Annotated in this window: 52 protein-coding genes, 2 tRNA genes and 1 riboswitch (2 of these 55 only partly in view); of the genes, 30 read left to right on the forward strand and 24 right to left on the reverse strand. The window is 74.0% G+C overall.

The genetic code is table 11. The features are described from left to right. The 4 genes from dxs to IE108_RS28760 all read left to right on the forward strand — a co-directional run. A protein-coding gene (gene dxs / locus IE108_RS28745; protein WP_064730843.1) for a 1-deoxy-D-xylulose-5-phosphate synthase crosses the window boundary here: on the forward strand, positions 1–1,407 show its 3' portion. 519 nt of this gene lie to the left of the window's left edge; the window shows 1,407 of its 1,926 coding nt (coding positions 520–1,926); its start codon lies off the left edge, out of view; it ends in the stop codon at positions 1,405–1,407. Further along, positions 1,408–2,793: an aspartate aminotransferase family protein gene (locus tag IE108_RS28750; RefSeq protein ID WP_064730844.1), complete on the forward strand. Its 1,386-nt coding sequence runs from the start codon at positions 1,408–1,410 to the stop codon at positions 2,791–2,793. A 64-nt stretch (positions 2,794–2,857) separates the two neighbouring features. After that, positions 2,858–3,481 (forward strand): helix-turn-helix domain-containing protein, encoded by a 624-nt coding sequence (locus IE108_RS28755; RefSeq protein WP_079163736.1) that lies wholly within the window; start codon positions 2,858–2,860, stop codon positions 3,479–3,481. A 5-nt stretch (positions 3,482–3,486) separates the two neighbouring features. Then, positions 3,487–3,600 carry a DUF6126 family protein gene (locus tag IE108_RS28760; RefSeq protein ID WP_064730846.1) on the forward strand — a complete coding sequence of 38 codons (114 nt, stop codon included), beginning with the start codon at positions 3,487–3,489 and terminating at the stop codon, positions 3,598–3,600. Positions 3,601–3,830: 230 nt separating this feature from the next. Here IE108_RS28760 and IE108_RS28765 read toward each other — a convergent pair whose 3' ends face one another. Continuing rightward, a complete protein-coding gene (locus IE108_RS28765) occupies positions 3,831–4,628 on the reverse strand; it encodes a tyrosine-protein phosphatase (protein WP_064730847.1) in 798 nt (265 codons plus the stop codon). Between the two features lie 426 nt (positions 4,629–5,054). Then, positions 5,055–5,213: riboswitch (cyclic di-AMP (ydaO/yuaA leader) on the forward strand. A 2-nt stretch (positions 5,214–5,215) separates the two neighbouring features. On the opposite strand from IE108_RS28765, the gene IE108_RS28770 reads away from it, so the two are divergent. Together IE108_RS28770 and IE108_RS28775 are read left to right on the forward strand one after the other, a co-directional pair. Next, complete coding sequence (locus IE108_RS28770; protein WP_064730848.1) at positions 5,216–6,136, forward strand: M23 family metallopeptidase; 921 nt, start codon at positions 5,216–5,218, stop codon at positions 6,134–6,136. A gap of 230 nt (positions 6,137–6,366) precedes the next feature. After that, positions 6,367–7,152, forward strand: coding sequence for an SGNH/GDSL hydrolase family protein (locus IE108_RS28775; RefSeq protein ID WP_064730849.1), 786 nt, complete (start codon positions 6,367–6,369; stop codon positions 7,150–7,152). A gap of 111 nt (positions 7,153–7,263) precedes the next feature. Here the strand turns inward: IE108_RS28775 and IE108_RS28780 are convergent, their stop codons facing one another. Then, the gene (locus IE108_RS28780) at positions 7,264–7,884 is read right to left on the reverse strand and encodes a TetR/AcrR family transcriptional regulator (RefSeq protein WP_064730850.1); all 621 of its coding nucleotides are present in this window, start codon (positions 7,882–7,884) and stop codon (positions 7,264–7,266) included. A 90-nt stretch (positions 7,885–7,974) separates the two neighbouring features. Between IE108_RS28780 and IE108_RS28785 the strand changes: the two genes are divergently transcribed. Both IE108_RS28785 and IE108_RS34930 read left to right on the forward strand, forming a co-directional pair. Beyond that, on the forward strand, positions 7,975–9,168 hold the full coding sequence (locus IE108_RS28785; RefSeq protein WP_064732053.1) for an MBL fold metallo-hydrolase: 1,194 nt from the start codon (positions 7,975–7,977) through the stop codon (positions 9,166–9,168). Further along, on the forward strand, positions 9,125–9,841 hold the full coding sequence (locus IE108_RS34930) for a type 2 periplasmic-binding domain-containing protein (RefSeq protein ID WP_064730851.1): 717 nt from the start codon (positions 9,125–9,127) through the stop codon (positions 9,839–9,841). Before IE108_RS28785 ends, IE108_RS34930 begins: the two co-directional genes overlap by 44 nt. Here IE108_RS34930 and IE108_RS28795 read toward each other — a convergent pair. Together IE108_RS28795 and IE108_RS28800 are read right to left on the reverse strand one after the other, a co-directional pair. Then, a complete protein-coding gene (locus tag IE108_RS28795; RefSeq protein ID WP_064730852.1) occupies positions 9,838–10,443 on the reverse strand; it encodes a TetR/AcrR family transcriptional regulator in 606 nt (201 codons plus the stop codon). The genes IE108_RS34930 and IE108_RS28795 overlap by 4 nt on opposite strands. Positions 10,444–10,885: 442 nt before the next feature. After that, positions 10,886–11,497: an amidohydrolase family protein gene (locus tag IE108_RS28800; RefSeq protein WP_064730853.1), complete on the reverse strand. Its 612-nt coding sequence runs from the start codon at positions 11,495–11,497 to the stop codon at positions 10,886–10,888. 699 nt (positions 11,498–12,196) lie between these two features. On the opposite strand from IE108_RS28800, the gene IE108_RS28805 reads away from it, so the two are divergent. After that, complete coding sequence (locus IE108_RS28805) at positions 12,197–12,757, forward strand: DUF308 domain-containing protein (RefSeq protein WP_064730854.1); 561 nt, start codon at positions 12,197–12,199, stop codon at positions 12,755–12,757. Positions 12,758–12,783: 26 nt separating this feature from the next. Here IE108_RS28805 and IE108_RS28810 read toward each other — a convergent pair whose 3' ends face one another. Then, entirely contained in the window at positions 12,784–14,055 is a 1,272-nt protein-coding gene (locus tag IE108_RS28810; protein ID WP_064730855.1) for an alpha-L-fucosidase, read from the reverse strand. A 274-nt stretch (positions 14,056–14,329) separates the two neighbouring features. Between IE108_RS28810 and IE108_RS28815 the strand changes: the two genes are divergently transcribed. Both IE108_RS28815 and IE108_RS28820 read left to right on the forward strand, forming a co-directional pair. Further along, positions 14,330–15,472: an NAD(P)/FAD-dependent oxidoreductase gene (locus tag IE108_RS28815; RefSeq protein ID WP_159394644.1), complete on the forward strand. Its 1,143-nt coding sequence runs from the start codon at positions 14,330–14,332 to the stop codon at positions 15,470–15,472. 520 nt (positions 15,473–15,992) lie between these two features. After that, positions 15,993–17,720 carry a PP2C family protein-serine/threonine phosphatase gene (locus tag IE108_RS28820; RefSeq protein WP_079163738.1) on the forward strand — a complete coding sequence of 576 codons (1,728 nt, stop codon included), beginning with the start codon at positions 15,993–15,995 and terminating at the stop codon, positions 17,718–17,720. A 160-nt stretch (positions 17,721–17,880) separates the two neighbouring features. On the opposite strand, the gene IE108_RS28825 is transcribed toward IE108_RS28820, so the two are convergent. From IE108_RS28825 to IE108_RS28840, 4 genes are all read right to left on the reverse strand, one after another. Beyond that, positions 17,881–20,079 carry a S1 family peptidase gene (locus tag IE108_RS28825; protein ID WP_064730856.1) on the reverse strand — a complete coding sequence of 733 codons (2,199 nt, stop codon included), beginning with the start codon at positions 20,077–20,079 and terminating at the stop codon, positions 17,881–17,883. Positions 20,080–20,113: 34 nt separating this feature from the next. Beyond that, positions 20,114–20,620, reverse strand: coding sequence for a hypothetical protein (locus IE108_RS28830; protein WP_064730857.1), 507 nt, complete (start codon positions 20,618–20,620; stop codon positions 20,114–20,116). Between the two features lie 168 nt (positions 20,621–20,788). Then, positions 20,789–21,172 (reverse strand): hypothetical protein, encoded by a 384-nt coding sequence (locus IE108_RS28835; RefSeq protein WP_064730858.1) that lies wholly within the window; start codon positions 21,170–21,172, stop codon positions 20,789–20,791. A gap of 5 nt (positions 21,173–21,177) precedes the next feature. After that, a complete protein-coding gene (locus tag IE108_RS28840) occupies positions 21,178–24,696 on the reverse strand; it encodes an ALF repeat-containing protein (RefSeq protein WP_229852485.1) in 3,519 nt (1,172 codons plus the stop codon). Between the two features lie 606 nt (positions 24,697–25,302). Between IE108_RS28840 and IE108_RS28845 the strand changes: the two genes are divergently transcribed. From IE108_RS28845 to IE108_RS28905, 13 genes are all read left to right on the forward strand, one after another. Beyond that, positions 25,303–27,243 carry a sensor histidine kinase gene (locus IE108_RS28845; protein ID WP_064730859.1) on the forward strand — a complete coding sequence of 647 codons (1,941 nt, stop codon included), beginning with the start codon at positions 25,303–25,305 and terminating at the stop codon, positions 27,241–27,243. 83 nt (positions 27,244–27,326) lie between these two features. Beyond that, on the forward strand, positions 27,327–27,761 hold the full coding sequence (locus IE108_RS28850) for a roadblock/LC7 domain-containing protein (RefSeq protein WP_064730860.1): 435 nt from the start codon (positions 27,327–27,329) through the stop codon (positions 27,759–27,761). 2 nt (positions 27,762–27,763) lie between these two features. After that, entirely contained in the window at positions 27,764–28,138 is a 375-nt protein-coding gene (locus IE108_RS28855) for a DUF742 domain-containing protein (protein ID WP_064730861.1), read from the forward strand. After that, complete coding sequence (locus IE108_RS28860) at positions 28,116–28,745, forward strand: GTP-binding protein (RefSeq protein WP_064730862.1); 630 nt, start codon at positions 28,116–28,118, stop codon at positions 28,743–28,745. The genes IE108_RS28855 and IE108_RS28860 overlap by 23 nt, the downstream gene beginning before the upstream one ends. Beyond that, positions 28,742–29,317, forward strand: a complete 576-nt coding sequence (locus IE108_RS28865) for a GAF domain-containing protein (RefSeq protein WP_064730863.1) — start codon at positions 28,742–28,744, stop codon at positions 29,315–29,317. Before IE108_RS28860 ends, IE108_RS28865 begins: the two co-directional genes overlap by 4 nt. 172 nt (positions 29,318–29,489) lie before the next feature. Further along, positions 29,490–30,518, forward strand: a complete 1,029-nt coding sequence (gene tdh / locus IE108_RS28870) for an L-threonine 3-dehydrogenase (protein WP_064730864.1) — start codon at positions 29,490–29,492, stop codon at positions 30,516–30,518. A 36-nt stretch (positions 30,519–30,554) separates the two neighbouring features. After that, complete coding sequence (locus IE108_RS28875) at positions 30,555–31,748, forward strand: glycine C-acetyltransferase (protein ID WP_064730865.1); 1,194 nt, start codon at positions 30,555–30,557, stop codon at positions 31,746–31,748. A gap of 29 nt (positions 31,749–31,777) precedes the next feature. Then, positions 31,778–32,680: a LysR family transcriptional regulator gene (locus tag IE108_RS28880; protein ID WP_064730866.1), complete on the forward strand. Its 903-nt coding sequence runs from the start codon at positions 31,778–31,780 to the stop codon at positions 32,678–32,680. A 46-nt stretch (positions 32,681–32,726) separates the two neighbouring features. Beyond that, positions 32,727–33,305, forward strand: a complete 579-nt coding sequence (locus tag IE108_RS28885) for a helix-turn-helix domain-containing protein (protein WP_064730867.1) — start codon at positions 32,727–32,729, stop codon at positions 33,303–33,305. Further along, on the forward strand, positions 33,302–33,835 hold the full coding sequence (locus tag IE108_RS28890; protein ID WP_064730868.1) for a GNAT family N-acetyltransferase: 534 nt from the start codon (positions 33,302–33,304) through the stop codon (positions 33,833–33,835). Before IE108_RS28885 ends, IE108_RS28890 begins: the two co-directional genes overlap by 4 nt. Positions 33,836–33,867: 32 nt before the next feature. Further along, complete coding sequence (locus IE108_RS28895; RefSeq protein ID WP_064730869.1) at positions 33,868–34,227, forward strand: MmcQ/YjbR family DNA-binding protein; 360 nt, start codon at positions 33,868–33,870, stop codon at positions 34,225–34,227. A gap of 186 nt (positions 34,228–34,413) precedes the next feature. Then, positions 34,414–35,730: an MFS transporter gene (locus IE108_RS28900; protein WP_064730870.1), complete on the forward strand. Its 1,317-nt coding sequence runs from the start codon at positions 34,414–34,416 to the stop codon at positions 35,728–35,730. 105 nt (positions 35,731–35,835) lie between these two features. After that, positions 35,836–35,909 (forward strand) — tRNA-Pro (locus IE108_RS28905). Positions 35,910–35,995: 86 nt separating this feature from the next. Here the strand turns inward: IE108_RS28905 and IE108_RS28910 are convergent. The 7 genes from IE108_RS28910 to IE108_RS28940 form a co-directional block, all read right to left on the reverse strand. After that, positions 35,996–36,523, reverse strand: coding sequence for an NUDIX hydrolase family protein (locus IE108_RS28910; RefSeq protein ID WP_064730871.1), 528 nt, complete (start codon positions 36,521–36,523; stop codon positions 35,996–35,998). 80 nt (positions 36,524–36,603) lie between these two features. Continuing rightward, the gene (locus IE108_RS28915; protein WP_064730872.1) at positions 36,604–37,767 is read right to left on the reverse strand and encodes an amidohydrolase family protein; all 1,164 of its coding nucleotides are present in this window, start codon (positions 37,765–37,767) and stop codon (positions 36,604–36,606) included. 1 nt (position 37,768) lies between these two features. Next, the gene (locus IE108_RS28920) at positions 37,769–39,169 is read right to left on the reverse strand and encodes a glutamine synthetase family protein (protein WP_107420329.1); all 1,401 of its coding nucleotides are present in this window, start codon (positions 39,167–39,169) and stop codon (positions 37,769–37,771) included. Between the two features lie 148 nt (positions 39,170–39,317). Beyond that, positions 39,318–40,169 (reverse strand): hypothetical protein, encoded by an 852-nt coding sequence (locus IE108_RS28925; RefSeq protein ID WP_064730874.1) that lies wholly within the window; start codon positions 40,167–40,169, stop codon positions 39,318–39,320. Positions 40,170–40,281: 112 nt separating this feature from the next. Beyond that, positions 40,282–40,932: an HhH-GDP family DNA glycosylase gene (locus tag IE108_RS28930; protein ID WP_064730875.1), complete on the reverse strand. Its 651-nt coding sequence runs from the start codon at positions 40,930–40,932 to the stop codon at positions 40,282–40,284. A gap of 3 nt (positions 40,933–40,935) precedes the next feature. Next, complete coding sequence (locus IE108_RS28935) at positions 40,936–41,268, reverse strand: DUF3140 domain-containing protein (protein WP_064730876.1); 333 nt, start codon at positions 41,266–41,268, stop codon at positions 40,936–40,938. A gap of 79 nt (positions 41,269–41,347) precedes the next feature. Further along, positions 41,348–42,157 (reverse strand): alpha/beta hydrolase, encoded by an 810-nt coding sequence (locus IE108_RS28940; RefSeq protein WP_064730877.1) that lies wholly within the window; start codon positions 42,155–42,157, stop codon positions 41,348–41,350. 161 nt (positions 42,158–42,318) lie between these two features. On the opposite strand from IE108_RS28940, the gene IE108_RS28945 reads away from it, so the two are divergent. The 3 genes from IE108_RS28945 (at position 42,319) to IE108_RS28955 (ending at position 45,941) form a co-directional block, all read left to right on the forward strand. Then, positions 42,319–43,506 (forward strand): thiolase family protein, encoded by a 1,188-nt coding sequence (locus tag IE108_RS28945; RefSeq protein ID WP_064730878.1) that lies wholly within the window; start codon positions 42,319–42,321, stop codon positions 43,504–43,506. A gap of 53 nt (positions 43,507–43,559) precedes the next feature. After that, positions 43,560–45,080, forward strand: a complete 1,521-nt coding sequence (locus IE108_RS28950; protein WP_064730879.1) for a long-chain-fatty-acid--CoA ligase — start codon at positions 43,560–43,562, stop codon at positions 45,078–45,080. 63 nt (positions 45,081–45,143) lie between these two features. After that, the gene (locus tag IE108_RS28955) at positions 45,144–45,941 is read left to right on the forward strand and encodes a sulfite exporter TauE/SafE family protein (RefSeq protein ID WP_064730880.1); all 798 of its coding nucleotides are present in this window, start codon (positions 45,144–45,146) and stop codon (positions 45,939–45,941) included. Here the strand turns inward: IE108_RS28955 and IE108_RS28960 are convergent. From IE108_RS28960 to IE108_RS28970, 3 genes are all read right to left on the reverse strand, one after another. Next, positions 45,868–47,988, reverse strand: a complete 2,121-nt coding sequence (locus IE108_RS28960; protein WP_064730881.1) for an MDR family MFS transporter — start codon at positions 47,986–47,988, stop codon at positions 45,868–45,870. The two genes, IE108_RS28955 and IE108_RS28960, sit on opposite strands and share 74 nt — an antisense overlap. Before the next feature lie 66 nt (positions 47,989–48,054). Continuing rightward, the gene (cobF, locus tag IE108_RS28965) at positions 48,055–48,825 is read right to left on the reverse strand and encodes a precorrin-6A synthase (deacetylating) (protein WP_064730882.1); all 771 of its coding nucleotides are present in this window, start codon (positions 48,823–48,825) and stop codon (positions 48,055–48,057) included. Between the two features lie 61 nt (positions 48,826–48,886). Beyond that, complete coding sequence (locus IE108_RS28970; protein ID WP_079163741.1) at positions 48,887–49,402, reverse strand: DUF309 domain-containing protein; 516 nt, start codon at positions 49,400–49,402, stop codon at positions 48,887–48,889. Between the two features lie 98 nt (positions 49,403–49,500). Between IE108_RS28970 and IE108_RS28975 the strand changes: the two genes are divergently transcribed. After that, positions 49,501–49,574, forward strand: a tRNA-Pro gene (locus tag IE108_RS28975). A gap of 63 nt (positions 49,575–49,637) precedes the next feature. On the opposite strand, the gene IE108_RS28980 is transcribed toward IE108_RS28975, so the two are convergent. The 3 genes from IE108_RS28980 to IE108_RS28990 are packed head-to-tail and all read right to left on the reverse strand — an operon-like array spanning position 49,638 to position 52,238. Continuing rightward, positions 49,638–50,060: an ankyrin repeat domain-containing protein gene (locus IE108_RS28980; protein WP_064730883.1), complete on the reverse strand. Its 423-nt coding sequence runs from the start codon at positions 50,058–50,060 to the stop codon at positions 49,638–49,640. 52 nt (positions 50,061–50,112) lie between these two features. Next, on the reverse strand, positions 50,113–51,111 hold the full coding sequence (locus IE108_RS28985; RefSeq protein WP_064730884.1) for a GDP-mannose 4,6-dehydratase: 999 nt from the start codon (positions 51,109–51,111) through the stop codon (positions 50,113–50,115). After that, entirely contained in the window at positions 51,108–52,238 is a 1,131-nt protein-coding gene (locus IE108_RS28990; RefSeq protein ID WP_064732058.1) for a UDP-N-acetylglucosamine--N-acetylmuramyl-(pentapeptide) pyrophosphoryl-undecaprenol N-acetylglucosamine transferase, read from the reverse strand. Before IE108_RS28990 ends, IE108_RS28985 begins: the two co-directional genes overlap by 4 nt. A 141-nt stretch (positions 52,239–52,379) precedes the next feature. On the opposite strand from IE108_RS28990, the gene IE108_RS28995 reads away from it, so the two are divergent. Together IE108_RS28995 and IE108_RS29000 are read left to right on the forward strand one after the other, a co-directional pair. Continuing rightward, on the forward strand, positions 52,380–53,066 hold the full coding sequence (locus tag IE108_RS28995) for a response regulator transcription factor (RefSeq protein ID WP_079163743.1): 687 nt from the start codon (positions 52,380–52,382) through the stop codon (positions 53,064–53,066). Continuing rightward, positions 53,063–54,469, forward strand: coding sequence for a sensor histidine kinase (locus IE108_RS29000; protein WP_064730886.1), 1,407 nt, complete (start codon positions 53,063–53,065; stop codon positions 54,467–54,469). Before IE108_RS28995 ends, IE108_RS29000 begins: the two co-directional genes overlap by 4 nt. Here the strand turns inward: IE108_RS29000 and IE108_RS29005 are convergent. Then, positions 54,459–55,244 carry a GntR family transcriptional regulator gene (locus IE108_RS29005; protein WP_064730887.1) on the reverse strand — a complete coding sequence of 262 codons (786 nt, stop codon included), beginning with the start codon at positions 55,242–55,244 and terminating at the stop codon, positions 54,459–54,461. The genes IE108_RS29000 and IE108_RS29005 overlap by 11 nt on opposite strands. Positions 55,245–55,276: 32 nt before the next feature. Then, positions 55,277–56,455: the 3' portion of a 3D-(3,5/4)-trihydroxycyclohexane-1,2-dione acylhydrolase (decyclizing) gene (iolD, locus tag IE108_RS29010; protein WP_064730888.1), read on the reverse strand. The gene runs 690 nt beyond the window's last position; only the last 1,179 of its 1,869 coding nucleotides appear in the window; the start codon falls outside the window, past its right edge — the gene reads right to left on this strand; it ends in the stop codon at positions 55,277–55,279.

Genomic DNA, 56,455 nt, shown 5'->3' on the forward strand with positions numbered 1-56,455 from the left:
AACGAGCGCTCGTACGCGCCCACCATCGGCGGCCTCGCCAACCACCTCGCGACCCTGCGCACCACCGACGGCTACGAGCGGATGCTGGCCTGGGGCAAGGACGTCCTCCAGCGCACCCCCGTGGTCGGCCACACCGTCTACGAGGCCCTGCACGGAGCCAAGAAGGGCTTCAAGGACGCCTTCGCCCCCCAGGGGCTCTTCGAGGATCTCGGGCTCAAGTACGTCGGCCCGATCGACGGGCACGACCTCGGGGCCGTCGAGTCGGCGCTGCGGCGCGCGAAGCGCTTCCACGGGCCGGTGCTGGTGCACTGCCTCACCGAGAAGGGCCGCGGCTACGAGCCCGCCCTGCGCGACGAGGAGGACCACTTCCACACCGTCGGCGCGATGGACCCGCTCACCTGCGCACCGCTCGCCCCGGCCGGCGGGCCGTCCTGGACCTCCGTGTTCGGCGAGGAGATGGTGCGCATCGGCGAGCGTCGTGCCGACGTCGTCGCCGTCACCGCGGCCATGCTGCACCCGGTCGGTCTGGCGCCGTTCGCCGATCGGTTCCCCGACCGGGTCTGGGACGTGGGCATCGCCGAACAGCACGCCGCCGTGTCCGCGGCCGGGCTCGCCACCGGCGGGCTCCACCCGGTCGTCGCCGTCTACGCCACCTTCCTCAACCGCGCCTTCGACCAACTGCTCATGGACGTCGCGCTGCACCGCTGCGGGGTCACCTTCGTGCTCGACCGGGCCGGCGTCACCGGCACCGACGGCCCCTCGCACAACGGCATGTGGGACATGTCCGTCCTCCAGGTCGTCCCCGGCCTGCGCATCGCCGCCCCGCGCGACGCCGACCAGCTCCGCGCCCAGCTGCGCGAGGCGGTCGCCGTCGACGACGCGCCGACCCTGCTGCGCTTCCCGAAGGAGTCCGCCGGACCCGCGGTGCCCGCCGTCGGCCGGATCGGCGGCATGGACGTCCTGCACGCCTGCGACCGGCCCGAGGTGCTGCTGGTGGCCGTCGGTGTGATGGCGTCCGTCTGCCTCGGGGCCGCGGAACTGCTGGAGGCCCGCGGCATCGGCTGCACCGTCGTCGACCCGCGCTGGGTCAAGCCCGTCGACCCGGAGCTGGCCCCGCTGGCCGCACGGCACCGGCTGGTCGCCGTCGTCGAGGACAACAGCCGCGCGGCGGGTGTCGGTTCGGCGGTGGCCCTGGCGCTCGGTGACGCCGACACCGACGTGCCCGTACGCCGCTTCGGCATCCCCGAGCAGTTCCTCGCGCACGCCAAGCGCGCCGAAGTGCTCGCCGACATCGGTCTCACCCCGGTCGACATCGCCGGCCGGATCGGCGCGAGCCTGGCCGTCGGGCGAGCGGTGGAACCGTCCGGCGACGGACGGAACGTCATGCCAGCGCAAGGAGAGAACTGAATGACCAAGGAGTTCGACCTCGCCGCGCTCTTGGCCGAGCGCGGGGCCGAGCGGTACGAGCTGCACGCCAGGCACCTCAACCACCAGCTGCCGCGCATGCTCCACACCATCGGCTTCGACAAGGTCTACGAGCGGGCCGAGGGCGCGCACTTCTGGGACGCCGACGGCAACGACTACCTCGACATGCTGGCCGGGTTCGCGGTGATGGGCCTGGGGCGCCACCACCCGGTGGTCCGCAAGGCGCTGCACGACGTCCTCGACGCCTCGCTGGCCGACCTGACCCGCTTCGACTGCCCGCCGCTGCCGGGCCTGCTCGCCGAACGGCTGCTCTCCTACAGCCCGCACCTGGACCGCGTCTTCTTCGGCAACAGCGGGACCGAGGCGGTGGAGACCGCGCTGAAGTTCGCCCGCTACGCGACCGGCAGGCCGAGGATCCTCTACTGCACGCACGCCTTCCACGGGCTGACCACCGGGTCGCTCTCCGTCAACGGCGAGGACGGCTTCCGCAAGGGCTTCGCGCCCCTGCTGCCCGACACCGCGATCCCCCTCGGTGACCTGGACGCCCTGGCCCGCGAGCTGCGGCGGGGCGACGTGGCCGCGCTCGTCGTGGAGCCGATCCAGGGCAAGGGCGTCCACGAGGCGCCGCCCGGCTACCTGCGGGCCGCACAGGACCTGCTGCACCGGCACAAGGCGCTGCTGATCGCCGACGAGGTGCAGACGGGCCTCGGCCGGACCGGGAAGTTCTACGCCTTCCAGCACGAGGACGGCGTCGAGCCCGACCTGGTCTGCGTGGCGAAGGCGCTGTCCGGCGGATACGTGCCGGTGGGGGCCACCCTGGGCAAGGACTGGATCTTCCAGAAGGTGTACTCCTCCATGGACCGCGTGCAGGTCCATTCGGCGAGCTTCGGGTCCAACGCGCAGGCCATGGCGGCCGGCCTCGCCGTGCTCTCGGTGATGGAGAACGAGCAGATCGTGGCGAACGCCGCCGCGGTGGGGGAGCGGCTGAAGTCCCGGCTGACGGAGCTGGTGGACCGCTACGAGCTGCTCGCCGACGTCCGGGGGCGGGGGCTGATGATCGGCATCGAGTTCGGCCGGCCCAAGTCCCTGAAGCTGCGCAGCCGCTGGACCATGCTGCAGACCGCCCGCAAGGGCCTGTTCGCGCAGATGGTGGTGGTGCCGCTGCTGCAACGGCACCGCATCCTCACCCAGGTCTCCGGCGACCACCTGGAGGTGATCAAGCTGATCCCGCCGCTGATCATCGACACGGCGGACGCGGACCGGTTCGTCGACGCCTTCACCGAGGTGATGGACGACGCGCACAACGGGGGCGGCCTGATGTGGGACTTCGGCAAGACCCTGGTGAAGCAGGCGGTGGCGCACCGCTGAGGGGAGCTTTTGCCTCGCAGGCAAAAAACTTGCCTCAGGGGCAAGTCTCGGGCTGAATGGGCTCATGAGCACGAGCTCCTCCGAGACCGGCCCGCCCGACGGCGCGGTCGCCGCGGTCGCGCCCCAGCTGCGTGAGCTGCGGCGGCGGGCCGCCCTGACCCTGGAGGCGGCGGCCCGCGCGGCCGGGCTGTCGCCCGCCCACCTCTCCCGCCTGGAGACCGGGCAGCGCCAGCCCTCGCTGCCGATGCTGCTCGCCCTCGCCCGCGTCTACGGTACGACCGTCGCCGAGCTGCTGGGGGAGGCGCCCGCGGACCGGGACGCGGTGGTCCGCGCCGCCGAGATGGAGCCCAGCGCCGCGGGCGGCTGGACGTACCGGCGGGCGGGCGCTCCGGGCCGGGGCATGCAGGCCCTGCGCGTCGAGGTGCCGTACGGCTCCCAGGGGGACATCGTGCGGGTGCATCCCGGGGAGGAGTGGCTCCACGTGCTCAGGGGCCGGCTGCGGCTGCGCCTCGGGGACACCGAGCACCGGCTCGGGGTGGGGGACGGCGCCCACTTCGACTCGCTGACCCCGCACCGGATCGCCGCGCTCGATCCCGAAGGGGTGGAGCTGCTCTTCGTCCACACGCTGCTGCAGAGCCCGACGGCCGCACTGTGCCTCGGCCCGACGACCACCGGGGAGACGCCGTGAGATCCATGGAGGAGAAGTTCCCGCGCGCCCTGTGGGTGCGCCTGCTCATCTACATCGCGCTGGGGCACGTCTTCGGCGGCTTCCTCTACCTGCTCTTCGAGGTGGGGGCCAGTCGCTAGGGCCTGTCTGACAATTCCCTCCCCCAGCCTCCGGCCGGGAGGTGCCCCCAGCCTCGCGCCGCCATGCACGCACTCTCGCCGCACCGGGCGCAGAGCCAAGTACATCCAGTACGAGGCTCCACGCCCGGCACGGCGAGAGCACGCACCTGACGACGCAAGGCCGCCCTCCGGGCGACGACGGGAATTGTCAGACAGGCCCTAGCCCGCCGGGCGGGTCCGTGACGCGCGGCTCAGTCCAGCATGCGCTCGCGCAGCCGCTCCCGGGTCCCGGGCGTGAGGTGCAGGCCCTGCTCCAGGTAGGCGTCGACGCCGCCCCAGGTCTCCTCGACGGTCTCGAAGGCCGCCGCCAGGTACTCGGCGCGCGCGTCGAACAGAGGGCTGAGCAGCTCCATGACCTCCGGGGAGTAGGCCGAGGCGGCGGAGCTGCTGCGGCGCACCTTGTAGCGGCGGTGCGTGGCGTTGGACTTCAGGTAGTCGTCGAGGACGGCGTCGCGCTCGACGCCGAGCGCCAGCAGCGTGACCGCGATCGACAGGCCCGCCCGGTCCTTGCCCGCCGCGCAGTGCATCAGGGCGGGGACGCTGTCCTCGGCGAGCGCGTGCAGCACCCTGGAGTGCTCCGCGGTGCGCTCCCGGATGATCGTGCGGTAGGACTCGATCATCCGGTTGGCGCCCTTGTCGCCGGCCAGGATCTCGTGCAGCTGGTCGAGGTCGCCGTCGCGGACCATCTTCCAGAACTCGGCGCCGTCGGCCGGGTCGCTCAGCGGAAGGTTCACATTGCGCACGCCCGGCAGCTCGACGTCCGGGCCTTCCAGCTTCTGGTCGGCCGCGTTGCGGAAGTCGAAGACGGTGTGCAGGCCGAGGGTCGCCAGGAAGGCGGCGTCCTCTCCGGTGGCATGCGCCAGGTGGCCGCTGCGGAACAGCACGCCCTGCCGCACCCGCCGCCCGTCCGCGGTCGGCAGTCCGCCGACGTCCCGGAAATTGCGCACCCCGGTCAGCTCGGGCTCGGTCGACGGGACCTGCTGCGTCACGGGGACTCCTCCCAATCCGCCCCGCCGACGCTGCTCGGCGGCGGGCTCGCCCCGACGATACGGCATCCCCTGTCTGCGCCGATGAGTTGTCCACAGGCCATTTCGGGGTGACCTGGAAGTTCTGTCCGAATTGACGCCTTAATTCCAACTGGCGCTGAAATGCGAAAGGGTGGGAAAGGGGCGCGTGAGCAGCGTCATATCCGTAACGGTGCGTTGTTCGTCATGTGCACGTAATCAAGCCGGTTCGCAAGGCCGTTCACTCGAAACGCCATTCCCCGAATCGACGGAGTGTGACCGGAAATTCCCGTAAAGGATCAATCGGAACCCCTTCCGGTGGAACCCCTCGCTTGTCCGGGTGCGTCTTGGTCCCTTACGTTCACCACCGATCCGGACGGACGCCTAATCCTGCCGCCGACCGGAGCCCACTCTCATCCACCACCCGTACCGGCAGGAGCGGGGGACCCACAGGTACGAATGCCTGTTCCGGTTCCCGGAACGGCTTGGGGTGAAGCCGCGTCTCGGCGCGGCCGGGCATCTCCAGCCCGAACCCGACAGCTCACCTCGCAGGCGCCGGAGAGGAATTCGCCATGCCCGCGAAGGGTAAGCACCGCCGTACCAGGGCCATGCGCCTGACCCGCACCATCGCCGTCGCCTCGACCGGTGGCGCCGCGCTCGCGCTCCCGCTGATCGGGGCCGCCGGCGCCAACGCCGCCCCCGCGCACTCCGTTTCCGCGCAGTCCACCGCGGCGTCCGTGAAGAAGGCCGCCCCGGCCGGCGCCGAGAAGAAGAACACGGACACGCGGACCTACACCGTCAAGAGCGGCGACTACCTCTCGCGGATAGCCGACGAGCAGAACGTCGACGGCGGCTGGAAGAAGCTGTACGAGGACAACCGCGAGGCCGTGGGCTCGGACCCGTCGCTCATCCACCCGGGCCTGAAGCTCTCCGTCGGCGCCAAGGCCGCCGGGTCCTCCGCCCCGTCGGAGAAGCCGGCCGCCGAGAAGCCCGCCGCCGAGAAGCCCGCCGCCGCGGAAAAGCCCGCCGCCAAGCCGGCCGAGAAGTCCGCGGACGCCGAGCAGGCCTCCACCTCGGAAGCCGGCAGCGGTTACACCTCCCCCGTCGCGGGCGGCACCGTGGGCACCCCGTACCACCAGTCCGGCAGCATGTGGTCCAGCGGCTACCACACCGGCACGGACTTCGTCGTCCCGACCGGCACCCCGCTCAAGGCCGTCGCCGCCGGCACCGTCGTCTCCGCCGGCCCCGGCGGCGCCTACGGCAACCAGGTCGTCATCCAGCTCGCCGACGGCCACTACGCCCAGTACGCCCACCTCTCCTCCCTCTCCGTCTCCGCCGGCCAGTCGGTGACGGCGGGCCAGCAGGTCGGCCTCTCGGGCGCCACCGGCAACGTGACCGGTCCGCACCTGCACTTCGAGATCCGCACCACGCCGGACTACGGCTCGGACATCGACCCCGTCGCGTACCTGCGCTCGCACGGCGTCTCGCTCTGACCCCCTAGGGCACAGCCCCCACGCCACCGAAGGCCGGACCCCGATCCCCGGGTCCGGTCTTCGGTGTATCCGGACCGGGGGGTGGCTCCCGCCGTATTCCGGAGTTGACCAAGGCTTTAGCAGTGGCTTTTCTCACCGGCCGTCAACCCCTTCCTACGGTCGCGTAGGTCACATTCCAAGGTGAATCATGGCTCGCTGTGGCAGACGATTCGAAGAGTGACAGCAGAGCAGTGATCGGGTCGTACGTGGCGGTGGGGGACAGCTTCACCGAAGGCGTCGGCGACCCCGGCCCCGACGGGGCGTTCGTCGGCTGGGCCGACCGGTTCGCCGTACTGCTCGCGGACCGGCGCCCCGTGGGCGACTTCACGTACACGAACCTCGCGGTCCGCGGCAGGCTGCTCGACCAGATCGTGGCCGAGCAGGTCCCGCGGGTCGCCGAACTCGCCCCGGACCTGGTCTCGTTCGCGGCCGGCGGCAACGACATCCTGCGCCCCGGCACCGACCCCGACGAGGTCGCCGAGCGCTTCGAGGGGGCGGTCGCCGCGCTGGCGGAGGCGGCCGGAACCGTCCTCGTGACGACGGGCTTCGACACCCGTGGCGTCCCCGTGCTCAAGCATCTGCGCGGCAAGATCGCCACCTACAACGGACACGTCCGCGCCATCGCCGACCGGTACGGGTGCCCGGTGCTCGACCTCTGGTCGCTCCGGAGCGTGCAGGACCGCAGGGCGTGGGACGCCGACCGGCTGCACCTGTCCGCGGAGGGTCACACCCGGGTGGCGCTGCGCGCGGGACAGGCGCTCGGCCTGCCGGTGCCGGCCGACCCCGACCAGGTCTGGCCCCCGCTGCCGTACCGCGCCGCGCTGGACGTGCGCCGGGACGACGTGCACTGGGCGCGCGAGTACCTGGTGCCGTGGATCGGGCGTCGGCTCCGGGGCCAGTCCTCGGGCGACCACGTGACCGCGAAGGGGGCGCTGTCGCCGGACGACATCAGGACGCGGATCGGCGCGGTGGCCTGAGCACGCGTGGAGGGGCGGACCGTGCCGGACGGGCCGGCCCGAACGGGTCTGGTCTGGTCTGGTCTGGTCGGTGGACGGGACCGGCCCCCGTCCCGGGCCGGACGGGGCGGGTCAGCGGCGGAGACCGGCCTCCGCCCCCTGCGGCAGCCCCAGCTCCCGCGTCAGGGCCTCGTCCGTCCACTCCCGCGCGCGGGCGCGGGACACCGTGCCCGCGTACGACGTGAGCTGTACGGCGAGCCCGTCGAGGAACGCCGTCAGCCGCAGGGCCGCGCCCTCCGGGTCCGGGCAGGGGAACTCCCCGGCGGCCACACCCTCGGCGATGACCTCGGTGATCGCGGCCTTCCAGCGGCGGTCCAGCTCCGCCGTGACCTCCCGCAGCGCGGGTTCGCGCAGCGCGGCCGCCCAGCCCTCGATCCACAGCCGCCAGCCCTTGGCCTGCCCGGTCGGCGCGTACCACCGCACGGCGGTCCGCAGGCGGCGCAGGGCCGGCGTACGGCGGCCCAGGAGGCGGCGCAGGTGGGCCAGGTCGTCCTCGGCGGCCCGCGCGAAGGCGGCGGCGACCAGCTTCTCCTTGGTGGTGAAGTGGTAGAGCACCAGCGCGTTGCTCACCCCGAGCGCGGCGGCCACGTCGGCGATCCGCAGCGCGTCGACGCCCCGCGCCGATATCTGCTCCACCGCGGCGCGCAGCATCTCCTCGCGCCGCTCGGCCACACTCAGCCGGACCCTCGCCATGCCCGTCCCCCCGATGCCCCGGACACGATCAGTCGGTGTCACACGAGACGACCATAATGAAAGCCTGACCTACTCCACGTGGAGGTTACCGTGGCCGGATTCCGTTCCCCGAGCCCAGGGCTCCGCACGCCGCGGCCCGCGGCCTTCGGCGCGGACCCCAGCGGTGAGCGCATGGCGCGCATCCGCAGATCGCCGCACTTCAGCGACGGCGTCTTCCAGAACCCCGGCGGCACCGCCCGGACCCGGCCCTCCGGATCGGCCCGTGAGTTCGCCCGCGTCTACTTCGACCGGGAGTCCCGGCTGCGCCGTGCGCCGCGCGGGCCCGTCCCGGTGCACGCCACCACCCTCGCCGACCTCGCCCGGCCGCCCGCCACCGGACTCCGGCTGACCTGGATGGGGCACTCCAGCGTCCTCGCGGAGATCGACGGGCAGCGGGTGCTCTTCGACCCGGTGTGGGGCGAGCGCTGCTCCCCGTTCCCCTTCGCCGGCCCCAGGCGGCTGCACCCGGCCCCGGTCCCGCTGGCCGCCCTCGGACCGGTCGACGTCGTCGTGATCTCCCACGACCACTACGACCACCTGGACATGCCCACGATCAAGGCGCTGGCCGGCACGGACACCCTGTTCGCCGTGCCGCTCGGGGTCGGCGCCCACCTCGAACACTGGGGCGTGCCCGCCGGCCGCCTCCGCGAGCTGGACTGGCACGAGTCGACCCGCGTCGGCGGCCTCACCCTGACCGCGACCCCGGCCCGCCACTTCTGCGGGCGCGGCCTGCGCAACACCCAGCACACCCTCTGGGCGTCGTGGGTCGTCGCGGGGGAGGAGCACCGCGTCTACCACAGCGGGGACACGGGTTACTTCGACGGCTTCCGGGACATCGGCGCGGCGCACGGCCCGTTCGACGCCACGATGATCCAGATCGGGGCGTACTCGCACTTCTGGCCCGACATCCACATGACGCCCGAGGAGGGCGTGCGGGCCCACCTCGACCTCCAGGGAGGCGCCCCGGCCGGCGTGCTGCTGCCGATCCACTGGGGGTCCTTCAACCTCGCGCCGCACGCCTGGGCGGAGCCGGGGGAGTGGACGAAGGACGCGGGCGAGGAGGCGGGCCAGGTGGTGGCGTCTCCGAGGCCGGGGGAGCCGTTCGAGCCGGCGGGGAAGGTGCCGGTGGAGGCGTGGTGGCGGGCGGTGTCGGAGCCGATCGCGCACACCTGGCGGCGTCCCCGGTCCGCCGAGGACGCGGGTGGGGCGAGCAGGGGGGATCTGGACCTCGCGGGGGAGCGGTGACGTCGACTGGCCCGCGGCGGCCACCACCGCCGCACGGCAGACCCGCCGCCTCCAGAGCCTCGCCGAGGACTTCCTGCTCCTCGCCCGCCTCGACACCAGCTTCTCCGCGGCCAACCCCGAAGCCTTCGACCTGACCGCCGACGGTGACCTGCACGTGGTGCGCGGCGTGGCGGACGGCGTTGGCGACGAGGTTGCGCAGCAGCCGTTCGCGGTCGTCGGGGTTCCCGCACGCGTATGCCGGTGCTGTCGCGGGCGATGGCGAGTCCCAGCCCGGTGCCGCCTCGCCCTCACCCCCCGCGCCTTCGGCGCCCGCTTCGAGCTGCGCCTGCCCCGAGCCGTCGGCTGTGACGACGCCTGCGCGGAACTCGGCCTCACCCGCCACGTGGTGGGAACCGCACCCACCGAAGCGGCCGCCTTCGCGTTCGCGCGCGACTCCGACCTCCTCGTCACCGTCCCCGACATCACCGTCCGCCCGGTGGACACGGTGGCCGGTCTGACCGTGCTGGCCCTGCCGGTCGAGCTGCCGCCGGCCCCGGTGTACCTGTCATGGCACCAGCGCTACGACACCGACCCCGCGCACGTGTGGCTGCGCGACCTGGCGCGGACCGCGCTCGCATCGTGCGCGGAGGCCGGAGGGCCGCTGGACGGGGCGGCGCAGGGGGCCGGACGTTAGACGGCCGGCTTCGCGGTCTTGTCGGTGAGGGTCCGCAGGAGTCCTTCGACGCCGTTGAGGAACGTCGCGGAGATCAGTTCCGGGTCGAAGAGGCAGCCGGCTGCCATGGCTCCGTCGCGGAGCATGACGAGGTGTCGTCCGGCGGCTTCGGCCTCGTCGCCGTTGACCTGGCCGAGCAGCTCGGTGAGCGTGTCGAGGAACCACTCCCGGTGGGCGATGACGGCTCGGTGGATCGGATGGGCGGGGTCGAAGTACTCGGCGGCGGCGTTGAGGAAGGCGCAACCACGGAACCCGGGGGAGCGGATGCCTTCGGTGATGGACCGGGCGACGGCCCGGACCTGCTCGGCCGGGGACCGGCTGCCGGCCACGGCGTCGGCGACCTGGGCGCGGATGGCGAGGTCCGCCTGGTCGAGGTAGGCGAGGACGAGTTCTTCCTTGCCGGCGAAGTGCCGGTACAGCGTGGCGCGGGTGACCTGCGCTTCGGCGGTGATCCGGTCGATGCCGACGGAGTGGATCCCCTCGGTGTAGAAGATCCGCGTCGCCGTGGCCAGAAGCCGTGCACGCGCTTCGGAAATCTTGCCGCCCTCCGTGCTCCGAGTCATAAGGACCGAGCGTACCGCATGGCAGAACGTTCGGTCTTGTCAGGTCGTCGCGCGAAGTCGTGCACGTCAGGAGCCGGAACGGCCGGAGCGGCGGACGCTTGGACTAGAAGTCCAGAGCTCTACTACATGGCCATTTCGGCCAACGTGCAGGTTGGCCCAGCCGAGACGGTGAGGCCGAAGCCCGTCGCGGGAGGAACAGCGCCTGGCCGCGAGGAACGAACGCGACAGCGCGGTCGCCGCGGCGGACCGGTTGCGCGCCGGCGGGATGCCCGTCGGCACCGTGAGCGTCGGTTGCACACCGACCGCACACCCTGCCGAGGACCTCGGCTACCAGGTCTTCGACGGCTCCCAGAACCCGGCCAACGGCCCTCGGACCATCGCGGCCTGGCCTTGCGGCTCATTGGTCGTGTCGAGCACCGACCCAGTTCCCGGAGAAAGCCCTTCAGCCGGCGTCCCGGATCTCGGCCCACGGGCTCTCGGGCAACGCGTCGCGATCGATGCGGGCGCCGTCCTTGAACACGTCGGCGATGCGGCGGTAGTTGCGCGGGTCGGCCAGCGGGTCGGCGTCGAGGATGACCAGGTCGGCCCGCTTGCCGCTCTCGACGGTGCCGAGTTCATCGGCCTTTCCGTAGGCCTCGGCGATGTTCCTCGTCGCGGCGAGCAACGCGTCCATCGGCCGCATGCCCCGCTCGGCGACCGCTTCCAACCACAGGAAGTGCCCCTCGCCCAGCTCCGTCAGCAGGTCGTCCCCCTGAAGCAGCGGAGCCATCGCGGTGAACCGCAGTTCGGGGCGGCTGCGGTAGGCGTCCGTGGTGAGCAGGATCCTCGCGCCGGCGTCGATGAGTCTGCGGTCGTTGACGTCCTTGGTCGCGTGCAGCCACTGCATCGGCGGGATGCCGTGGGCCTCGTTCCACGCCACGTAACGCTCCGTCTGGACCATGCACGCGCACGGGATCTGCCGCCGCACGATGTCGTCGAGCAGGTCGTCCGGGATCGGGTGCCGGCCGGAGGCGTCCGGGTGCTGGAGCAGGTCCGCACCGGCCTCGACCTCCATCCGCAGCTCTCCGGAGTCGTGGAGTGGGCTTGCGCGGTGCGCCCCGCCCGGTGCGCCTCCTCCACGATCATCCGCTGCGTCCGCTCGGAGAAGAGGATGTGGTCCATCTGCTGATGACCGCTGGAGCCGTACTTGACGAGGTCGGCCAGTCCACGGTCGAGGTAGGAGCGCACGCGGTCGCGCACCTGCTCCGCCGGCAGCCACAGGAGGTCCGCGCCGACACCGGCTTCGAAGACCTCGTTGATCCGGGTGATCGTGTCGGAGGTGACTCCTCGGTCCGGGTGCGGAGGGGCGGCAACCTGCCCAAGGCGGAAGGAAGGGCAAGCGAGGGCGACTCGTCTGCGGCTTCGCGGGGCGGGCCTCGGTAACGCGTCTCACGCTAGCGGGCCACGCGGTCCACGGTCTCACGACGGATGTCGCGACCTGGACCTGTCGGACTCGACACCGTGCGCGCCGCCGCGCCGAAGTGCCCGACGATGCGATTTCCACGCGCCTGCGGCCCCGCGTCATGCCGCCGCCCCCGCCGGAGAGGTAGGTAGAACGTTCGGTCTTGACAAGGGGGTCCGGTGTTGCAAGTCTTGTAAGACAGAACGTTCAGTCTCCCCGAGGTGCTGTCACCAGGCCCGCGCGCCCGCCCGTTCGGGACGACCGGCCCGCCCTTGGACCTCTCCGCTTCCGGATCCCATCGAAAGGTTCACCATGACCACCATCGCCGCTCCGTCCGCCACCACCGGGCCCGCCTCCGCACTGCGGAGGCTGTACTTCGTCCGGTTCGCGTTCGCCATCGTCTGGGCCCTGGTCATGCTCACCATGGCCGAGAAGATCACCCCCGTAGCGGGAGTGCTGCTGGTGGTGTATCCGCTGTTCGACGTCGGTGCCGCCGTCGTCGACGCCAACGCCTCGCGCGAGACCCGGTCGCCGGTGCTCCTCTACGTCAACATGGCGGTCAGCCTCGTCGCGGCCGTCAGCGTGGGCATCGCCGCGACGTCCGGGATCCCGGCGGTGCTGCGGGTGTGGGGCGCATGGGCGATCGTCTCCGGTCTGGTCCAGCTGATCGTGGCCGTTCCCCGCCGCACGATGGGCGGCCAGTGGCCGATGATCCTCAGCGGTGCCATCTCCGTGCTCGCCGGAGCCTCGTTCGTCGCGTCCGCCGGCGCGGACGCCCCCACGCTCACCGGCGCCGTCGGGTACGCCGTCCCGGGCGGCGTCTTCTTCCTCATCTCCGCCCTGCGCCTCGGCCGCGCCGCCAGGGAAAGCTGACGACCCGCACTTCCGAGGCGCCTGGTTCACGCCCGGCCCCGGCCCGTGTACAGCTCCAGTTCCCCGTCGAGTTCGAGGGCGAGGACGCTGCCGTGGCGGGCGAGGTCCGCCGGGTCGGGCGCGTCGATCCACAGGACGCCGGGGACGTCGTGCAGACCACCGGTGCGACGGTGGGCGAGTTCGGTCCCGGTCCCGAGGACGCTGACCCGGCGCACCGCGTTGCGCAGGCCGCGGACCGCCACCGTTTCGCTCGGTGGGTCGAAGCAGACCAGGTAGAGCGTGCGGCGGTCGGCGGACAACGTGCTCGGTCCGTAGTGGTGCCCCGGCGGCAGGCCCGCGACGGTGCGGTGGACGGCCGCGGAGTGGCGCCGGATCCAGTCACCCAGCCCTTCGAGCCGTCGGGCCTGTTCCGCGACGATCGTGCCGTCGGCCCGCGGTCCCACGTTCAGCAGGAGATTGCCGCCCATGCCTATCGTCTCGGCGAAGTACCGCACGAGTTGTGCCACGCTCTTGTGGTTGTCGTCCCGGGGCCGGTAGCCCCAGGAGTCGTTGACGGTCAGGCACAGCTCCCATGGGGTCTCGGGTGCGGACATGGGCAGCCCCTGCTCGGGCGTGGCGTAGTCGCCGTGGCCGAGCAGCCGGGCATTGCACACCGTGTCCGGTGCCGTCTCCCGGATCGTCCCGGCCAGTTCGGACATCCGCCACTGCCGGGCCGAGCGTTCCCACTCGCCGTCGAACCAGAGCAGGTCCGGCCTGAACCGGGTGAGCAGTTCGTGCACCTGGCCGTCCCGGTAGTCGAGGTAGCGGTCCCAGGCGCGGGGGTCCTCGGCGCCCGGGGCGGGGGAGACGTAGCCGCTGTCGACCAGTTCGGGGTGGGGCGGGTGGGGGTGCCGTAGCGAGGCGTAGTCGGGGTGGCTCCAGTCGGAGTGCGAGTAGTACAGACCGGCCCTGAGCCCTTCGGCTCGCATCGCGCTCACGTACTCGGCGACCAGGTCGCGGCCCGCGGGGGTGCGCCGGACCACGTTCAGGTCGCTCAACCGCGTGTCCCACAGGGCCACTCCGTCGTGGTGCCGTGCCGTGAGAACGGCGTACCCGGCCCCGGCGCGGGCGAAGAGCCGGGCCCAGGCGCCGGGGTCGTAGGCGGACGCGGTAAAGCCGTCGAGTTGCCTCATGTACCGCTCGTGCGGCATCACGCCGTCGAAGAGGGCCCAGGACTCGGGCACGCCCTCGACCGAGTAGATGCCGTAGTGCACGAATATGCCGAGCTTGGCTTCGGTGAACCAGGGTTGCATGGTCATGATGGACCGTCCTCGCGGAATCTCGCCTTGTGCGTCCGGGCCGACCCCGTGATTGTCGCCGCGGATCGGTCCCGGCCGGGCTCGACGGCCACCATGTGGTCCGCCGGCAGCTGCCCAGGAGCAGGCCGGGCGCGTGCCGTGCTGTAGCGCCGGCGGTCCGATCCCTTTGACATCTGTCGGTCGCCGCGCCCTCGGAGACCCACCAGAGTGGGCCCCATCAGGGCCACGGTCGGGGAGAACCCGCGTCTGCCCACCCACGGTCGAAGGAGATCCCTTGCTGAGCAGTGATGTCGTGGTCGTCGGTGCCGGGATGGCCGGAGCGTCCGTGGCCGCGGAGCTGTCCGAGCGGCTGTCGGTCGTGGTCGTGGAAGCGGCCGCCTCGGGGGAGGAGCACAGCACGGGCCGCTCCGCCGCCGCGTTCCTGCCCTCCTACGGAAGCGCCGGGGTGCGGGCGCTCACCCGGGCGAGCCATCCGCTCTTCGAGGCGATGGCCGGCAGCGACGCGCCGCTGCTGCGACCGCGGCCCCTGCTCTGGGTGGCGACCGACGATCCGAGCGAGCACACCCTGACCGAGCTGCGGCGGACCTCACCGCACCTGGAGTCACTCTCCCCCGAGCATGCGCGAGGCCTGTGCCCGCCGCTGCGGAGCGAGCGCGTCCGGTCCGCTGCGGTGGACCGGACGGCCGCCGACGTGGACGTCGCGGGCCTGCACCAGGCGTACTTCAGGACGTTGCGGCGGCGCGGCGCCACCGTGCTGTTCAACGCCGCGGTGCGCGAGATCGAGCGCGACGGCCAGGGCTGGAACGTCACGGCAGGCGAACACGTCGTGCACTGCGCGAAGGTCGTGGACGCCGCCGGGGCGTGGGTCGACCAGGTGGCCGGCCGCGCCGGCGTACCGGCGCTCGGCATCCGGTCCAAGCGGCGCACGGCCTTCGTCAGCCCGACCGGGTTCGCGGGTGACGTCGGCGAACTACCGCTGGTCGTGGACGCCTGCGAGCGCTGGTACGTGAAACCGGAAGCGGGGCTCATCCTCGGTTCGCCCGGGGACGCCACGGATGTGTCTCCCGGCCGACCGCGCCCGGACGAACTGGAGATCGCGCGCGCACTCGAGGCCATCGCGGAGACGACCACGCTCGGGCTGCGCAGTGTGCGACGCGCGTGGGCGGGCCTGCGCAACTTCGTCGACGACCACGAGCCGGTGATCGGCGAGTGGTCCGGGCACGAGGGCTTCCACTTCCTGGCCGGACAGGGTGGTTACGGCATCCAGATGGCCCCGGCGCTGGCCCGCCTGGCGGCTGACGTCGTCGCCGACGGAACGCTGTCCCCGGAAACGGCGGGGTACGGGATCCCGGCTACCGCCCTCCGCCCCGACCGCCTGTCGCCCGCACCGACGACTCGGCTCCGGCAAGATCACTGAGATCGGTCCTGCTCCAGCTCCAGAAGCTCGACTCGGCCAATGGAATGCAGCGGTGGGGTTGCGGCCCTGAGGCCTGATGGAGCGTCATGTAACCGGACATCCACATGACGCTTGAAGAAGGCGTACGGGCCAACCTCGACCTCCAGGTGTCCGTCGAGACGTGGTGGCGGGCGGTGTCGGAGCCGATCTCGCGCAGACGGAGGCGTCCCCGGTCCGCCGAGGGCGCGGGTGGGGCGAGCCGGGGGATCTGGACCTCGCGGGGGAGCGGTGAGGTGGGAGGGGACCCGGGCCCCACCGGTGAGCGGTCGCCCTCGCCCTCGACAGCGGTCTGCTCTCGGGTGACGTCGCCGGAGGCGGTGAGCGCGGCGGTCCGGCTCGCGACGAGCCGCTGCCGCGGGTCGCCGGGCGGGCCGGGCGCTGTTTGGGCCGGGTGTGCCGCGCGGTAGGGACGAGCGTGCGGAGGGCCTGCCCGGCGGGGCGTGGCGAGTGCGGCACCCGGCCTGCGAAAGGTGGAGCGAGCATGTCCCCTGCGTCCCCTGCGGGTGGTGGCGGTGAGGGAGCCGCCCATCACCGGGACCTCACGGTCGTCACCGACCTCCTCGCCGAACAGCGCCGCAGAATCACCGACTTCGACGGCCCCGGCGAGCGGTTAGCGGCCCCCGTGCAGGACCCCGGCGCCGGCCCGCCGTCCCTGCCGGAGCCCGGATGGCAGCAGACCATGGACGCCATCCCGATGCCGGCGCTCCTCGTCGCGCCGGTCCTCGGCCGGGACGGCGTCCCGCGGGACTACTGGTACGTGGGGCGGAACCGGGCCGCCCTGCGCTACTCCGAAACGGTGATCCCGCCGGCCGCCCTCCCGGCCTGGTCGGGAAGGCCGGTCCCGCTGTTCGGGCGGTTCCCGGAGATGGCGCACACGGCGATGCCCCGCATGCTGGCGGAGGCGTACCGAGGCGGCGAGATCCAGGGCCCCACCGTGGTGGAGTTCCCGCTGCGGGCTCCCGACGGTGAGGTGGCCCGGGTGAGCGCGGAGGTACGGGTCTCCCGCTGCGGCCCGCACCACCTCCTCGTGGCCTGGGAGCGCGGCAACCGGCAGGCACTGGCCCGGGCGGCACAGCACCTGGCCCGGACCTGCTGGATGGAGTGGAACCTCACCGGCCAGCCGCCCCGCGCCTCCTTCGGCGTGCGGCACGTCCTCGGCCTGCACCGCGACGCCCCGCTGCCCGGCCTCGTCGACGTGGCGGCCATGACGGACCACGCCGGTGCGGAATCCCTCTACCAGGTGCTCTACGACGTACTGCTGCGCGGCCGGACCGCCGAGTGCGACCTGCGCCTGCCCGCCCGGCGCAACGGCGTCCTGCGCCTGCTCGCGGAGCCGGTGTTCCGGCCCGGCGGACCCGTGTGGGCGGTGCGGGGCGTGATGATGGACGTCACCGGCGACCGCCTCACCCGGCACCGCGCCCGGCACGCCGAACGGGAGGCGACGCGCGCCCGGGACCGGGCCCAGGCGTTCGGCGAGGTCGCCGCCGCCTTCCGCGACGCCCTCTCCCCGCGGTTCGCCGGAGGGAAGGTGCCCTCGGGCCTGGAGACCGCCGCGGTGTACCGGCCCGACGAAGGGGCGGGGGTGGGCGGCGACTGGTACAAGGCCCGGGTCCTGCCCGACGGGCGTACGCTGCTCGCGCTCGGCGACGCCCGGGGCCACGGCCTCGCCGCGGTCACCCTCATGGCCAAACTCCGCTACGCCCTGGCCGGCCTCGCCTTCACCGCCCACCCCGTGGAGCACCTCACCGGCTGGCTCTCCGACGTCGCCTGCGACGACGGACCCGAGTCCACCGCCACCGCCATCGTGGGTGCCTACCACCCGGAGCGCCGGCTGTTGCGCTGGGTCAGTGCCGGACATCCGGCTCCGCTGCTGCTGCGCGACGGCAGAGTGCGGCCGCTCGCCCTGCCGCCCGACGCGACGGGGCTGCCCCTGGGCGTGGTGCCGGACACCGCCTACACGGCCGTCGAGACCGTACTGGCCGCCGGGGACGTCGTGTTGATGTACTCCGACGGTCTCGTCGAGCGGCGGGGCAGCGACATCGACGCGGACACCGAACTGCTCCGGCACCGGGCCGAACGGCTCGCCCGCACCTCCCTCCGTCGGGGGACCGGGGGCCTGCAGGCCTACGCGGAGCACGTGGTGCGCGCCATGTCCGACTCGCCGCAGACGGACGACGCCACCCTGCTCGCCGTGCGCTGCCTGCCCTGACGGCCGGGTGGCCGGCCGCCGCGCCGCCCGCCCCGACGCGAGGGCGAGCAGCACTGGGCCCCGCCGGGCCGGAGCGCGGCGGGGCCGACAGGGGCCTGCCCCCGCATCGGCCGACGCGTGACGTCGGCGTCCCCGGGGGCAGGCCGTGATGCGGTGGGTGCTACCGGACCGAGTACCCGAAGTACTTGCCGTTGGCGGGGAGTCCGCCCTGACCCGGCTGGTACGTGGTCGCGGGCCTGCTCGTACCGCCCGTCACCACGTTCGGGAAGGGCAGGACGTGCAGTGCTCCGGTGGCCGCCGGGCCGTAGGGCATGCCGGCGTAGAGGTTGCGCGGGGTGAAGTGGATGCTGCTGCCCAGCTTGGCCCCTGTGGCCGGGGAGCCGGGAACGCCGTCGCCGTCGCCGGCCTCGACCCACAGGTCGTTGGCGCCCGCCGAGTCCAGGAGCGAGAAGGTGTGGACGGCGCCGGCGTCGGTGGCGCTTGCGAGGTCCTCGCCGGGGGTGCCCACGGCGACCTTCAGGGTGGCGGCCGAACCGACCGTCCGGGGCGCGGTGTTGACCGCGCTGAGGGCAGCGCCCGCGTGGTCACCGGCCTCGATCGTGCCGGAGCGGTCGTCGGTGGAGGAGCCCTGGTTCAGCGCGTGCATGTAGTCCCAGGTGCCGTTGGGCTTGAGGTGCACCAGCATGACGTTGCCCGCGCCGGCCAGCTGCGCGGCGCCCGTCTCGGGGGCCAGGGCCTCGCCGGGCGCGCCGATCGCGAGGATCGAGTCGGTCGCCGTGGCGGCGCCGGACGGTCGGTAGGCGACCAGGGCGAGCGCCTCGCCGAACTCGTCGCCGGCCTCGGCGGCGCCGTTGATCTTCTCGTTGTTCTGGTCCATGCCCGTCACCACGGTGAGCCGTCCGTCGGCACCGATCTTGTGGCTGAGGACCACCAGGTTTCCGGCGTTCGCGTTGCCGCCGATCGCGTCACCGGGAGCGCCGATGGCGATGAAGTTGGCGTCGCCCGCGACGGAGGTGCCGAAGGCGTCGTCGGCCTCGGCCGCGCCGGGGACATCCGAGATGTCCTGGTTGACGGTGACGTTGGTGTCGCCGTACACGTAGAAGGCGGCGCCCGCCTTCTTGAGCGAACCGAGCGCCTCGCCGGGCGTGCCGATCAGGACCCACGGCCTGCCCTCGGCGGTGGTGCCCGCGGCGAGGGAGGCGCCCATCCGGTCGCCCTCCTCGGGCGCGGAGGCGCCGATGGAACCGTTGCCGGAGCCCTGTTCGAGGTGGCGCGTGGCCGGGCCGCTGCCCAGGCCGTTCTTGCCGCCGAACAGGATGTCGACGAAGCCGGCGTCGACCGCGCTGCCGACGTTCTCCTCGGAGGCGGACACGACGAGGTCGGTGTAGCCGTCCTCGTTGTAGTCGACCGTCGCCAGGTGGTTGCCGAAGTGGTCCCCGGCCTCGGCGTCGCCGGGCACCCAGGCGAGGTCCTGGTTGATCTCGGCGATGCCCTTGCCGCCGCCGTGGACCACGCGGACGAGCCCCGCCGTGGTGTGACCGCCGACCGTGGCCATCGGGTCGCCGACGGCGATGTCCTCGACGGCGTCGCCGTTGAAGTCGGTGATGCGGGTGGCGGCGGCCTTCTCGGCGATCCAGGAGCCGAGGTCGTCGACGCGGGCGACGACGCCCGCGGTGGAGGTCTGGGCCTCGTCGACACCGAGGCAGCCGCCCTGCGCGGACCGGCTGTTGAGGCCGAAGAGCTTGCCGCCGGAGAGCACCGGACCGCCGGTGTCGCCCATGCAGGCGGCCGCGCCGGCCTTGCCGGTGACACCCGCGGACGTGGCCGCGGTGGAGTCGACGGTGTAGGTGCCGGTGTGCAGCTGGGAGGGCGCCCAGACGGTCTTCGTGCGGCCGTACCCGGCGAAGTTCAGCTCCGCACCGGCGGTGGGCACCGCGGTGGCGAGCTGGGCCGGGGCCACGTTGGTGACCGGCCGGCTGAGGCGGGCCAGGACCACGTCGCGGTCGGTGCGCGGCACGATCTCGACGACGTTGCGTTCGGCGCCCTGCGTGCCGGAGAGGCCGACGACGGCGGTGGTCGGCCTGGCCGGGGCGCCGGCCGGGACGGCGAGCGAGGCCGCGGGATTCTCGGCGAAGCAGCTGGCCGCCGTGAGCAGCCATTCGGAGTCGACGAGGACCGCGGAGCAGCCGCGGTCGTGGGCACCGACGGTGATCTTCGCGGCGTAGGCCCGGGTGGTGTCCGAGTCGGCGACCGGTGTGCCGCCGGTGACGGCGGCGGCGGGCGCCGCGCTCAACGCGAGCGACCCGGCGGCCAGGACCGCGCCGAGCGCGGCCAGGCGGGGGCGTCTGGTGGAAGACATACGAGAGGATTCCTCAATCACGTTACGGAGTCGCCTAGTTGGTGACGCGGATCTCGACCAGCACGTGCTCGCGGCCGTCGACGGACTCGCCGACGCCCTTCCACGTGTCCGCGGGGATGTCGTACTCGACCTGGTCGCCCTCGGCGGTCATCTCCAGGTGGGTGTTGGTGGAGTCGTCCGTCTTCACTCCGTGCACCGCGGGCAGTTCGAGGGTCAGGAAGCCCTCGTCGGCGGTGACCTGGAAGCAGACGTCCTCGTGTTCGCGGGCGAGGAACTGCAGCAGGTTGTCCCCGCTCGCGCAGTCGGCGAGCACGATGTGGCCGTCGCCGCGCTTGAGGGCGATGTTCTGCTCGGCCAGGATCTTGTCGGCGTCCGGGTAGTTGTAGTCCTCGACCGCGTAGCCGGGCTCGGAGCCGGCGACGGTCTCGGCGGCGGGGCCGCCGGCGGTGCCCGGGCCGCCCTGGGCCAGCACGGCCCAGGCGAGGGCGCCGGCGGTGGCCGCGGCACCGAGAATGCGCACGAATGCGCTGCGTGTCTTCATCACAGTCCTAGAAGGTCGACAGTTCATGGGTGTCAAAGCCCCTGCTGGCGGGGCGCCGGGCAGGCCCGTCCCGTCCCCGAAGCGGACGGAAACGGGCAGGCCTGTGCCCGAAAAGGCGTCCGGAGATACGTCCGGACCACGTGCGGAACGACGTCGCCGCCGGTCCGCTCAGCTCGTCCTCTTCAGCTCCTGCGTGACCGGTCCGTCCGGGTCGGACTGGAAGTACAGCGTGTCCTCGTCGTCCACGTAGAGCTGGATCCCGCCGGTCATGCCGAGCCCGCCGTCCTCGACACCGAGGTACACGAAGTCGCTGGAGCCGCCCGGGTCCTCGTAGTCCCAGCTGCCGCTGAAATCGACCGGATCCCCGCCCTCCCGCGTCGTGACGCGGGAGGCCGAGAAGGTGCCGTCCGCCGAGAGTTCGATCCGTCCGCCGCCGTCGTCCCGGTACACACCGGGCAGCTTCTTCGGGTCGACGGCCGCGTCCGAGCACCCCGACAGGAGCACCGCGGAGGCGGCGAGCACGGCGAAGAGCCATCGTCCACGGGTCGTCATACGGATCACGGGCCGAGCGTAACGTCGAACTCGATCACCTGGTTCTTGGGCGACAGCGGTCCCTCGTCACCGACGACCTTGTCGACGAAGGCGCCCACGGTGTCGCTCCACCACTCCGTGTAGCCGATGACCGGAGGGTGGGTCGCCGATTCGATGTCCGACTCGTTGTACGCGGTGTAGCGCCAGGTGACCGACCCGTCCGAGTTCTTCCGGATGGGGGTCATGCGGACCTGGTGCGAGCCCAGGAAGGTGTACGCGAGGTTGCCGGTGAGCCCGCCCGTGGTGAGCGTGCCGTAGTCCGTGAGGTACTTGCCCGCCCCCTCGGGACCGCTGAGCGTGTAGTCGTACTTGTAGGTGTGGCCCATCTCGAACTTGCCGGTCCGCTGCCACTCCCTGAGGAAGTACGCGAGCACTCCCTTCGTGTGCTCGTGCTCGCGGTAGATGCCGGTGAACTCGTCGTTGGGGCCGAAGCACTGCGTCCTGGGGCCGTTGCCGGTGAGCCAGCTCCATCCCAGTTCCCACGGGTTGTTGCTGTTGCGGTGCTCGATCGGGTCGCCGAACGGCGTCAGGCAGCTCTCGGCCCCGTCGGGCAGGCCGGTCTCGCCGTCGATCGGCACCTTCGAGTTGTCGAGCGCGTCCTGGATCGCCTGCTTGATCGCGGCCTGGACGACCTTCATCCAGGCCTCGGTCGCCGCGACGGCCGCCTCGGCGAAGGACTTGCCCGCCGCGATCTCGGCCTGCCGGGCGCGGGTGGCGGACGCCTGCGCGTCGGCGGCGTAGGACGCGGCCGTCTCGGCGGAGCGCACCGCCCGGTTCGCCGCGTCCCGCGCCACACTGCTCGCCTTGCGCGCCTGGGCCGCGGCGTTGGCCGCGGTCTGCGCGGACCGCTCGGCGGCGGCGGCGGAGGTCTCGGCGGCCTCCGCGTTCTTGCGGGCCTCCTCGGCGGAGTCCTTGGCGTCGTCCGCCCAGTCCTTCGCCTTGACGGCCCAGTCGGTGGCCTCGTCCGCGGCCTGCCTGGCGAGGGCCGCGGCCTCGGAGGCGCGTGCCGCGTCCTCGAGGGCGTCCTGGGCGATCTTTGCCGCCCGCGCGATGGCCGCGCGGATCGCGCTGATGTGCGTGGCGTGATCGTGGTCGATGCGGGCGAACTCGTGCTGCGTCGTGCCGATGAACTGGCGCAGCATGTGCGTGTCGCCCTCAAGAGCGACCTGCGCGGCCGCCTTGACGTACGGGCCGCCGCTCGCCAGGAGCGTGGTGGCCGCCACCCTGTCGTCCTCGTGGACGGCGGCGGACCGCTCCACGTGCAGGAAGGTGTGCAGCGCCTCGGCGGAACCGTCCGTCAGGGCGGCCTCGGCGGCACGCCGTACGGCGGTGCCGGTCGAGGAGTCCGCCAGCAGCGTGGTGACCTCGACCTCGTTGTCGTCCCTGGCCGCCTCGACCGCGCCCTTCTCCAGGAACGCCCTGATGGTGGCGGCGTTCTCGCTCTGCAGCGCCGCCGCGGCGGCCTCGGCCACGTTCTGCGTGGAGATGGCGGCGGTGGCCGCCGCGAACTCCGCGTTGTCCTGCTGCAGGGCGATGAGCCGGTCGGCCTCGATCCAGCGCAGTACGTCCTCGTCGCCGCCGGCCAGCGCGTACGCGGCGGCCTCCCGGGACCATGTGCCCGACCCGTCGAGCAGCCGGACGGCGGCCTGCCGTCCCTTGTCCACGGCCTCCCCGGTCCGGCCGGCGGCCAGGGCCGCCTCCATCGCGGTGATCAGCGCGACGAGTTCCCCGGACAGCCGCGTCTCCTGCGTACGCTCCCGGTTGGCGCGCTCCAGGCGGTCGGTCTCCGCGCTCCGCTGCTGCTTGGCGACCTCGATCGCTTCCGCGGTCTCCTCGCTCAGCCGGGCGTTCTCGGCCTCGCGGGCCTCCTTCTCGACCTCCCGAGCCTCGACGACGGCGTCGTACGCCTTGGTCGCCGCTTCGACGGCGGCCTTCGCGGCGGCGGTGGAGCGGTTGGCGTAGTCCACGGCCTTGCCGGCGTTGCGGGCGGCTTCCTCGGCCGCGTCGGCGGCCTTGCCTGCGTGGTCGGCGGCGCTGTCGGCGGCCGCGGACGCGGTGCGGGCGGCGGCGGCCGACCTGCGGGACAGGGCCGAGGCCCGGCTCGCGGCGGCCGTGGCCCGGCCGGCGGCGGCCTCCGCGATGGCGGCCTGGCGCCGCGCCTCGGCGGCCTGGGACTGCGCGGCACCGGCGGACACGGCGGCGTCGGCGGAAGCGCGCGCGGCGGCGGCCGAGTTGACCGCGGCACCCGCGGCGGCGTTGCCCGCGGCCTCGGCGGCGTCGGAGGCGAGGGCCGCGAGCCTGGCCTTCGCGGCCACGGTGCGCACCCAGTCGACCATGGCCCGCGCGGCCTTCGCCGCCTGGTTGGCAGCCTCCGCCATGTTCGCGTTCTTGGAGGCGCTGATCGCGGCGTGGTAGGCACGCGAGGCGGCGCGTCCCGCGGCCGCGGCGGCCGCCGCAGCGGCGTTCGCGGCGGCCACGGAGCGCTGGGCCGCGACCTGTGCGGTACGCGAGGCGGACACCGCGGTCGACGCGGCGGCCGCGGCACCCTGGGCGGCCCGCGCCGCCTTGTTCGCGGCCTTGGCGGAGCGCTGCACGTCCTGCTCGGCCGCCTGCGCCTCGGCCTTCGCCTCCAGCGCGGCCGTCTTGGCCTTCTCGGCGGCCTGGACCGCCTGCTCGGACAGCTCGACCGCCTCGTCCGTCCGGCGCTCGGCGAGCCTGCCCTCCGACTCGACGATCTTGACCAGCTGCTGGATCTCCGCCGACTCCTCGTCCCGCGCCCGGGCGATGTACTGGCCCGTCGTCAGGAACCACTGGATCGCCCGGGGAGACCCGTCGTCGAGCGCACGCTCCGCGTACTCCCGCACCTGCGGCGACGCCGTGACGAGGATGGAGGTCACCTGGACCCGCTGGTCCTCGTCGTGCGCGTCGTACTGCCCGGTGCTGAGGAAGTCCCGCAGCGCGAAGTCCGTACCGGCCGCGAGGGCCTTGGAGGACTCACGCTTCACGGCCCTGCCGCCATGGGCGTTGACCGTGGTCACCGCCACCTCGAGGTCCTCGTGCACGGCCGACTCGTAGCCGCCCCGCAGATAGGCGGCGACCGCCGCGTCCCCGCCGGACAGCGCCTGCCCGATCCCGGCCCGCGTCGCCTTGCCGCCGCTGACCAGGGCCTCGGTCAGCGTGAACCGGTTGTCCTCGGCCGTGGCCGCCGGCAGCTTCTCGCCGAGGAAGGTGGCCACGTCGTCGGCGCTTCCCACGAGCGCCGCGGCCGCGGCGGTGCGTACCGCGCGGCCCCCGGTCCGGTACGCCTCCACGATCTTGGCGCGGTCGGTGTCGGGCAGCTGCGCCCCGCCGTCTGCCGCCGCGGCCTCCGCCGCGTAGGCCCGCCCGGACCCGAACGCGCCCAGGGGCACCGCGGTACCCGCCGCGATCCCGCCGAGAATGGCCAGCGACTGGCGTCTGCTGAAAACCCGTGATGCTTGTGACACAACGCCCCCCTCATGCCTACGAGGGGAATCCCACCGCCCCCCCTGCGGTCCAAGTCGTCTATGGAAGCCGCAGGTCGGGGGGATCGTCCAATGCAGAAACCGGGTGCAAGCCGGGTAATTCCCGAGCCTTCGCCGTGATGCCTGTCACCTCCCGAAAGGGTTGTGACGATCTTGGTAACGAATCGATGGAGAAAACCCGGGCTTGACCGTGTCCGTCCGGCAGGCGAACGGGAGATGGACGAGTGATGCCGGCGGCGCCGGCCACCCGGCTCGGACCGGACCGGGCCCGGCTACCGACAGTGACCGATTCTGATCGAGTCCGACCGGTCTCCCGCCCTTCGGGAACGGGTGCTTCACCGGCTTATCGGGCTGTCGTACGAGGCCTCATACCAGAGCAGGACGTTGCCCGGGGGAGTTTGGCAACTGCCCACCGCACTTGAGGGGCGGCCGACTACTGTCAGTGTCCGTCGGGCGACGTAGAGCCGGATCCCCCGGTCCACTCGGTCGACACAGCGATGACGCGTGCCCGCGCGACGTCGCCTGCCCGCGTGGCACTCCGTCACCACGCGCGAGCACCCAGACCGACGGACCAGTACGAGGACCCCGATGTCTCACCTCCGCGCCCCGACCGCGCGCGCAGACCGCCGCGAGGGCGGGCGGCACGGCCGGCCGGCCCCCCGCACCGCCCCCGCGCTGCCCGAGACCCACATACGGCCCCAACTCCTGCGTCTGGCCGTGCTGCCACCGGTCGCCGTCGCCCTCAGCGGCTGCGCGGTCGTGCTGTTCACCGTCCGCTCCACCGGCGTCCGGCCCGGCCCGGTGCTGTGGGCCGTGGTGGCCGGCGCCCTCTCGGTGACCGCCGCGGCCGTCGTCATCGCCGCCGTCGCCGCCGACCGCGCCGCCCGCTCCGTGCACGAACGCGTCGGTGCCCTGCGCCGCAGCACCGCCCGGGGCGAGGGCGACCTGCGCGCCGTGGTCGAGGCGCTGCGCCGCGGCGAGCAGCCGCCCCGGCGCAAGCCGCGCGGCGGGCCGCCCGACGACGCCGACGACTTCGAACTGCTCGCCGCCGACCTCTCCCGCGCCCACGACGGCGCCGTCACCGCCGTCGTCCGGGCCGCCCAGCTCTCCAGCCAGGCGGGCAGCGAGCAGAAGCTGGAGGTCTTCGTCAACCTCGCCCGGCGCCTCCAGTCGCTGGTGCACCGCGAGATCTCCATCCTGGACGAGCTGGAGAACGAGATCGAGGACCCCGACCTCCTCAAGGGCCTCTTCCACGTCGACCACCTCGCCACCCGCATCCGCCGCCACGCCGAGAACCTCGCCGTGCTCGGCGGCGCCGTCTCCCGGCGCCAGTGGAGCAACCCGGTCGACATGACCGAGGTCCTCCGCTCGGCCATCGCCGAGGTCGAGCAGTACTCCAGGGTCCGGCTCGTCCCGCCGATCGACGGCACCCTGCGCGGCCACGCCGTCGCCGACGTCATCCACCTCCTGGCCGAACTGGTGGAGAACGCCACCCTGTTCTCCGCCCCGCAGACCCAGGTGCTGATGCGGGCCAGCCTCGTCACCTCGGGCCTCGCCGTGGAGGTAGAGGACCGCGGACTCGGCATGCCGGCCGCCGAGCAGGCCCGGATGAACGCCCTGCTCGCCGACCCCGACCAGGTCAACGTCGCCCACCTGCTGGCGGACGGCCGCATCGGACTGTTCGTCGTGTCCCAGCTCGCCAAGCGGCACGGCATCACCGTCCGGCTCCAGACCAACATCTACGGCGGCGTGCAGGCCGTACTGGTCGTCCCGCAGGCCCTGTTGGGCGCGGAGCCCGGCGCCCTCCCCGGCGCCGCGACGGGGCCGGTCCCCGCCGTCACCGGCGAACCCGCGCCCGTACCCCCGCCCCGGCAGCAGACGCCGCCGACGGCACCGCCCGCGACGCCGCCGGCAACTCCGCCGAGGACGGCGCCCGTTCCGGACGCCCCGGTCGCGGTCGCCCCCGTGGCCGCCGCTCCCGCCGCTCCACCGGCGGCCACCGTGCCGGTCCCCGCCGCACCCGGCACCGCACCGCAGCACGCTCGCCCGGCCCGGCCGCGCACCGCCGCCGAGGGTGAACCCCTGCCGCTGCCCGTGCGCGGCACCCACCGCCACCGGCCCACCCCGGCCGCCGCCGTCCCGGGGGTGCGCCCCGAGGACCGCGCCGTCCTCGCCGAACACGCCGACGCCCCGCCCGTACCGCGCCACAGCGCCGTCCGCGGCACCATGGGCAAACCCCAACTGCCCCGCCGCCGCGCCCAGGAGCACCTCGTACCCCAACTGCGCGGCGGCCCGGCCCCCCGCCAGGAACCCGAGACGTACACCGGGCACGACCCCGGCCTGATGGCGGCCTTCCAGCGCGGCATCGGCCTCGCGGAGACCCAGCAGCACCGGGAACCCGCACCACCGGCACCGGCCCGCGCGGACCCCCTCCACCTGGCACCCGCGCCCACCGCGCCGCCCCACCCGGCCGCACCGCACCTGGAGCCCACCCCCATGGAGCCGACCCCCCGGGACTCGTCCGGATGAACGCCCCCGCGACCACCCCCCACGCCCCGCACCCCACGACCAGCGCTCCCGCAGACCTTCGCACCCCAAGGAGTCGATCCACCATGGCCAGCGATGCGCCCACCGGCCAAGTTTCCGACCTCGACTGGCTGATGAGCGGCCTCGTGCAGCGCGTGCCGCACACGAGCAGCGCGGTGCTCCTGTCCTGCGACGGCCTGGTGAAGTCCGTGCACGGTCTCGACGCCGACAGCGCCGACCACATGGCGGCCCTCGCCTCCGGCCTGTACTCCCTCGGCCGCAGCGCCGGCGTCCGCTTCGGCGACGGCGGCGACGTACGGCAGGTCGTCGTCGAACTCGACTCCACGCTGCTCTTCGTCACCACCGCCGGATCCGGCACGTGCCTGGCCGTACTGGCCGGCCGGGAGGCCGACGCGGCCGTGCTCGGCTACGAGATGGCCATGCTGGTCAAGAGCGTCCGCCCGTACCTCGTCACCGCGCCCCGGCAGCACGCCGTCGAACCCCCGGCGATGAGGCCTTGAGGGTGGCCTCGGCCGGCGACGGGCCCTGGCTCGACGACGCCGCCGGACGGCTGGTACGCCCCTTCACCGTCAGCAACGGCCGTACCCGGCCCACCGTCGCGCTCGACCTGATGTCCCAGGTCATGGCCACGGGGACGACCCCCCTCGGCTACCTCGGACCCGAGCACACGCAGGTACTCGACCTGTGCCGGGCGCCGCTCCCCGTCGCCGAACTGGCCGCGCACCTGCGGCTCCCGGTCGCGGTCACCAAGGTGCTGCTCTCGGACCTCGTCGACTGCGGCGCGCTGACCACCAAACCCCCCGCCGCGTTCCACCACAACCCCACGGACCGGGCCCTTCTGGAGGCAGTGCTCGATGGACTACGACGACAGCTCTGACCACGCCCACGGCGACCGCGCCGACCCGTTCCCCACCGCCCTGAAGATCCTCGTGGCGGGCGGGTTCGGCGTCGGCAAGACGACCTTCGTCGGCGCCGTCAGCGAGATCGCGCCGCTGAGCACGGAGGAACTGCTCACCACGGTCAGCGCCGCGACCGACAACCTCGACGGAATCGAGAACAAACAAGAGACCACCGTGGCCATGGACTTCGGCCGCATCACCCTCGACCCGGAACACGTCCTGTACCTGTTCGGCACCCCCGGCCAGGAACGCTTCTGGTTCATGTGGGACGAGCTGTGCGAGGGCGCGCTCGGGGCGGTGATCATCGCCGACACCCGCCGGCTGGACGAGTCCTTCGCCGCCGTCGACTTCTTCGAGGAACGCGGCCTCGGCTTCGTGGTCGCGATCAACGAGTTCGACGGCTCCCACCGCTACGACCCCGAGGAGGTGCGCGCCGCCATGGACCTGCACCCCGAGATCCCCATCGTGCGCTGCGACGCCCGGATCTCCAGCTCCGGAGTACAGACCCTGCTCACCCTCGTCCGCCACCTGATCGCCCACACGCCGGCCCCCACCACGGGGTACGGCGCCGGAGCCCGCCCATGACCTACGACCCGCCGCGCCCGGCCGGACGCCTGCTGCTCACCCCCGAGGACCGGGAGGCACCCGCCCGGGTGCGACGGCTGCGCCGGCTCGGCCTGGTGGAACGCCCCGACCCCGCCCTCGACAGCTTCGCCGCGCACCTCGCCGGCCTCGCCGAGGCGCCGTACGGGATGGTCAACTTCCTGGTCGAGGACGGGCAGTTCTTCGCGGGCCTGCGGGTCCCCGACACCCCGCCCGCGAGCCGGGGCGTCGGGGCCAGACCGGAGTTCGGCCGCGTCCAGCCCCGCGACCACGGCTTCTGCCCCCACGTCGTGGTCCGGCGCAAGGCCCTCGTCCTGGAGGACGTGCGCGACTACCCGCGCTTCGCCGGAAACCCGGTCGTCGACGAGTTCGGCATCCGCTCCTACCTCGGCGCCCCGCTCATCGACAGCACCGGCACCGTCCTCGGCACGGTGTCCGCCGCCGACGTGCGGCCCCGGACCTGGGGCACGGCGGGCCTGGCGACGATCAAGTCGACGGCGGCCGACCTCGTACGCCGCATCGAGCGCAGCGCCGAGGACGGGCTCCCGCTGTGAGACGGGCGGGCCCGGGGGCGGCGTGAAGGAAAGCTGCGGCCGGGCTTAAGAAAGGCTCGATGGACCCGGAGCGGTGCCGTACGGCAGATTGCAGTGCGATCCCCTCCCCTCCCCGGACGCGGGCCTCCTCGGCGTGCGCGGTCCCGGGCCTCACCCGTCAGGAGCCGTAGCGTTGAAGGCGCTGGTCAAGGAGAAGGCGGAGCCCGGTCTGTGGCTCGCGGACGTGCCCGAGCCCGCCGTCGGACCCGGTGACGTCCTCATCAAGGTGCTGCGCACCGGCATCTGCGGCACCGACCTGCACATCCGGGCCTGGGACGGCTGGGCGCGGCAGGCCATCCGCACCCCGCTCGTCGTCGGACACGAGTTCGTCGGCGAGGTCGTCGAGACCGGCCGGGACGTCACCGAGATCAAGCCCGGCGACCGGGTCAGCGGCGAGGGCCACCTGGTGTGCGGCAAGTGCCGCAACTGCCTGGCCGGCCGGCGCCACCTGTGCCGCGCCACCGTCGGGCTCGGCGTCGGCCGCGACGGGGCCTTCGCCGAGTACGTCGCCCTGCCCGCCGGCAACGTATGGGTGCACCGCGTCCCCGTCGACCTCGACGTCGCCGCGATCTTCGACCCGTTCGGCAACGCCGTGCACACCGCGCTGTCCTTCCCGCTGGTCGGCGAGGACGTCCTGATCACCGGCGCCGGACCGATCGGCCTGATGGCCGCCGCCGTCGCCCGGCACGCCGGCGCCCGCAACGTCGTGATCACCGACGTCAGCCAGGAGCGCCTGGACCTGGCGCTCAAGGTCGGGGTGAGCCTCGCCCTGGACGTCTCGAAGGCCACCATCGCCGACGGCCAGCGCGAACTCGGCCTGCGCGAGGGCTTCGACATCGGCCTGGAGATGTCCGGCCGCCCCGAGGCCATGCGCGACATGATCGCCAACATGACGCACGGCGGCAGGATCGCCATGCTCGGCCTGCCCGCCGAGGAGTTCCCCGTCGACTGGGCCCGGATCGTCACCTCGATGATCACCCTCAAGGGCATCTACGGCCGCGAGATGTTCGAGACCTGGTACGCGATGTCGGTCCTGCTCGAAGGCGGCCTCGACCTCGCCCCCGTGATCACCGGCCGCTACTCCCACCGCGACTTCGAGGCCGCGTTCGCCGACGCCGCCAGCGGCCGGGGCGGCAAGGTCATCCTCGACTGGACCGCGTAAGCCACCCGCTTTCCCAGGAGCTTAGGAGCTTCTCAGATGTTCGACTCCGTGCGCGACGACCTGCGCGCCACCCTCGACGAGATCCGCGCCGCCGGACTGCACAAGCCCGAGCGCGTCATCGGCACCCCGCAGTCCGCGACGGTGAACGTCACCGCGGGCGGCCGCCCCGGCGAGGTCCTCAACTTCTGCGCCAACAACTACCTCGGCCTCGCCGACCACCCCGAGGTCGTCGCCGCCGCCCACGAGGCGCTGGACCGCTGGGGCTACGGCATGGCGTCCGTGCGCTTCATCTGCGGCACCCAGGAGGTCCACAAGGAACTGGAGGCCCGGCTCTCCGCGTTCCTCGGCCAGGAGGACACGATCCTCTACTCCTCCTGCTTCGACGCCAACGGCGGCGTCTTCGAGACCCTGCTCGGCCCGGAGGACGCGGTGATCTCCGACGCCCTCAACCACGCCTCGATCATCGACGGCATCCGCCTCAGCAAGGCGAAGCGCCTGCGCTACGCGAACCGCGACATGGCCGACCTGGAGACTCAGCTCAAGGCGGCCGGCGACGCCCGCCGCAAGCTGATCGTCACCGACGGCGTCTTCTCCATGGACGGCTACGTCGCCCCGCTCGCCGAGATCTGCGACCTCGCCGACCGCTACGGCGCCATGGTCATGGTCGACGACTCGCACGCCGTCGGCTTCGTCGGCCCCGGCGGCCGCGGCACCCCCGAGCTGCACGGCGTCATGGACCGCGTCGACATCATCACCGGCACCCTCGGCAAGGCCCTCGGCGGCGCCTCCGGCGGCTACGTCGCCGCCCGCGCGGAGATCGTCGCTCTGCTGCGCCAGCGGTCCCGGCCCTACCTCTTCTCCAACTCCCTGGCCCCGGTGATCGCCGCCGCCTCCCTGAAGGTCCTCGACCTGCTGGAGTCCGCCGACGACCTGCGCGTCCGGCTCGCCGAGAACACCGCCCTCTTCCGGAGCCGGATGACCGAGGAGGGCTTCGACATCCTCCCCGGCGACCACGCCATCGCCCCGGTGATGATCGGCGACGCCTCCGAGGCGGGCCGCATGGCCGAGCTGCTCCTCGAGCGCGGCGTCTACGTCATCGGCTTCTCCTACCCGGTGGTGCCGCAGGGGCAGGCCCGCATCCGCGTCCAGCTCTCCGCCGCGCACTCCACGGCCGACGTGCACCGCGCGGTGGACGCCTTCGTCGCGGCCCGGGAGCAGCTCGCCGCGTGAAACGCCGGTGACCTGAGAGAATCGATCCCGTGATCGAAGCGCGGCGGCTGCACATCCTCCGAGCGGTGGCCGACCACCGCACCGTGACGGCGGCTGCCGCCGCGCTGTACCTCACCCCCTCCGCGGTCTCCCAGCAGCTGGCCGCCCTGGAGCAGGAGACCGGCCACCGCCTGGTCGAGCGCGGCGCCAAGGGCGTACGGCTGACCCCCGCGGGCGAGATCCTGCTGAACCACACCAACGCCGTCCTCGCCCAGCTGGAGCGGGCCGAGGCCGAACTCGCCGCCTACGGCTCGGGCGCCGCCGGCACCGTCACCGTCGCCTCCTTCGCGACCGGCATCGCGCTGGTCGTCGCGCCCGCGCTGGCCCGCCTCGCCGAGACCGCGCCCGGCATCCGCGTCCGCGTCCAGGACGCCGAGGGCGACGCCAGCCTGCCGATGGTCCTGGACCGGCAGGTCGACGTGGCCGTCGCCGTCGAGTACCGCGGGGCGCCGCCCGCCGACGACCCCCGGCTGACCCACGTCCCGCTGTACGCCGAGCCCTTCGACGCGGTCGTGCCGGTGGCCCACCGCCTCGCCGACGCCGACGTGGTGGCGCTGGCGGAGCTGGCCAAGGACACCTGGATCGGCCCCTACCCGGGCAACCCGTGCCACGACGTCGTGGTGCTGGCCTGCGAGAGCGCCGGCTTCCAGCCCCGGATGGAGCACTCCTCGGACGACTTCCGGGCCGTGGTCTCGCTGGCCTCGGCCGACGCCGGGGTCGCGCTGGTCCCGCGCTCGGCGCTGCTCGGCACCGACCTCACCGGTGTGGTGGTCCGCCCGGTCGACGGGGTCGTGCCCACCCGCCGGGTCTTCGCGGCCGTGCGCCGCGGGGCCGAGGAGCACCCGCTGATCCGCCCGGTCCTCGACGCACTCGACGCGGTGGCCCGGACGTGAGGCTTCCGTAACCCGGCCGTCTCACATCCGGGATAGCGTCCCGGACATGAGACACGATGACGGTGCTCCCGACCTCGTGGACACCCGGCTCGCCGCCCGCCTCGCCGAACTGCGCGCCGAGCACGGCTGGTCGCTGGGGGAGCTGGCGGAGCGCAGCGGGGTGAGCCGGTCCACGCTGTCCCGGGCCGAGCGGGCGGAGACCAGCCCCACCGCCGCCCAGCTGAACCGCCTGTGCGCGGTCTACGGCCGGACCATGTCCCGGCTGCTCGGCGAGGTCGAGGCCGGGCCCGCGCTGCTGGTCCGCGCCGACGAGCAGCCCCGGTGGGAGGACGCGGCCGCGGGCTTCGCGCGCCGCTCGGTCTCCCCGCCGCACGCCGGACTGCGCGGCGAACTCGTCGAGGGGCGGCTCGCCCCGGGCGCCGACCTCGCCTACGACCGGCCGCCCGTCCCCGGCCTGGAACAGCACCTGTGGGTGCTGGCCGGAGAGCTGGAGGTGACCTCCCAGGACGTCCCGCACCGCCTCGGCACCGGCGACTGCCTGCGGATGCGGGTGTGGGGACCGACCAGGTTCCGGTGCACGGGCCCCCGGGAGGCGCGCTACGTGCTGGCGGTGGTGCTGCCGTGATCGTCCGCCGCGTCGACGCGCACCGGCTGACCGGCCTGCTCGGGGAGCTGGCGGACCTGCTGACCGACGTGGTGGCCGGCGGCGCCTCGGTCGGCTTCCTCGCACCCCTCGGCCGCGACCACGCCCTCGCCTGGTGGACCGCCCGGCTCCGGGCGGTGGCCGCGGGGGAGCTGGCCGTCTGGGTGGCGCACGAGGGGGGACGGGTGTGCGGGACCGTGAGCCTCGCACTGCCGGACAAGCCCAACAGCCGCCACCGCGCCGAACTGGTCAAGCTCATGGTGTCCCCGGCCGACCGCGGCCGGGGCGTCGGACGCCGGCTGCTGACCGCCGCCGAGGAGTCGGCCGCCGGGGCCGGCCTCACCCTGCTGCACCTCGACACCGAGACCGGCAGCCCCGCCGAGCACCTCTACCGCTCCGCCGGGTGGACCGAGGCCGGCACGATCCCCGGATACGCGGCGGACCCGGGCGGCGAACCGAGGCCGACGACGCTCTACTACAAGCGGATCGGCGCCCCCGCCGGCGCCGGGTGATGTTGTCAGTGGCGGCGGATAGCGTGCCTGGCATGCCCGACGCAGAAGACGTACGCCGTGTCGCCCTGTCCCTGCCGGACACCACGGAGAAGACCGCCTGGAGCATGCCCACGTTCCGGGTGGCGGGGAAGATGTTCGCGACGCTGCCCGAGGACGAGACCTCCATCGCCGTGCGCTGCCCCAAGGAGGAGCGCGACGAACTGGTGCTCGCCGAGCCGGGCAAGTTCTGGATCGCCGGTCACGAGGCGCAGTTCGCCTGGGTCAGGGCCCGGCTCGCGGCCCTGGAGGGCGAGGACGAGCTGCGCGACATCCTCGCCGACTCCTGGCGGCAGGCGGCCCCGACCCGGCTCCTGGAGGCGCATCCCCGGCTGGGGCTGCCGCCCGAGGGCTGAAAACCCCTCGGGCGCTGTCGGTGCCCCGTGGCATGATCCGGGGACACGCGTGGCAGCCGGGGCCGGAGGGGGGCTCCGGCTGCCGTACGCACGACGGGCCCGAGGACCGCGCGGGCCGGGGGACGTGGCAGGGGCGGCACGGGGACGGGTGGCCGGCGGGGGATGCGGCCGGGGAGGGAGCGGGGGATGGCCGGGACGGCCTCGCAGCCGGTGCGGGACGGGGCGAAGGCGGCGCGCGCCGTCTGGTCGCGGGACTTCGCGCTGTTCTTCACCGCCCGGGCCGTCGCCCGCCTCGGCGACACCATGCTGCCCGTCGCCCTCGCCGCCGGCCTGCTCCAGCACGGGTACGGCGCGGGCGCGGTCGGCCTCGCCATGGCCTCGACGGCCGCCGCCTTCGCCGGCCTGGTCGTCTTCGGCGGGGTCCTCGCCGACCGCTTCAGCACCCGCAGGCTGATGATCGGCGCCGACCTGGTGCGGCTCGGCACCCAGGCCCTGGCGGCCGTCCTGTTCTTCTCCGGGCACGTCGTGCTCTGGCAGATCTGCGCCATCGGGTTCGCGAACGGCGTCGCGAGCGCCGTCTTCCAGCCCGGCGTCGCCAGCACCGTGCCCCGGCTGGCCGCCGACATCCAGGGCGCGAACGGCGCGATACGCGTCGCCGAGTCCGCCGCCCAGCTCGCCGGGCCCGCCGTGGCCGGCCTCCTGGTCGGCTTCGCCTCACCCGGCGGGGTCTTCGCCGCCCACGCCACCACCTACGCCGTCAGCGCCGGATGCCTGCTGCTGCTCCGGCTGCCGCCGCTCCCGCCGGGCAGCCGCGCCGCGTCCGGCCACGGAACCAGGGCCTTCCGCGCCGACCTGGTCCAGGGATGGCGGGAGTTCCTCGCCCGCCGGTGGCTGTGGAGCGTCATCGCCGTGTGGTGCGTCTACATGATCGCCGTCTGGGGGCCGACCGTTCCCCTGGTCGCCACCGAGGTGGTGCGGGAGCACGGGCCGCGCGCCTACGGGCTGGTCAACTCCGCCCTCGGGGCGGGCACCGTCGTGGGCGGCCTGCTCGCCCTGCGGCTGAGACCGCTGCGGATGCTCCGGGCCGGCGCGATCGCCCTCGTCGGTTTCGCCGCCTTCCCCGCGAGCGTGGGTGCCGGGCTCGGCGTTCCCGCGATGGCCGCCGGTGCCGCCGTCGCCGGCGCCGGGATGTCCTTCTGGGGCGTGATGTGGGCGACCAGCGTGCAGACCCAGGTCCCGCCGGACGTCCTCAACCGCATCCACGCCTACGACGTCGCGGGCTCGCTGGCGATGATGCCGGTCGGGCAGGCACTCGCGGGACCGGCCGCCGCGGCCCTCGGCGCCGGCCACGTCCTGCTCGGCGCGGGTGCGATCAGCTTCTTCGTGTGCGCGTCCCTGCTGCTGATACCGGCGGTGCGCGGGCTGGTGCGGGTGGAACCCGCCGCCGCGGGCTCGCGCGGCACCCCGGCCGCGACCGCGCCCTCCAGCGCGCGGAAGTGCTGACAAGGCCGGCCCGCGCCCCGGAAAAGCGATGCGCGACCACCGGCCCGAGTGCGGTATGGTTTTCCTGCGCGTTCGGCCGGGGGAAACCCCAGGTCAGACGGGCAACGGGACGTGGCGCAGCTTGGTAGCGCACTTGACTGGGGGTCAAGGGGTCGCAGGTTCAAATCCTGTCGTCCCGACACGGCGAAGGGCCTTCGCGGACACTGTCCGCGAAGGCCCTTTTCGCGTGCGGGCGAGGTGGCGGCCGCGGGCCGCCACCCGGGCCTCAGTCCACGCAGCCCACATGCGCCAGCGCCTGCTTCAGCAGCGCGCCGTGCCCGCCGGGCATCTCGCCGCGCACCGCCTCGGACAGCGCCTCGCGCGGGTCGAACCAGACCAGGTCCAGCGCGTCCTGCCGGGGCCGGCAGTCGCCGGTGACCGGCACCACGTAGGCCAGCGAGACCGCGTGCTGGCGGGGGTCGTGGTACGGCGTCACACCGTGGGTGGGGAAGTACTCGGCCACCGTGAAGGGCTGGAGCGAGGACGGCACCCGGGGCAGCGCCACCGGGCCGAGGTCCTTCTCCAGGTGGCGCAGCAGCGCGTCGCGGACCCGCTCGTGGTGCAGCACCCGGCCGGAGACCAGCGTCCGGCTGACCGTCCCGTCCGGGCCGATGCGCAGGAGCAGGCCGACGCTGGTGACTTCGCCGCTGTCGTCGACGCGGACGGGGACCGCCTCGACGTACAGGATCGGCATGCGGGCACGTGCCATCTCCAGCTCGTCGGTCGTCAGCCAGCCCGGCGTGGTTTCGGTCATGTCAGACATCGCTTGATCATACTTTCAGCCGTTCCTGCTTCCCGGGCGGCGCTCCGGGACTGTGACCGGTCCCACGCCGCTCAGCCGTCGTCCATCGCCCCGCCCGGCAGCCGGTAGACCCGGCGCGCGTTGTCCCGCCCGGCCCAGCGGGCCAGGCGCAGCGCGTCCGGCAGCGCCAGCTCGTCGGCGTCCAGCCGTGCCTGGAGCAGCTCCGCCAGACCCTGCCGGAAGGCGAGGGCCCCGAGGTGATGGAACTCGGCCACACCATAGGCGTCGGAGCTGTACAGCAGTTTGCGGAACGGGGTGATCTCCGTCGCCTCGGCGAGGATCGCGCCCGCCCGGGCGGGGCCGACGTGGTGCAGGGTGAGGCCCACGTCGAGGTGGACGCGCTCGAAGACCGCCGACAGGTAGGCCGCCTGGCGCTGGTAGGGCCAGCAGTGCAGCAGCACGACCGGGATCGTGCCGGCCGTCAGGTGCAGCCAGTCGGTGAGCAGGGCCGGGTCCACGCGGTGCATGCGGATGTCGGCGTCGCCGAAGCCGGTGTGCAGCTGGAGGGGCAGGCCGAGGTCCACCGCGGTCCACAGCAGGTGCCGGACGAGCACCGGGTCGTAGAGCCGCCCGCCCCGCGCGAGCCAGGGCCGGGCCGCCCCGGTGACCTCCGCGGGCGAGGGGCGGGCCGGGTCCAGGTCGAAGCCGGTGCGGTAGGCGGCCACCGACTTGACGCCCACCACGCCGGGCCGCCGCACCGCCTCCCACGCCGCCGTGCGGAACGCCTCCGCGTACGCGTCCGGCTCGACCCCGCCGGCCGCCACCGCCTCGGCGACCCCCTCCAGGCGCACCACCTCGTACGCGGTGGCGTCCGCCGCGCGGGCCAGCTCGGCCGGTGCGGTCACCGGGTGCGGGGCGTAGCCCGTGTCCACGCAGAAGACGCCGGTGCCCGCGCCCCGCAGGAACCGCCGGTTCACCTCGGCCGCGCCCAGTTCGGTCCGCCGCGCCAGGTAGGCGTCCGGCGGCGTGTGGCGCGGCAGGTCGAGGAGCGGGGCGCAGTGCCGCCGCACGGCGAGGCCGACGGGGCTGTCGAAGGGGGAGACGCCGGGCCAGGCGTCGCCCTCGGTGAGCAGGGACTCGAAGCCCGCGCGGTCCAGGTCGCCGGTGACGGCACCGTGGCAGTGGTGGTCCACCAGCTCCAGGGCGGCGAGCGCCTCGTGCACGGGTCCGCCGGTCGTCCCGGTCCTTGCGGTCATCTCAGTACTTCCACCGGTAGGCCGCCGCGATCCCGTCGTCGTCCAGTCCGTCGACGGCCTCGATCTCCCCGAGCCGTACGGCGGTCACCGCGTCGGCCAGGACCGGCCCCAGCGCGTTCCGCAGCACGTCGTCGCTGCGGAACGCCGCCACGGCCGGCGCGAGCGAGACCGGCAGCCTGCGGATCCCGCGGGCCTCGGCGTCGGCCGGGTCCAGCCGGGCCGGGTCGCCGGTGGTCTCCGCCGGCAGCGGCGCGGACGAGGCGAGGCCGTCCAGTCCGGCGGCGATCACCGCGGCGAGCGCCAGGTAGGGGTTGGCGGCCAGGTCGACCGGCTTCACCTCCAGGTTCGCCGCCCGGCCCCGCTCGCCGGTGCTCCCGGTGACGATCCGCAGGGCCGCCTCCCGGGTCTCGCGGCCCCACGCGGTGAAGACGCCCGCCCACTGCGAGGGCCGGAGCCGCAGATAGCTGGCCGGGCTCGGCGCGGTGATCGCCGTGAGCGCGGGCAGGTGCTCCAGCACCCCGGCGACGAACGACTCGGCCTCGGCGGTCATGCCGTACCGGCCGGGGCCGCCGGCGTGCAGGTTGGCGCCGTCCCGCCAGGCGGAGAGATGCAGGTGGCCGCCGTTGCCCACACCCCGCCCGGACACCGCGGGCGCGAAGGAGGCCCGCAGCCCGTGCCGCCGGACCACGGCCCGGATCGTCTGCCGGACCAGCACGCTGCGGTCGGCCGCCGCCACCGGGTCCAGGGCGCCCACCGAGACCTCGAACTGCCCCGGGGCGTACTCGGGATGCAGCTGCTCCACGTCCACGCCCTGGGCCGCGAGCGCCGCCAGCAGATCGGCCGCACAGTCGCTGAACCCGACCTGCCGCGCGGCACCGTACGCGGGCCCCGGCACCGCCGGCACGAAGGCGTCGCCGTCCGTGTCGCCGCGGCCCACCGACCACTCGATCTCGAACGCGGCCTTGAAGCGGACGCCGTACCGTTCGGCGGCGTGGGCCACGGTGCGGCGCAGGACGGTCCGCGCGCACGCCGGGTGCGGGCCGCCCTCCTGGGTGATCCGGTCGACGGGCGCCCACGCCCAGCCGGGCTGCGCCGCCAGCACGGTCAGCCGGTCCAGGTCGGGGTGGAGGCGCAGGTCGCCGTCGGGGGAGCCGAGGACGTCCGTGGCGACGATCGAGTCGTCGGCCAGGAAGGTGTCGAACACCGGGGACATGCCCACGCCCCAGGCGGCGGCCGAGGCGAGCCGCGCGGTGGGCACGGTCTTCACCCGGGTGATCCCCGCCGTGTCGACGTACGCCAGCACCACGCCGTGCACGTCCCGGCCGGACAGCTCGCCGCTCAGCGCGGCGGCCCGCTCGGCCTCGCCGGGACGCCCGCCGGGCACGGGGTCGCTCTCGCTCACGTCTCGGGCTCCTTCACGCCGCCGTCCGCCGGCCACCATTGTGCGCGCCCGGTGATCACCCTGTCCGGGTTTCGCCGGATCCGTGCACACGGCGCCGCCCCGCACCGCGCCGGAACGCGGAACGGGGCGGGACGCGGGGACGGTCCGCTCAGGTCATCGGGGTGGGCTGCGGTGAGGGGGTGCCGCCGTCCAGGACGGTCTTCAGGCGGTCGGTGCCCTGGCGCACCCCCTGCTCGACGGCGTCGGCCTGGTCGCCGTCGAGCCCGCCGCCCGTCACGGTGAGCGCGGAGGTGCCGACGCGTACGACGGCCACGTCCAGGCTGAGCGTGGCCGGACTGCCGTCGCTCGTCCCCTGCACCGTCACGCGCAGGCCGTCCCGGGCGTCGCCCACGTCCGGCACCGAGGCCTCGGTCACCTGGACGGTGCGCTTCTCGCCGCCCGAGTCGGTCGCGGTGAACTGGTCGCACTTCTGGGGGAGGGAGGCCATCCACTCCAGGCGGTCGTCCAGCCCGGCGCGGTCGTAGTCCGCGACCTGGTCCAGGAGCCGGGAGTCGCCCTGCTCGAACCCGGTGACCGCCGACGGGCCGGACGGCTCGCCGAGGAGCTTCTCGCCGTAGAGCCCGTCGAGGAGTTCCTGGCAGTCCGAGGCGTCCGTCTTGGCGGTGAGGAAGTCGGACACGTCCACCTCGCCGACGAGCAGCTGGTCGCGCCACTTGTCCGCGTCCTGGACCTGGTTCCAGTCGCCCTCCAGGTCGCCCTCGGTGAGCAGGGCCGCCTTCGCACCGGACTCGGTGAGGGCGGCCGGGCCGGTGCTGGGGGAGCCGGTGGGCTGGGCGGCGGGGGCGCGCCCGGCGGGGGAGGCCGTTCCGGCCCGCTCGGCGGCGTCCCGGGCCGCGCCGGACCCGCCGGAGCCGTCCGAGCAGGCCGCGGTGGTCAGCAGCGCGCCCGCCGCCAGGGCACAGGCCGCGAGACGGACGGGACGGGACGGTCGACGGCTCATCGCGGGACGCCTCCTGGGACGGGGAACGGTCTCCCCAGCGCATCACCGCGGCCCCGCCCCCACCAGCGCTCGGGGCTGTTCGGGTGAGCCGCGGACGACGTCCGGCCGGCGTTCAGCCGGCGCGCTCCAGGGTGTCCTCGGCGACCCCCTTGTCCACCGCGGCGCGCACCAGCGCGGCGGCCAGGACGGCGGGTTCGGTCTTCCCGGCGAGATCCAGGAGGCGGTCCGGATCGGACGGCAGACCGAGCCGCCGAGCGCCCTGGAGGGCCTTGGGGTCCAGGGTGGGGCCCGCCTCCGGCCAGACGAGCTGGGCCTCGCGCAGGAAGATGTCCACGCCGGTCGGGCCCACCCCGGGGAACTCCCGCAGCAGCCGCCGCTCCCGGTCGAGGTCGCCGCCCGCCTCCTTCCGCAGCCGCCGCAGGTCACCGCCCCAGCGCTCGGTCAGCAGTGCGGCGGCCTCGCCGAGCTGGGTGGCCGTGCGCTCGTCGTAGCGCCGGTAGCCGCCCCGGCCGAGGGCGTCGACCCGCTCCTGCCAGTCGGCGGCCGCCATGCGGCGGGGGTCGCGCAGCCCGGCGTCGTACAGGGCGCGCGCGGTGGCCACCGCGATGGAGCCCCGGATGCGGGCGCTGAGCAGGTGGGAGAGGACCAGCAGCCGGTACAGCGGCTGCGGGGTGTCCCGGAGCCGGATGCCCGCCTCGTCGGCGTAGGTCCGCCCGTGCGCGTCGACGAGCGCACGCACGATCCGCCGTTCCCCGGTGCTCACGGCCTACGGCTTCAGCGGATCGTGGCCGACCGTCATCAGGCGGTGCCGCAGGGCGGTGTCGTCGGACCGGGGCTCGTTCTCCAGGTCCGCCCGCGCCTCCACGGTCTCCACGACCTCGCGCATCGCGTCCAGGTCCTCCTCCGTGAGGTCGGTGCGCCGCTTCTGGAGGATCGACAGGACGTGCCGCCCGAGCGGGGGCCCCGCGTCGTCCGGCAGCGGTTCGGTCAGCTCACCGGAGTCGCGGACCCGGAGCCAGTCCGCCAGCTCGGCGGAGGTCATGTTGACGACGCGGTGGAAGTCCTCCCACAGCGCGTCGAGTTCGAGGGCGTCGGCCATGAGGTGCCCCTCAGATCGTCGTGCGGGTGTGCGCAGGCGCGGGTGCCCGTGCGGCCCGGGAGGCAAACACGCCGTCCGGTCAGCGGGGGAGCACGCCGTCCAGGAAGCGGGTGAGGTCGGCGAAGACCTCGGCGCGGTTGGTCTCGTTGAACAGCTCGTGCCGGGCGCCGGCGTAGATCCGTTCCGTGAGGCGGCCGCCGCTCAGGGCCTCGACGCCGGGGCGGCTGCCCGGCAGGGGCACCAGCCGGTCGTCGTCACCGTGCACCCAGAGCAGGGGCAGCGGGCCGACGTCGCCTTCCTCGGCGACCCGCTCCAGGGTGCGGACGAAGGCCTCCAGGGTCGGCCGCTTCATCGGGCCGTGCCAGACCAGCGGGTCCGCCGCGTACGCCGCGCCCACCGCCGGGTCCCGGGAGAGCGAGGCCGGGCTGATCGGGGTGTCGGGGATCTCCGGCAGGGCGAGCAGCCGGCGGGGCAGCTCCCAGTCGCCGATGACCGGTCCGGACAGCACCAGCGCGGCCGGCTCGCCCGGGTGGCGCTGGGCGTAGCGGGCGGCGATCAGGCCGCCCATGGAGTGGCCGACCACGACGAGCGGCAGGCCCGGGTGGGCGGTGCGGGCCAGCGCGGCCACCGCGTGCACGTCGGTGACCACGTCCTCGAAGTCCTCGACCAGCACCCGCTCGCCCTCGGAGCGTCCGTGTCCGGCGTGGTCGGCGCCGTAGACCGCGGCGCCGTGCCCGGCCAGGACGCCGGCCACCTCCTCGTGGCGGCCGACGTGCTCGCCGTAGCCGTGCACCAGCAGCGCGACGTACCGGGGACGGGCGGCGGACCACTCGCGGGCGGTGATCCGCCCCCGCGTTCCGGGCAGGTCGTGCTCGCGGGCCTCGGCCATGGCTCCTCCGGCTGCGTCGGTGAAGGTCACCGGAGGATCTTCCCAGGGACCCGCCCGGCGGTCTATAGTCCAAAACTAGCAGTGCTAATTAAGGTCGTACGCCCGCTGCCGGCGGCGGTGTGCCGTCGGGTGGCCGGGCGACGAAGGTCAGGAGTCCCCACGTGCGTCCCGTCCACTTCGCGGCCGCCCGCCGCACCCCGATCGGCAAGCTGCGCGGCGCCCTGTCCTCCGTGCGGCCCGACGACCTCGCCGCCGCCGTCATCCGGGGCCTGGTCGCCGACGTCCCCGCGCTCGACCCGGCCCGCATCGACGACGTGTACTGGGGCGCCGCCAACCAGGCCGGCGAGGACAACCGCAACGTCGCCCGCATGGCCGCCCTGCTCGCCGGGCTGCCCGACAGCGTGCCCGGCGCCACGGTGAACCGGCTGTGCGCCTCCGGCCTGGAGGCCGTCACCACCGCCGCCCGCACCGTCGCGGCGGGCGAGGCCGACGTCGTGCTCGCGGGCGGCTCGGAGTCGATGAGCCGCGCCCCGTTCGTGCTGCCCCGCCCCGACGAGGCGCTGCCGCACCGCATCGAGACCGCCGACACCCGGCTCGGCTGGCGCCTGGTCAACCCCGCCATGAAGGACCTGCACGGACTGCTGGCGATGGGCGAGACGGCCGAGGAGGTCGCCGGGCGGTACGGCATCGGGCGCGAACGCCAGGACGAGTTCGCGCTGCGCAGCCACCGGCTCGCCGCCGAGGCCCGCAAGAACGGGTACTTCGACGACGAGCTCCTCCCCGTCGAGCGCCCCGACGGCGTGGTCGTCGACAGCGACGAGTGCGTCCGCGAGGACACCTCGCTGGAGAAGCTGGGCCGCCTGGGGCCGGTCTTCCGGGCCGGCGGCACGGTCACCGCGGGCAACGCCTCCCCGATGAACGACGGCGCCGCCGGACTCCTCCTGGTCAGCGAGGAGGCGCTGAACGACCTGGGCCTGGAGTCCCTGGGCCGCTATGTCGCCGGCGCCTCGGCCGGCGTCCACCCGGACGTCATGGGCCTCGGCCCGGTCCCCGCCACCCGCAAGGTCCTCGCCCGCACCGGCTGGAGCGTCGACGACCTCGCCGAGGCCGAGTTCAACGAGGCGTTCGCCGCCCAGGCCCTCGCCTGCGTCGACCAGCTCGGGGTCGACCCCGAGCTGGTCAACCCCACCGGCGGCGCCATCGCGCTGGGCCACCCGCTCGGCTGCTCCGGCGCCCGCATCCTCACCACCCTGCTCCACCGCATGCGCCGCACGGGAGCGGCCCGCGGGCTCGCCACCATGTGCGTCGGCGTCGGACAGGGCAGCGCGGTGCTGGTCGAACGGCCCTAGGCCGGTCCGGCACCCCTTTCGCAGAGCCGCAGCAAGGAACGGAGCACCACCCCATGGCAACCCTCTCCGTCGCCGCCGTCCTCGCCGAGAACGCCCGGCGCCGACCGGACAAGGAGGCGCTGGTCGAGGGCGACCTGCGGCTCTCCTTCGCCGAGGTCTGGCGGCGGGCACGGGCGCAGGCCGGCGCCCTGGCCGGCCTCGGCGTCGAGCCCGGCGACCGGGTCGCGCTGATGGCGCCGAACACCGCCGACTTCCCGCAGGCGTACTACGCGATCGCCGCGGCCGGCGGCGTCGTCGTGCCGGTGCACCTGCTGCTGTCGGCCGGCGAGGTCGAGCACGTCCTGCGCGACAGCGGCGCCACCCTGCTGCTGTGCCACCCGGTCCAGGCGGAGACGGGCGCGGCCGCCGCGCGGGAGACCGGCGTACGGATGATCACCCTCGGCGAGGAGTTCGGCGCGCTCGCCGACGGGGCCGAACCGCTGACCACCTACGTGACGCGCGACGCCGACGACCCGGCGGTCGTCTTCTACACCAGCGGTACCACCGGCGTCCCCAAGGGCGCGGTGCTCAGCCACTTCAACCTGGTGATGAACGCGACCGTCAACGCCTTCGACGCCAACGACATCCGTCCCGACGACGTCGCGCTCGGCGCGCTGCCCCTGTTCCACGCCTTCGGGCAGACCGTCTCCCTGAACTCGACCTGGCGGGCGGGGGCCACCCTCGTGCTGCTGCCGCGCTTCGACGCCGCCCGCGCGATCGAGCTGATGGTGAAGGAGGGCGTCAACACCTTCCACGGGGTGCCGACCATGTTCGTCGCCCTCGCCGCCGCGTCGGCCGACGCGCCCGCCCTGCCGGACCTGCGGGTGTGCGTCTCCGGCGGGGCCTCGCTGCCGGTGGCGGTGCTGGAGCGGTTCGAGGCGGCGTTCGGCGCGCGCGTCCACGAGGGATACGGGCTGTCGGAGACCTCGCCCGCGGCGGCCGTCAACCAGCCCGTGTTCGGAACCAGGCCCGGCACCATCGGCCACCCCCTGTGGGGCGTGGACGTGGAGATCGCCCGCTCCGACGTCGAGGGCCGCGTCGTCCTGCTGCCGCCCGGCGAGCTGGGCGAGGTCGTCGTGCGGGGCCACAACGTCTTCTCCGGCTACCTCGGCCGCCCCGAGGCCACCGCCGAGGCACTGGTGGACGGCTGGTTCCGCACCGGCGACCTCGGCACCAAGGACGACGAGGGCTTCCTCCGGATCGTCGACCGGAAGAAGGACGTCATCATCCGGGGCGGCTACAACGTCTACCCGCGCGAGGTCGAGGAGGTGCTGATGCGCCACCCCGGCGTCGCGCAGGTGGCCGTCATCGGCCTCCCGGACGACCTGCACGGCGAGGAGGTCTGCGCCGTCGTCGTCCCCGCCCCCGGCACGGCACCGGACCCCGCCGGGATCACCGAGTGGTCCAAGGGACACCTCGGCCGGTACAAGTACCCGCGCCGGGTGGAGTTCGCGGACGCCCTGCCGCTAGGGCCGAGCATGAAGGTGCTGAAGCGGGAACTGCGCGCCCGCTACGCCGGCCACGCCCAGGGCTGAGGACCGACTGACGAGACGGTGCTCACGGCGGGCGCTTGAGTGCGCATAGCATCGGTGGCCGCAATGGACACGATGACACTCTGGCACCTCACCGGCTGGGAGTTCGCCGCCCTCGCCTTCGCGGCCCTGCTCGTCGGCTTCTCCAAGACCGCCGTGAGCGGGGCCAATACGGTCAGTCTCGCGATCTTCGCGGCGGTCCTGCCCGCCCGCGCCTCGACCGGCATCCTGCTGCCGGTGCTGATCGCCGGCGACGTCCTGGCCGTCCTCACCTACCGGCGCCACGCGCACTGGCCCACGCTGTGGCGGCTGTTCCCCGCCGTGGGCGTGGGCGTGGCCGTCGGCACCCTGTTCCTGGTGTGGGCCGACGACGCGGTCGTCCGGACCTCGATCGGCGTGATCCTGCTGCTCATGGCCGGGGTGACGGTGTGGCGCCGCAGACAGGCGGAGGCCGCGGACGCGTCCCGGGCCTCCGACGCCTCCGACGGGGGCGGCGCCTCCTCCCGGTCCGGCCGGGTGAAGGCCCGCTCCTACGGTGTCCTCGGCGGATTCACCACCATGGTCGCCAACGCCGGCGGCCCGGTGATGTCGATGTATCTGCTCTCCGCGGGCTTCCGCAAGCTCGGTTTCCTCGGCACGTCCGCCTTCTTCTTCCTGATCGTCAACGTCTCCAAGGTGCCCTTCAGCGCCGGCCTCGGACTGATCGACGGCCGGTCCCTGCTCCTCGACGCCGTGCTCGTCGTGTTCGTGGTGCCCGGTGCCTTCCTCGGCCGGTGGGCGGTGAAGCGGATCAACCAGCGCCTGTTCGAGCGTCTGGTGATCGCGGCGACGGTCGTGGGCGGTCTTCAGCTGTTGTTGACCTGAGCCGCCGCGGAAGCCCGTTGCTCAGGTCCTCGACCAGCAGCCGCTTGGCGATCGAGTCGACCGCGGCGCGCAGATCCGCGCCCGAGGGACGGCCGATGTCCTGCTCCACCCGGTGCTCCAGCCAGGTCGCCCAGGCCCGGCCGATGACCAGCGCCTCGCGCGCGCCCGCCTCCGTGTGCGAGAGCAGGGAGCCGTGCCGGGTCAGGAAGCCCTCCTCGACCATGCGGTCGAAGACCGGCAGCAGCACCTCCGGCGGCAGCCGGCGCCGGGCGGCGATCAGGCCCAGGCTGGCGTGCCCCACCAGGCGGGTGAACAGCTCGACCTGCATCACCGCCCAGGCGCCCGCGACGTCGAGCCGGGTGTCGCTCTCCGCGATGATCCGGCGCGCGGTGTCCAGCTCCGTACCCCCGATGATCTTCCCGACCGAGGACTCCAGGGTGCGCCTGCTGTCGGCGCCGTGCGGGGACGCGAAGCCCTCGCCCATGTCGGTGGAGCCCGCGCGGGCGCTGTCCCGCAGCTGGACCTGCTTGAGGAACAGGGCCACGAGGAAGCCGACCGCCGCGATCGGCACCGTCCACAGGAACACCGTCTGGATGGTGTCCGCGTACGCCCCGACGATCGGCGCCGACGTCTCGGCGGGCAGGCTGTGCACGCCCTCCGGACTGGTCGCCGCCCGCCCGATCGACGACGGGTCGGCGCCGCCCGTGCGGGCCGCCTCGGCGACGCCGTCGCGCAGGTTGGGGCCGAGGGCGTTGGCGTAGATGGTGCCGAACACGGCGGTGCCGAAGGAGCTGCCCAGGGTGCGGAAGAAGGTGACGCCTGAGGTCGCGGTGCCGAGGTCGGCGTAGTCGACGGTGTTCTGCACGGCGATGGTCAGCACCTGCATGGACAGGCCGATGCCCGTGCCCAGCACGAACATGTACAGCGACTCCAGGCCGGCGCCGGTCGACGGGCCCATCAGCGACATCAGGTACAGGCCGACGCCCATCACGAGGGTGCCGGCGATCGGGAACAGCCGGTACCGTCCCGTCCGGCTGACGACGCTGCCGCTGAAGACCGAGGCGATCAGCAGCCCCGCCACCATGGGCAGCGTGCGGACGCCGGAGACGGTGGCGGAGTCGCCGTCGACGTACTGGAGGTAGGTCGGCAGGTACGTCAGCGCGCCGAGCATCGCGAAGCCGACGATGAAGCTCAGCACCGAGCAGACCGTGAACACCGGGTTGGCGAACAGCCGCATCGGCAGCATCGGTTCGGCCGCGCGCAGCTCCACCAGGCAGAACAGCGCGAGCGCGACCAGTCCGCCCGCGAACAGGCCGAGGATCACGCCCGAGCCCCACGCGTACTCGTTGCCGCCCCAGCTGGTGGCCAGGATCAGCGCGCTCGCGCCCACCGCGACCAGCGCGATGCCCAGGTAGTCGATGACGGGCCGGACGGCCGACTTCACCACCGGGATGGTGCGGGCCGCGGCGATCACGACGACGATCGCGATGGGCACGTTGACGTAGAACGCCCACCGCCAGGAGAGGTGGTCGGTGAACAGCCCGCCCAGCAGCGGTCCGACGACCGTCGCGACGCCGAAGACCGCGCCGATGGCGCCCTGGTACTTGCCGCGCTCGCGCAGCGGGATCACGTCGGCGATCAGCGCCATCGCCGTCACCATCAGGCCGCCCGCGCCGACGCCCTGCATCGCCCGCCACATGATCAGCAGCAGCATGTCGGTCGCCAGCCCGCACAGGAACGACCCGGTGATGAACACGATCGCCGAGACCTGGAAGACCACCTTGCGGCCGAACAGGTCGCCGAACTTGCCGACCAGCACCGTCGCCACGGTCTCGGCCAGCAGGTACGACGTCACCACCCACGACTGGTGCGAGGCGCCGCCGAGGTCGGACACGATCGTCGGCAGCGCGGTGCCGACGATCGTCTGGTCGAGCGCGGCCAGCAGCATCCCGAGCATGATCGTGACGAAGACGACGTTGCGCCGCCGCCGGTCCAGGACGGGCGGCTGTGCGGCGGTGGTCCGCGGCGCTTCCTCGGCGACTGTCACGAGGTCACGATCACACCCGTGCAGCCGCCACGCATGCGGGGACGGTCCGGCCGGGTGCCCGGCGCCTCAAGGCCTCGGACGCCGCCGCAGCAGGTACGTGTCCATGATCCAGCCCTTGCGCTCCCGCGCCTGCGCCCGCAGCCGCTCGATGCGCGGTCCCGCCTCGGCGATCGGGCCCGAGTCGAGGATCTCGTCCGGGGTGCCGAGGTACGCGCCCCAGTAGATGTCCAGGTCCTCGTCCGCGTACCGCCGGAAGGTCTGGTGCGCGTCCAGCATCACCACGACGTCCTCGACGCCCTCCGGGAAGCCCTCCGCGAGCCGCCGCCCGGTGGTGATCTGCACCGGCCGCGCCACCCGGTTCAGCCCCGTGCGGTGCCGGGCCGCCAGCGACGAGACGCTGCTGATGCCGGGCACCACGTCGTACTCGAACGCGACCGTGCCGCGCCCCAGCACCTCCTCCAGGATCCCCAGCGTGCTGTCGTACAGCGACGGGTCGCCCCACACCAGGAACGCGCCGCTCTCGTCCTCGCCCAGCTCCCCGGCGATCAGCCGTTCGTAGATGCCGGCGCGGGCCAGGCGCCAGTCCTCGACGGCGGGGGAGTAGGCGGCGCCCTCCGCGGCGCGGTCCCGCTCCGGGTCGCGCGCCTCGACGACGCGGTACGTGCCCTCCGGCACATGCGTCTCCAGCATGTCCCGGCGCAGCCGCACCAGGTCGTCCTTCACCTCGCCCTTGCCCAGGACGAAGAACACGTCCGTGTCCCGCATCGCCCGCACCGCCTGCAGGGTCAGCTGGTCGGGGTCGCCCGCGCCGATACCGATCACATGAATCTTCCGCACCCCACGAGTCTGCCGTACGCCGTCGGCGGCGTTCCGACCGGGCGGCCGGACCGGGGGCGGGTCAGCCCCGCAGCCGCGGCGCCCGCGCCCCGGCGTCCACGGACGCTCCGTCCGCCACGTCCCGCGCCAGCTCCCGGGCCCACCCGGCGACCGAGCCGAGATCCACTCCGTACGGCCGCGCCCGCCCGGCGCCCGACTCCGCCCACTCGGTCACCGCGCCCGCCCCGCGCCGCAGCAGCCTGGCCCCGCCGGTGCCGTTGCCGCGCGCCGCGTGCGTGAGCCCCACCGCCAGCTGGGCCATCCCGCGCCACAGCTGCCGCTCGTCGTCGGGGCCGGACTTCCAGGCGTCCTCGAACACCTCGTGCGCGTGGAACGGCTTCCCCTCGTCCAGCAGCCGCTGCGCCTCGGCGACCGTCTCCTCCGGCGCCCGCACGACGCCCTCGGGCTGCCGGGCGACGCCGTCCGCGCCGTACGGCAGCGGCCGCCCGAGCCCGTCCCGGGGCCTGGCGTTGCGCGCCCGCCCCTCCTCGTCCCGGTCCCGGGCGCCGGGCGGGCGGTCCGATGCTGTGCTGTCCATGGGGCCGATTGTCCCCCGCCCGTGCCCGCTTAGGCGTGGCCCGGCCGGTGCGGTAAGGTGCTGTCGCGTGATCGCGCGGTCCGCCGCGCGTCGCACACCGGGACGTGGCGCAGCTTGGTAGCGCACTTGACTGGGGGTCAAGGGGTCGCAGGTTCAAATCCTGTCGTCCCGACGGTGACGGAGAAGGACCTCCGCGGGCAGCAGCCCGCGGAGGTCCTTCTCGCATGTACGGCCGCTACCGCCGGGGCACGGCCCCGGCGGCGGTCAGCAGGTCCACCGTCTCCCCGTGCCCTCCGTGGACCGCCCAGTCGAGCGGGGTCCAGCCCGTGCCGTGGTCCTCCGCGAGGTTCGGGTCGGCGCCGTGTTCGAGCAGGGCGCGGACCGCTTCCGCGTACCCCCAGCAGGCGGCTCCGCACAGGGGTGTGCCCTCCGAGCCGATGCCGCTCTCCGTGTCGGGCCGCGCACCGGCCGCCAGCAGCGACCGCACCAGACCGGCGTCCCCGTTCACGGCGGCCTGGTACAGCGGCGTGGTGCCGGCGGCGTCCGCCGTCTCCGCCGGCGCGCCCGAGCGCAGCAGCGCCCGCACCCGGACCGGGTCGCCGACCAGAACCGCGTCGACGAGGCGGCCGGACAGCTTCTTCCTCCGTCGTCTGTTCACGGGCGCCGAGCCTATGGGGGCGCCCGGCGGTGTGGTCGGCCGGGGTTCGGGTTCAGACCTGGTAGCGGTCGGCCGCGAACAGGTCCAGGTGCTCCTTCACCCACGCCGAGGTCCGGCGCAGCCCGTCCGCCAGGCCGACCCGCGGCTCCCAGCCCGCCCAGCGCCGGGCACGGGAGTTGTCGGACAGCAGGCGCAGCACCTCGCTGCCGCCGGGCCGCAGCCGGGCGGGGTCCACCACGATCTCCGCGTCGCTGCCCGCCGCGACGGTGAGGGCCTGTGCCAGGTCGCCGATGGATATCTCCCGGCCCGAGCCGAGGTTGACGACCTGTCCGAGGGCGCGGTCGCAGTCGGCCATGGCGAGGAAGCCCGCCGCGGTGTCGGTGACGTAGGTGAAGTCGCGGGTCGGCGTGAGCGAGCCGAGCCTGATCGTGCGGGCCCCGGAGTGCAGTTGGGCGAGGATCGCCGGGATGACCGCGCGGGCGGACTGACGGGGGCCGTAGGTGTTGAAGGGGCGCACCACGGTCACCGGCAGCTCGAAGGCGTGCCAGTGGGACAGCGCCATCATGTCGGCGCCGATCTTGGACGCGGAGTACGGGGACTGCGGCTGCAGCGGGTGGTCCTCGCCGATGGGCGCCGTCCGGGCGGTGCCGTAGACCTCGCTGGTGGAGGTGTGCACCAGGCGGCGCACCTGGTGGCGGCGGCACGCCTCGGCGACGTTCTCGGTGCCGACGACGTTGGTCTGCACGTAGGCGCCGGGCGACTGGTAGCTGTACGGGATGCCGATCAGCGCGGCGAGGTGGAAGACGGTGTCGACGCCGTCCACGGCGTCGCTCACGCGGCCCGCGTCGCGGACGTCGCCGGTGACCGTGGTGACCAGCGGATGGCCGAGGAGGTGCGCGAGATGGCCCTTCTCGGCGTACGGCTTGTAGTGCGTGAACGCCCGGACCCGGGCGCCCCGGGAGACGAGCAGGTCGACGAGTGCCGAGCCGATGAAGCCCTCGGCTCCGGTGACCAGGACCTCGCGGCCGGTCCAGGCGGGGGTGTGGTTCACGGGGTGCGCTCCAGGGGGTGCGGGGTGGGCAGGGGGTGGCCGGCGAGGCGCAGTACCTCGGCGGCGAGCAGGTCGGCGGCGTACGCGTGCGGCCCGGGGTCGGCGGCCGACTCCATCGCGGCGAGCCGGGCGGGATCGGCCAGCAGCGGCTCGACCAGCTCGGCCAGCCGCCCCGCCGTCGTCTCGGCGTCGGGCAGCAGCAGTCCCGCCCCGGCGTCGGTCAGCACCCGCGCGTTGTGCGTCTGGTGGTCGCCGGGGGCGTGCGGGTAGGGCACGAGCACCGCGGGCACGCCGGTGCTGGCGAGTTCGGCGACGGTCGCCGAACCGGCGCGGCAGACCACCAGGTCGGCGGCCGCGTACACCTGGTCCATGTGGTCCAGGTACGGCACCACGCGGGCCACCTCGCTGCCCGCGAGCCGGAACCGGGCCTCCTCCAGCGCGTCGGGACCCGTCTTGATCAGCAGGTGCACGTCCCTGCGATGGCGCCAGCGCCGGGCCAGCTCCGTGGCGGCCTCGGTGAGCCGCGCGGCGCCCAGGCTGCCGCCGTTGAAGACCACGAGCCGCGCCCCGTCCGGCACGCCCAGCGCGCGCCGCGCCTCGGGGCGCCGGGCCGCGCGGTCCAGGCCGGCCAGCGCCGCCGCGATGGGCATGCCGACGACGCGGGCGTGCTCCCCGCCGGCCAGGCCCGCGCGGGAGCGGTCGAAGGCGACCGCGACGTGCGGGGTGAGCCGGGCGGCGAAGCGGTTGGCGCGGCCGGGCACGGCGTTGGACTCGTGGATGAGGCTCGGCAGGCCCGACCACCGGGCGCCGAGGATCACGGGGGCGCTCGGATAGCCGCCCATGCCGACCGCCACCTGGGCCCGCTGCTCGCGCAGCACCGTCCGGCACTGCCCGGCGGACCGCACCAGGGCCGAGGGCAGCAGATAGCGCCGGGCGCCCAGGCTCGGGTCGAAGGGGATCATGTCGACGGTGTGCAGCCGGTACCCGGCCCGGGGGATCAGCCGGGTCTCCAGGCCCCGGGTGGTGCCGACGAAGGAGATCTCCGCGGCCGGGACCGCGCGGCGCAGCGCGTCGGCGAGCGCGAGACCGGGGTAGATGTGACCACCGGTGCCGCCCGCGCCGATCACCACGGACAGCCTGGGCGGGGGAGGGTGATGTCCGGCGGGCGGCACGTGGGCCGGGCCGGAGGACGAGGATCCGAACATGGCCGCCACGGTCACAGGCCGGGCTAAGAAGGTTTTAAGACGCCGCTTTGGCAGGCTGGGCGCGTGCTGAGAAGAATTCTGGTGGTCGACGACGAGCCCGAGGTGCGGGCCGCCGTCGAGGACGGCCTCACCGTCGAGGGCTACGCGGTCCGGGGCGCCGCCGACGGCCTCGCGGCCCTCTCCGAGGTCGCCGCCTGGCAGCCGGACGCCGTGGTCGTCGACGTGATGATGCCGGTGCTGGACGGCCTCGCGTTCTGCCGCCGGCTGCGCGGTGTCGGCGACCGCACCCCGGTGCTGGTGCTGACCGCGCTGGACTCGGTGAGCGAACGCGTCGACAGGCTGGACGCCGGCGCCGACGACTACCTGGTCAAGCCGTTCGCCCTGGACGAGCTGACCGCGCGAGTACGGGCGCTGCTGCGCCGGGCGGACACCGGCCCCCAGGACCCCGGCGGCCTCCTGACCTACGCCGACCTGGTGGTGGACCCGGACACCCGGACCGGGCGGCGCGGCGAGCGGCGCATCGAGTTCAGCCGGACGGAGTTCGCGCTCCTGGAGCAGCTGCTGCGCCACCCCGGACAGGTCCTCACCCGGGAGACCCTCTTCGAACGGGTCTGGGGGCACGACTTCGGTCCCGGCTCCAACTCCCTGGCCGTCTACGTCGGTTACCTGCGCCGCAAGCTGGAGGCGGAGGGTGAACCGCGGCTCGTGCACACCGTGCACGGCGTCGGCTACCGGCTGGGCGCGGCGTGAGCGGGCCGACGCGGTTCGTGCCGCGTCCCCGCCGGCTGCGCTCCCGGCTGGCGCTGGCGGCCTCGGCGGCCGTCGTCCTGGTGACCGTCGGCGTCTGCACCGCCGCGTTCTTCGTCCTGCGCTACAAGCTCTACCAGCAGGTCGACCAGAACCTCGCCCAGTCGGCGACCCTCGTCGCCCAGCAGACCCGCGAGGACGGGCCGGCCGTGCTCCGCGGCGAGTGCCGCTTCCTGGGCGCCCCGGCCTGCGCCCAGACGGTGCCGCCCGACCCGGCCGACGACCCGGCCGAACCGTACGTCCTGCCCGTGTCCCCGGCCGTCCGCGAGGTGGCGGCCGGCCGCCGGGCGCCCTACTACCGCGACACCACCGTCGCCGGGCACCCCGCGCGCATGCTGACCACCACGTTCGGCGACGGCACCGCCGTGCAGGTCGCACTGCGCTCCGACGTCGCCGAGCGCGGCGTGCACCAGGCGGCCTGGCTGCTCGGCGGCATCGGCGCGGCGGGCGTGGCCGTCGCCGGCGCGCTCGGCTACGCCGTCGCCCGGACCGGCCTCGCCCCCGTCACCCGCCTCACGGCCACGGCGGAGCGGGTCGCCGCCACCCGCGACCCGAGCCACCGCATCGACCTGCCCGCCGGGCGGAGTTCCGGCGGGCACCGGGACGACGAGGTCACGCGGCTCGCGACGACGTTCAACACGATGCTGGACGAGCTGGAGCGCTCGGTGACCGCGCAGCGCCGGCTCATCGCCGACGCCTCGCACGAGCTGCGCACGCCGCTGACCGCCCTGCGCACCAACGCCGAACTCCTCACCCGCGCCGAGCGCCTGCCCGCCGACCGGCGCGAACGGGCGGCCGGCGCCCTGGTCCGGCAACTGGAGGACGTCACCACCCTGGTCAACGACCTCATCGAGCTGGCCCGCGACGAGGAACCCCAGCCGCTCCTCGAACAGGTCGACCTCGCCGCGCTCACCCGGCACACCGTCGCCCGCGCCCGCGAACGCTGGCCCGGTGTCACCTTCACCCTGGCCGTCCCGAGCCCCCGGGCCGCCGTGCCGCGCCCCGGCATCCCGTCCCGGCTGGCCCGGCTGCTGGGCAACCTCCTCGACAACGCGGCCAAGTTCAGCCCGCCCGGCGGCACCGTCGAAGTCGTCCTCACGCCGCGGGAGCTGACCGTCCGCGACCACGGGCCCGGCATCGCCGACCAGGACCTCCCGCACATCTTCGACCGCTTCTACCGGGCGCCGTCCGCCCGCGCGCTGCCCGGTTCCGGCCTCGGGCTGGCCATGGCCCGCCAGATCGCCCGGACGCACGGCGCCGAACTCACCGCCGAGCGGGCGCCCGGCACGGGAGCGCTGTTCCGGCTCGCCCTCGGCACCGGCCCCCCGGCCGGCGTCAGCTCCTGACCAGCAGCTGGAAGTCGAACGCGTACCGGGACGCCCGGTAGACGTGCGTCCCGAACTCGACCGGCCGCCCGGTGTCGTCGTACGCCGTGCGCCGCATCGTGAGCAGCGCGGCGCCCTCCCGCTCCTCCAGGCGCTCGGCCTCCTCGCGGGTGGCGATGCGCGCCCCGACGGTCTGGCGGGCGCTGTGCAGGGTGATCCCGCGGGCGCGCATCAGCCGGTACAGGCCGGTCGACTCCAGCCGGGCGTCGTCAAGCGGCAGCAGACCGGCGGGGAGGTAGTTGCACAGCAGGGCCACCGGCCGGCCGTGGGTCAGGCGCAGCCGCTCCAGGACGGTGACCTCGGTGCCCTCCGCGACTCCGAGGGCCGCCGCGGCGTCGGCGGGGGCCGGGGCCCCCTCGTGACGCACCACCACCGTGCCGGGGCCCTGCCCGGCCGCCTCCAGGTCGTCGTACAGACTGCTCAGTTCCAGCGGGCGCTTGACCTGGCTGTGCACGACCTGGGTGCCGACGCCGCGCCGGCGCACCAGCAGCCCCTTGTCGACCAGGGACTGGATGGCCTGGCGGACGGTGGGCCGGGACAGGCCCAGGCGGACGGAGAGGTCGACCTCGTTGCCGAGCAGGTTCCCCGGCGTGAGGACGCCCTGCTCTATCGCCGCCTCCAGCTGCTGGGCCAGCTGGTGGTAGAGCGGCACCGGACTGCTCCGGTCGAGGGCGAAGTCCAGGGTGCTCAGCGCGGGGGCGGTCACGGCACGTGCGGGGTCGCCGGGCCTCGCCATGGACGTACCTCCGTTGCGTAGGTGACGGGGTGTCAGAGGTGATGGCGCCGGTCGGCGACCGCCTGCTCGTACCGTGCGCGGGCGCCGGTGGCGGCGTCGCGGGCGGACACCTCGGCCACCGGCACGTCCCACCAGGCCTGCGCCCCGGGGGCGTCGCCGGCGACGGTCTCGACGTACACGCAGGTCGGCCGGGTCGCCGCGCGGGCCGTCGACAGCGCCTCGCGCAGCTCCCGCACCGTCTTGGCGCGCAGCACGTCCATGCCGAGGCTGGCCGCGTTGGCGGCGAGGTCGACGGGGAGCGGGGCGCCGGTGAAGCTGCCGTCGGCCGCGCGGTGGCGGTAGTCGGTGCCGAAGCGCTCGGCGCCCACCGACTCGGACAGGCCGCCGATCGAGGCGTAGCCGTGGTTCTGCACCAGGACGAGCTTGACCGGCAGTTCCTCCTGCACGGCGGTGACGATCTCGGTCGGGTTCATCAGGTAGGTGCCGTCGCCCACCAGGGCCCACACCGGGACGCCCGGCGCGGCCTGCTGGACGCCGAGCGCGGCCGGGATCTCGTAGCCCATGCAGGAGTAGCCGTACTCCAGGTGGTACTGGCGCGGCGAGCGGGAGCGCCACAGCTTGTGCAGGTCGCCGGGGAGCGAACCGGCCGCGTTGATCACCACGTCCTCGTCGCCGACCACCGCGTCCAGCGCGCCCAGCACCTGCGTCTGGGTCGGCACCGCGTTCTCGTCGTCGGCCCGCAGCGCCGCTCGCACGGTCTCCTCCCAGCGGGCCCGGCCGGCCCGGTACTCGTCCTCGTACGACGACGGCACCCGGTGTCCGGACAGCGCCCCGGTGAGCGCCGTGAGCCCCGCGCGCGCGTCGCAGACCAGGGTGCGGGCGGCCAGCTTGTGGGCGTCGAAGGCGGTGATGTTGAGGTTCAGGAAGCGGACGCCCGGGTCCTGGAAGAGGGTGCCGGAGGCGGTGGTGAAGTCCGAGTACCGGGTGCCGACGCCGATCACCAGGTCGGCGGTGCGCGCCAGGTCGTCGGCGACGGCGGTGCCGGTGTGGCCGATGCCGCCGAGGTCGGCCGGGTGGTCGTGGCGCAGGGACCCCTTGCCCGCCTGGGTGGACGCGACCGGGATGCCGGTGGCGTCCACCAGCGCCTCCAGGGCGGCCTCCGCCTCGCCGTGGTGGACGCCGCCGCCCGCGACGATCAGCGGGCGCCGGGC

This window comes from Streptomyces parvulus (assembly GCF_014648855.1).
GTDB classification, from domain to species: Bacteria; Actinomycetota; Actinomycetes; order Streptomycetales; family Streptomycetaceae; genus Streptomyces; species Streptomyces parvulus.

Excerpts from the sequence above, each read along its gene's own strand:
- IE108_RS28750 (WP_064730844.1), top strand. The coding sequence starts at position 1,408 with ATGACCAAGGAGTTCGACCTCGCCGCGCTCTTGGCCGAGCGCGGGGCC.
- IE108_RS28755 (WP_079163736.1), top strand. The coding sequence starts at position 2,858 with ATGAGCACGAGCTCCTCCGAGACCGGCCCGCCCGACGGCGCGGTCGCC.
- IE108_RS28760 (WP_064730846.1), top strand. The coding sequence starts at position 3,487 with ATGGAGGAGAAGTTCCCGCGCGCCCTGTGGGTGCGCCTGCTCATCTAC.
- IE108_RS28770 (WP_064730848.1), top strand. The coding sequence starts at position 5,216 with ATGCCCGCGAAGGGTAAGCACCGCCGTACCAGGGCCATGCGCCTGACC.
- IE108_RS28780 (WP_064730850.1), bottom strand. The coding sequence starts at position 7,884 with ATGGCGAGGGTCCGGCTGAGTGTGGCCGAGCGGCGCGAGGAGATGCTG.
- IE108_RS28795 (WP_064730852.1), bottom strand. The coding sequence starts at position 10,443 with ATGACTCGGAGCACGGAGGGCGGCAAGATTTCCGAAGCGCGTGCACGG.
- IE108_RS28800 (WP_064730853.1), bottom strand. The coding sequence starts at position 11,497 with ATGGAGGTCGAGGCCGGTGCGGACCTGCTCCAGCACCCGGACGCCTCC.
- IE108_RS28805 (WP_064730854.1), top strand. The coding sequence starts at position 12,197 with ATGACCACCATCGCCGCTCCGTCCGCCACCACCGGGCCCGCCTCCGCA.
- IE108_RS28810 (WP_064730855.1), bottom strand. The coding sequence starts at position 14,055 with ATGACCATGCAACCCTGGTTCACCGAAGCCAAGCTCGGCATATTCGTG.
- IE108_RS28820 (WP_079163738.1), top strand. The coding sequence starts at position 15,993 with ATGTCCCCTGCGTCCCCTGCGGGTGGTGGCGGTGAGGGAGCCGCCCAT.
- IE108_RS28825 (WP_064730856.1), bottom strand. The coding sequence starts at position 20,079 with ATGTCTTCCACCAGACGCCCCCGCCTGGCCGCGCTCGGCGCGGTCCTG.
- IE108_RS28830 (WP_064730857.1), bottom strand. The coding sequence starts at position 20,620 with ATGAAGACACGCAGCGCATTCGTGCGCATTCTCGGTGCCGCGGCCACC.
- IE108_RS28835 (WP_064730858.1), bottom strand. The coding sequence starts at position 21,172 with ATGACGACCCGTGGACGATGGCTCTTCGCCGTGCTCGCCGCCTCCGCG.
- IE108_RS28845 (WP_064730859.1), top strand. The coding sequence starts at position 25,303 with ATGTCTCACCTCCGCGCCCCGACCGCGCGCGCAGACCGCCGCGAGGGC.
- IE108_RS28850 (WP_064730860.1), top strand. The coding sequence starts at position 27,327 with ATGGCCAGCGATGCGCCCACCGGCCAAGTTTCCGACCTCGACTGGCTG.
- IE108_RS28860 (WP_064730862.1), top strand. The coding sequence starts at position 28,116 with ATGGACTACGACGACAGCTCTGACCACGCCCACGGCGACCGCGCCGAC.
- IE108_RS28865 (WP_064730863.1), top strand. The coding sequence starts at position 28,742 with ATGACCTACGACCCGCCGCGCCCGGCCGGACGCCTGCTGCTCACCCCC.
- IE108_RS28875 (WP_064730865.1), top strand. The coding sequence starts at position 30,555 with ATGTTCGACTCCGTGCGCGACGACCTGCGCGCCACCCTCGACGAGATC.
- IE108_RS28885 (WP_064730867.1), top strand. The coding sequence starts at position 32,727 with ATGAGACACGATGACGGTGCTCCCGACCTCGTGGACACCCGGCTCGCC.
- IE108_RS28895 (WP_064730869.1), top strand. The coding sequence starts at position 33,868 with ATGCCCGACGCAGAAGACGTACGCCGTGTCGCCCTGTCCCTGCCGGAC.
- IE108_RS28900 (WP_064730870.1), top strand. The coding sequence starts at position 34,414 with ATGGCCGGGACGGCCTCGCAGCCGGTGCGGGACGGGGCGAAGGCGGCG.
- IE108_RS28910 (WP_064730871.1), bottom strand. The coding sequence starts at position 36,523 with ATGACCGAAACCACGCCGGGCTGGCTGACGACCGACGAGCTGGAGATG.
- IE108_RS28915 (WP_064730872.1), bottom strand. The coding sequence starts at position 37,767 with ATGACCGCAAGGACCGGGACGACCGGCGGACCCGTGCACGAGGCGCTC.
- IE108_RS28925 (WP_064730874.1), bottom strand. The coding sequence starts at position 40,169 with ATGAGCCGTCGACCGTCCCGTCCCGTCCGTCTCGCGGCCTGTGCCCTG.
- IE108_RS28935 (WP_064730876.1), bottom strand. The coding sequence starts at position 41,268 with ATGGCCGACGCCCTCGAACTCGACGCGCTGTGGGAGGACTTCCACCGC.
- IE108_RS28940 (WP_064730877.1), bottom strand. The coding sequence starts at position 42,157 with ATGGCCGAGGCCCGCGAGCACGACCTGCCCGGAACGCGGGGGCGGATC.
- IE108_RS28950 (WP_064730879.1), top strand. The coding sequence starts at position 43,560 with ATGGCAACCCTCTCCGTCGCCGCCGTCCTCGCCGAGAACGCCCGGCGC.
- IE108_RS28955 (WP_064730880.1), top strand. The coding sequence starts at position 45,144 with ATGGACACGATGACACTCTGGCACCTCACCGGCTGGGAGTTCGCCGCC.
- IE108_RS28970 (WP_079163741.1), bottom strand. The coding sequence starts at position 49,402 with ATGGACAGCACAGCATCGGACCGCCCGCCCGGCGCCCGGGACCGGGAC.
- IE108_RS29005 (WP_064730887.1), bottom strand. The coding sequence starts at position 55,244 with ATGGCGAGGCCCGGCGACCCCGCACGTGCCGTGACCGCCCCCGCGCTG.